Here is a 56,025-nt window from a genome sequence, read left to right as displayed (position 1 = left end):
TGCCGCCCTCGTCCCAGGCGGTTCTTATGGGGTACGGGCGGGAATTATACCCGTGCAAGGCGATCGTTGCCGGTCCGTCGTCATCGCCAGTTCCGACCAATTCCGCTACCATACCGGCCGGTATTCCTCAGCTCCTCACAGGACCATGAGCAAAGTCATCGAGATCAAGATCGGTTCCGAACCCCAGTCGCTCGTTGCCAAGGCGGAGAAGGCGGCGCGCGAGAAAGGCATGGAGTTCTCCGGCGACGAAACCACGGGCCGTTTCAGCGGCAATGGCGTGGATGGCGTTTATGAATTCAGGGGCGACCTCCTGGCCATCACGATCACGAAGAAGCCTTTCGTATTGCCCTGGGCGGTGATCGAAGCGAGCGTGAAGAGTTTTTTCGCCTGACCATTCGTTTTCCCCGCTGAGCGCAAATGACCCGGAACGGTGCCAAATACCGGGATCTGAGGGATTTCATCGACCGGCTCGAGGCGGAAGGGGAACTGCGGCGTGTCGGCGCGGTGGTGGACCCGAATCTCGAAATCACCGAAGTCTGCGACCGGACGTTGAAATCGGAAGGTCCGGCTCTGCTTTTCGAGCATCCCAAAGGCTCCTCCGTCCCCTTGCTCGGCAATCTGTTCGGCACCCCGCGGCGGGTGGCCCTGGGGATGGGGGAGACCTCGGTCGGAGCGCTGCGGGAGGTGGGCACGCTGCTCGCGTCCCTCAAGGAGCCCGAGCCTCCCAAGGGCATGCGGGACGCCTTCGAGAAGGTGCCGCTGTACCGCCAGGTGCTGCACATGGCGCCGAAGGAGGTCCGCAACGCGCCCTGCCAGCAGGAGGTGCTGCGCGGCAGCGAAGTCGATCTCGGCCGCTATCCGATCCAGACCTGCTGGCCGGGCGACGCCGGGCCGCTGATCACCTGGCCGTTGGTCATCACCCGCGGGCCGCACAAGCCGCGGCAGAACCTCGGCATTTACCGCCAGCAGGTCATCGGCCGCAACAAGACCATCATGCGCTGGCTGGCCCACCGGGGCGGCGCCCTGGATTTCCGGGACTGGCAGGAGGCAAGACCCGGCGAGCCCTTTCCGGTGGCCGTGGCCCTGGGAGCCGATCCGGCCACGGTGCTGGGTGCGGTCACGCCGGTGCCGGATACGCTGTCCGAATACGGCTTCGCGGGCCTTTTGCGGGGTGCCAGGACGGAGGTCGCACCCTGCATCCTGAGCGATCTCCAGGTGCCGGCCAGCGCCGAAATCGTGCTGGAGGGGTTTCTGTATCCCGGCGAGACGGCGCCGGAAGGGCCGTTCGGCGACCACACGGGGTATTACAACGAGGTGGAATCGTTTCCGGTCTTCACCATCGAATGCATCACCCAGCGGCACTCGCCGATCTACCACAGCACCTATACCGGCAGGCCGCCGGACGAGCCGGCGGTGCTGGGCGTGGCGCTCAACGAAGTGTTCGTGCCCATCCTGCAAAAGCAGTTTCCCGAGATCGTGGATTTCTACCTGCCGCCGGAAGGCTGTTCCTATCGCCTGGCCGTGGTGAGCATGAAAAAGCAGTACGCCGGCCACGCCAAGCGGGTGATGTTCGGTGTCTGGTCGTTCCTGCGGCAGTTCATGTACACCAAGTTCGTGATCGTGGTCGATGACGACGTCGACGCCAGAAACTGGAAGGACGTGGTCTGGGCGATGACGACGCGGATGGACCCGGCCCGGGATCTCACGCTGATCGAGAACACGCCGATCGACTATCTGGATTTCGCCTCCCCGGTGTCGGGCCTGGGCTCGAAGGTCGGATTCGACGCCACCAACAAGTGGCCGGGCGAAACCAGCCGGGAGTGGGGACGGCCCATCGCCATGGATGCGGCGGTACGTCGCCGCGTGGATGAAATCTGGGATTCGCTGGGGATATTCGCCGGCAGCCGAGGCTGAGGGCGCGGTCAGTCCGGCGTTTCGGTCTCCAGCCCGGCGGGTTCCGATTCGCCGCGGGGGTTCTGGTCGATCTGGGCGATGACTTCGTTCGAGGCGAGCAGCAGCCCGCGGCGGAAACAGGCGCAGGCCGCCGCCGTCTCGTTCTGCTCCAGGAGCAGGTCGCCCATGAGCTGGCAGGCTTCCACGCTCGGCTCCAATTCCAGGCTTTGGTCGAGATAGCGCAGGGCGGGTTCGATCTGCCGGGCGCGCACGGCAAGCTTACCGAGCACCCGCAGCAGCACGGCGTCGTTGCCGTGGCGGACCAGCCATTTCTCTGCCTGGGCGAGCTGCTGGCCGGCGTCGGGCGCCTGGATGCAGCCGTAAAGTACCAGTACGGTCTGATTCCATTCGCGGTCCAGGCTCGCGCGTACGGCGGGCTCGATCTCCAACCCCGCTCCCGCGTCGATCATGGCGGCGAAATACAGGGTTTCGATACCAGGCGCCTTGCGGATATGGGCGGGGATGTTTTCCCAAAGCTTTTTCAGGCGCGCGGCATCGCGGGCTTCCGCGTGCTGCTTGAGGAGGGCGCTGTAGGTTTCGGTCTCCAGCAGCTTGATCTCCGCCTCCATCATCACCTTGTTGGTATGAAGGCTGGGGATGAGATTACGCAAGCCTTCCCAGTCTTCCATCTGGGCATAGGCCTGGTGGAGCAGCCTCAGCACGGCCGCGTGGGTGGGCGCGATCCGGTTGAGCTGCGACAGCGATTCCAACGCCTGGTCGAACTGTTTGTCGGAGAGCTGCAATTCCGCGCGGGTGAGGCCGATGGCGATTTCCGCCTCGGGCATGGCTTCGTGGGCCAGTTTCAGATATTCGTCGCGCTGTTCGGCCGCGCCGCGCGAGTGCGCCGCCCGGGCCGCGGTCAGGTAGTTGATCAGGGGAACGCCGCTGTCGGCGGCGTGGCGGATGAGGGTCTTCTCGGCCTTTTCCCAGTTGCCTTCGGCGGATTCGATCAGGCCCGTGATGAGCGCTTCCTGCGACTGCCGGCTGCGCCTGCGGCCTCCCCGCTGACGGAGTATCCGCGGCAGCCGCAAGGCATGGATGACCAGGCGAATGATGGCATAGAACAGGATGAAGGCCAGCGTGAGGGCGCCGGCGAGTATCACCAGCGAAGATTCCAGCGTCCAGGGGCCATAGCCGATGATGACGTAGCCGGGATCGCCCTGGGCCAGGAAATGGCGGTAGACGTAATACGCCGCCCCGGCGACGAGGGCCAGGATCGCGGCCGCGATGGCGAGTCTTCTCACGGTTTGCCCCCCGGCGCGTCGCTTCCAGGAGAGGCGGCAGGCGCGGCCGTGCTTGCCGGTGTGACGACGTCGGTTTCGAGCCGCAGTTTTTCGATGTTGCGGAGCAAAGTGAGCGATCCGCTGATGTCGGGGAAGGAGGCCTTGAGCCGGACGCCGGCCATGGCCCGGAGGTCGCTCGATATGTCCTTGAAGGCGGAGGAGTCGCGGTCGAAGTTTTCGTTCAGCCAGGCGGTTGCGGATTCCAGGTTGCTGTGGAACAGCGCATCGTCGCCGCGCAAAAGGGAGGTGCGGGTCATCTCCAGTTTGAGCAGCAGGATTTCCCGGAGGCCGGCGGCTTCCTGCGGAGTCAGGACGGCATGCACGGGGCGGTCGCTGCGGCGCACGGTGACCAGCCCCTTGAGCTGCTCGAGGGTGGAGTCGACGGCATCGCCGGTTTCAGCCTCCGGCGATTTTGTCTTTGGCGTTTCCCGCGGTTCCTTCGACATGTCGGGATGCGGCAGGAACAACGGCAGCTCCCGTGTCTTGGCCTCGATCGCCAGCAGCTTGGCCGACAGCCCGACCACGTCGGGCGCCTGGAAGGCCTCGAGCCGATTGATTTCTTCCGCCAGCGCTTCCCGCACCTTGAACACGCCCGGGTCGCCGCTGTCGTGGAGCCGCTGGTCCGCGGCCTGCATGGCTTCGAGGACGGACTTCACGTCGCCGCTCAGGTGCAGCTTTTGGTTGGCGATGCCCAAAAGATATTCGGCGTCGGCGATCAGGACGTCGCTGTGGGTCCGGCTCAGCTGGCGCTGGATGGCCTGGATGGATTGCGCCAGTTCTTTGCGCGTGTCCTCGAGTTTCTGGCCGAAACCGGCGGATTGCTCGCCGAGCAGGCGCTCCAGCTTGCTGTCTTCGGTTCCGAGCTGGGACTGCAGGGTGGCGACCTGTGAATGCAGGGTGGCGAGCTGGGTCTGGAGGCTGCTGACCTGGCGGCTGAGTTCCAGCACGTGCAGATCGCCCTTGTTGAGTTCGCCGCCCAGGCCTTCCTGCTTGGAACGCAGCTCCTGGATCAGAAAATAGCCTGCGGTGGCCAGCAGCAGTATGGCCGCCAGCATCGAGTAACCCAGCCAGGCGACTATCCGTGATTTGCGCGGCGGATGCGCCGGAACCGGGGCGGCGGCTTTCCCCTGCAGGGGGTGTGGGTCTTCCCCGGCTGCCGGTCGCTGCGGCGCGTCGGTCATTTGTTTTTCCTCTTCGGCCAATGGCTTATCCCCGTCGTTTGGCGCGGCTCGCGAGGATGCCAGATGGGTGGCGACATCCTCCAGGGCTTGCAGCACGGCGGCGTCCGACGCTGTGTCGGCTACGCTCACGTGCCGGAAACCCAGCGATCCGGCTTGATTTTTCAATCGTTCGCTGATGACGACCAGCGGCGTCTCGATCAGCCGCGGCCGGTCCTCCGGTGGAACCAGGCTGTACAAGTGCTCGATGGCTTCGCCGCTGGTGGCGGTCAGAATGTCGAGCCCGGCCGTCCGCAAGCCGTCGACCAGTGGCTCGGTGCCCGTGTACACCGGCACCCGCCGATACAGCTCGGCATACTGGACCAGTGCGCCGCGTTCGACAAGCCGCTCCTTGAGCGTTTCCCGCCCGCCTTCGCCACGCACGATCAGGATCCGCCGGTCCGCGACGTCCCGCATCTCAGGCATATTCAGCAACCCTTCCGAATTCGCTTGCGACTCCGGAATGAGGTCCACGGTGATCCCGGTTTCGACCAAAGCATCGGCCGTGGCTTTGCCGATGGCGGCGATGCGCGGCCTGGCGCCGTCCGGTGGAAGCGCGCCGAGTACTCTGGCCTGGTTCACCGCATTGGCACTGACGAAGATCCACCAGTCCCAATCCGACACTTGCCGAAGGAGAGCCGCTGCTTCCGCCGCCCGCGCGCTCGGCTCGATGTCGAGCAGAGGGAAACGGACCGCGCTGCCGCCTGCCGCTTCGACCAGCTTGCACAGCGGTTCGGCCTGATCCTTCGGTCGCGTGACGAGGACGCGCAATCCCGACAAGGAGGGAGGCATGCTCATCGTCGTCAGGGCGCGGCGTAAACCCGGCGGAGTATTTCATCCGCACCCTGGCCGAGCAGTTCCTCGGCGACCCGTTCTCCCAGCGCCTCGGCGGCGGACAGGTGACCGGCGGCTTCGGCGCGGATGATGCCCGAGCCGTCCGGATTGCCGACCAGCCCTCGCAAGCGCAGGGTGTCGCCTTCGATCTGGGCGAAGCCGGCGATCGGTACCTGGCACCCGCCATTGAGGCGCCGGTTCATGGCCCGCTCGGCCAGGACGCAGCATGCGGTGGGCGGGTGATGCAGCGGTTCCAGCAGGGCGTTGGTCCGGGCATCTCCGCTCCTGCACTCCACGCCGATCGCGCCTTGACCGATGGCCGGGAGGCTGTGTTCCGGCGCCAGCGTTTCGGCGATACGTTCCTGGAGGCCGAGCCGCTTCAGGCCGGCGGCGGCGAGTACGATGGCGTCGAACTCGCCCGCGTCCAGTTTGGCGAGCCGGGTGTTGACGTTGCCGCGCAGGTCGTACAGCGTGCAGGCGGGAAGGCAGGATTTGATCTGGCACTGGCGCCGCAGGCTGGACGTGCCGATGCGGGCGTCGGCCGGGAGTTCCGCGAAATTCCGGTAGCGGTTGGAGACCAAGGCATCCCGCGGATCTTCCCGCTCCAGTATGGCGGCGAGATGGAGCCCTTCGGGGAATTCGACCGGCACGTCCTTCATGGAGTGGACGGCGATGTCGGCTTTGCCCTCGAGCATGCCCTGTTCCAGCTCCTTCACGAACAGCCCCTTGCCGCCCACTTTCGCGAGGGGGGCGTCGAGCAGTTTGTCGCCCCGGGTGGTCATCCCGACCAGTTCGACCCGGAGGCGGGGGTGGGCTGCCTGAAGGCGGGATGCGACGTATTCCGCCTGCCACAAAGCCAGCGGGCTCTTGCGGGTCGCTATGCGTAGGAGGTGACTGGCCACGGTTGAAGGGAAACCCGGAAAGATGATCCGTGCATTCTAACAGATCGCAATTTGCAGGGCCGAAATCCTGGTGCCGACCTTCCCCCGGGCGGCGGCTCGGTCAGCGTTCGGCGTTCCACCATTGCAGGAGACTGAAGGCGCCAAGTCCCAGGAAGCAGATCAATACCCAGGCGGGCATGCTCAGGCCGAGGAAGGTCCAGTCCACCTTGGCGCAATCGCCGGTGCCGCTCAGCATCGCCTTGAGTGTGTCGCCGAGCGGGAAATTCCGGAACATGTAGCTCAGGCCGGGGCCGCATTCGGGGACCTCCTCCGGCGGCAGATGCATCAGCCAGACATGGCGGCCGGAAATCGAGGCGCCGCCTAGAGCCACAGCCGTACCCAGCACCGCGTACGCGCGGATTCCGGCGGAGCCTGGGTGGTGGAGCGCCGCGGCCAGAAAAACCAGCGCTACGGCCAGCACCATGATGCGCTGCGAGATGCACAACGGGCAGGGCTCGAGCCCGCCGGAGAACTGGAAGTAAAGCGCGGCCGCCAACAGGGCGGCGCAGAACAGGAAGCCGAGGAAGAAACAGGTGCGGGCGCTGGGTATGGTCATGAGGTGTGAAGCAGCGGAGAAAAAGTAGTCTTTAGTCTTCGATTCGAAAGCCCACTTTCAGCATGACCTGGAAATGGGCGACCTCGCCGTCGACGATGTGTCCGCGGGTTTCGACGACTTCGAACCAGCTCATGTGGCGCAGGGTTTTCCCGGCTTTGGCTATGGCCGTGCGGATCGCATCGTCGGTGCTGACTGTGGACGAACCGACGATTTCGATGACCTTGTAGACGTGATCGGGCATGGCTGTTCTCCAACGGAAGGTAGCTGAAAGGGCGGCGCGGCGGCCGGACCCCCGGTTTTCGCCGGTATTCTTATATCACACATCGGTGCGATGGGCGTTGATCGAACAGTCAGCGTTGGGGTTCGCCATGAACCAGGAGTTCGCGTACCCGTAGGCGGATGTTCGCTGCGATCTCGTCGGTGGGAAGATCGTTCGCGTCGTCGCCGAACGGATTCTCGATTTCCTCGGCGATCAGTTCGAGGCTGGCCAGCACATAGAAAACCAGGGTCGTGATCAAAGCCGTCCAATAATGGAAGTCCGGCACGAAGCAGAAAGGCATGGAAACGATGTAGAGGAAGATGAATTTCTTCAGGAACAGGCTGTAGGAGTACGGAATGGGCGTCTTCTGGATCCGCTCGCAGCCGCCGCAGATTTCGGCGAATGCGCTCAAGTCGGGATTGAGGCAGAGCAGCTTGTCGCCGGAGAGTTCGCCTTTGCCGTTCAGCCGGGTCGTCTCCGCGAACAGCCGGGCCGCGATGCGATTGGGGCGGTGTTCCGTCGTGGCGGCGACCCGGAGGTGCCGTGTCAGGCTGTCCGCATACGCGCCGATGAGTTCGGCGAGCAGCGGCCGGGAGGGGTGGCCGTCCGGCAGATAGGCATCCAGCTTGAGCGCCAGATTGCGCGAAGCATTGGTCAGGCTGCCCCAAAGCCGCCGGCCTTCCCACCAGCGCTCGTAGGCGGTGTTCGTGCGGAACACCAGCAGCATCGAAATGACGAAGCCCAGCAGGGCATGCAGCGCGGTGGTGCTCTTGAGCTGATTCGGGAGGAGGTGCTGGTCCGCGTAGGCGATGCCGGCGGAGAACAGCGCCACGGAGAGCATGGCCGGCAGCAGGCGCCGGAACGTGTCGCTTTTGTGGAACTTGAAAATCAGTCCCCACCAGGACTTGGGGTTGTAACTGATCATCGTGGCGGCGATGCGTTTGCGGGGTGTTTGATGGTCGAACTCATTCCGGGCGGGAGGGGATTTCCTGCACCAGAACCCAAGGGGCGACGACTACGGCCCGGAACAGGGGGCGGCGCTCATTCCAGTCACGGGCCTCGGTTTCGGTCGCCCGCCCTACCCGCCCGTCTCGAATCCAGCGGGACAGGGTTTCCGCCTCGTCGGCGGCCATGACTGTGCCGACCTCGATGAGATCCAGCCCGGGAGCGACCCGGACGACGGCTCCCCGTGCGAAGTGCGGCTGCATTTCCTGCCAGGTGAGCTTGCCGGAATCGAGGTTCAGTTTTGCGTAAATCGAGGTTTCGTGTTCTGTCATCGAGGAAAGAGGATCACGGGCTGGGTGGGAAGGCCGGAGCGTACCCGTCGGTATTCGTCTCGACCCAGCGCTCGCCCTGCTCCAGGACCTCCTTTTTCCAGAAAGGGGCGCGGTGCTTGAGGGCTTCCAGAATATGGCGGCAGGCGTCGAAGGCGGTTCCGCGATGGGACGACCAGACGGCGACCAGGACGATTGGATCGGCGGGAAGCAGTTCGCCGACGCGGTGAATCACGAGGGCGTCGTCGAACGGCCAGCGGCTCCGGGCTTCGTCGACGATGTTTTGCAACTGACGCTCGGTCATGCCGGGATAGTGTTCGAGCGTCATCTTTCGGACCGACGAGCCCTCGCTGTAGTCGCGCATGGTACCGACGAAGACCGCGAGTGCGCCGACGCCTGTTGCGGGGACGGACGTCCCCCGGTAGCGGGAAAGTTCGGCGAGAGGATCGAAAGCGTCACCGCGGACTTCGATCAGCATGTCAACCTCCGGTGACCGGCGGGAAAAAGGCCACTTCGTCGCCATCCCTCACCGGCGTGTCGGCGCCGGCGTATTCCATGTTCACTGCGCACAGGACATTTTCGGGCAAGGGCCTGCCCTGGCAGACGGCTTTCCAGACGTCGGCGACGCAGGCCAGGTCTTCGAAGGCGAGCTGTTCTTCGGCACGACCCATCTGTTCCCTCAGGCCGGCAAAATATCGGACGCGGATTGTCATGGTGCTGGATCGAGGCTGGTGATGCGGGGTATCAGGGAGTCCAGGGAGTGCCGGCGTCGTCGTGCCGCTCGGCCGATCGCCCGAGGCTGTCGACTACCGCGTCCAGCGCCCGGTCCAGCAACGGCCCGGTCGTTCCCGCGATCAGCCGGATAGTGTTGGTGGCGAGCCCGGAAGCCAGTTCATGCAGGCCGACCTCGCGAAGCTTCATGCCGCGCCGGTTGACGAAAACATAACGGGAAGTGAAGTGGCTCTTCAAGAGAAGCTTGGCGCGGAAGGGCGATGCCGGGCTATCGCAAAATTCGACCCAATCCCCCGCCCGGAGGTTCCTGGCCTGTTCGATGAAACTATCATCCAGGGTTGGGGAGGGCGAAGCGTCGGGTCGCGCGCCCACCACGCCTTGGATGAGAATTTCTTCGATATCGCCCAGTTCCAGCGCTGCAGCGTCCGCGCCCGGAGGAGAGCCGGGCTTCTGGCGGCTGACGAGCCAAAGTTCGACGTCGTTAAGGAACGCGTGCATTTGCACCGGATCGAATGCGATGTTCTCCAACCGATCGCGTACGGACCGGATGATTTCGGGCTCGTCTGCCCCGGCGTCCGCTTGCTGGACCATGGCGTCATGGGCGCCTGCCCAAGCGATGAGCCGATCCATGATGGAGATCGCGTCGTCCCAGTCCGCGGGTTCTTGTTCTCTGCGCAGATAGGCGATCACCAGGACGTCCTTCCAGGCATTGAGCAGCAGTGAAACCAGTGCCGGCGGAAGCGGACGCCTTTCGACGCGGGCCGTGATTTCGACCGCGGCGGCACGCTTGGCCAGGGCGAGGCGTTCCTGGCTGACCGCTGCCTGCCGCGTGCGTTCTTCCATGGCCGTGACGCCCTTGCACTCGCGTTCGACAAAAGCGGAAAAATCCTCGAGCAGCACTGCAAACAGGCGGGTATCTTCGTCGAACTCGGTAAGTATGCGGTAGACGACCTCCTCGATCTTCTTCAGCACGACCTGGTCCTTCCTATCGCCCGAATTCAGGCCCACGCCGGCCTGGGCCAGAGCATTCAAGAGCAGCCGCAGGGGATGTGTTTTCTTGGCCAGGAACGAACGCTCGATGATCGCGACTTTGACGACGGGAATCTGCAGACGGGCGATGAGGGCCTTGACCGGATCGGGAAGGTTGCGGTCTTCCAGGATGAAATCGAAGATCATCGATACCATATCGATGACGTCTTCCTCGAACTGGCCCAGGCGTCGTCGTTCGCCATCCGGAAGAAATCTGGCCAGCTGGTCGACCAGGGACTGCTTCAGCAGCGGAATCTGGGCGCCGGGATCGTATTCGTCGGACGCCAGAGCACAGGTGTTTTGCTGCAGCAGACTCAATGCGTTGACGACTTCGCCGGCATCGAAGTGTTTTCCGCCGGCTTGGGCGTTGGACTGGCTCGCCGCGGTCCCCGTCCGGCGTTTCCAGAGGCTGAGCAGGTGCAGCAGGTCGTTTAGCCGGTCTTCGTTGTCGTCTTCCGAGGAGCGGGAGCCGGGCGGGTCCTGATTCGGCGGCATTGCGGAAGTCTTCGCCTTCAGCGCGAGGGAGGCATCCGGCAGGACGCCGTGTTCGGCCAGGAGGTCGTTCATGTGCCGATAGGTCGTTCCCATCTTGCACAAAACGTGGCGGTCGAATAGCTTCAATATCAGCAGGGTCGCCCGGATGTCGACCGGCAGCCCGGCGAGCGATGCGGTGAAGGCGTGGCACAGTGCCTCGGGGGTGAACGGATGAGCTGGCAGGGAGCCGGTTTGATGGCCCTTGAGAGCGGCGAGACGGAGTTCGAGCTGCCCCAAAGTGTCCTGGAACAGGAGGTTTGTCTTCTGCGCGGCATTGGTTACGGCCAGTTCGATTTCCAGGGCATCGTTTTCCAGGAGCGTCAGACCGCGATCGGCGGGGTCGCCTGGCGCCACGGCCTGCGGCGGAGCGGACGGATTTTCGGCCGGGTTCCAGAAGCGCTCCTCGGCATCAAGCACCTCTCGCAGGCAGCACGCCAGCATGCTGGGTTTTTCCCGGCGGACCTGGCGCATGGCATCGAAATACAGCGCCTGCGATGCGCCGCTGTCGGCCTTGTCGGAAAGCTCGAACAATTCGTCGTCGATCTGGGCGAACAAGTCTTGCAGCAGCCGCCCGAAGCCAGCCTCGAAAATGGCACGAATTTGCGTTGCCAGGGGGTGGAGGTTCGGAAGACCGGCGGCCGGCTGTTCATGATCGGGGTCGGGTTGAAGTCCTGATCGCATGGGCTGGACTCGGTGGGGGAAGGAGTTCGGCTGCCGATAGTTTAGCCTACCGCTTGGCCGCTTGGCCGCCGCGACCGGGGTCACGGATAAGAACCGTTAGAATCGATATTTTATATGTGGCTGGCTGTCGAAACGGCAATGAGGGGCGCGAGAGATATGAAGGGCAACGCGAGGGGGGGCTGGGACGAGGAAAAGGTGTCGTCGCCCAATCAGGACGAGAGGCCCGAGGGCGAGACGATTTCTCTCGTCGTGATCCATGGGATCACTCTCCCGCCGGGCCAGTTCGGCGGCCCCTGGATCCGGCAGTTGTTCACCAACACACTCGACGGCGCCGTCCATCCCTTCTTCGAATCCCTCCGGAACCTGAGGGTGTCGGCACATGCGCTGATCCGGCGGGGCGGTGAAGTCGAACACTACGTTCCGCCCCATCGCCGCGCATGGCATGCCGGAGTGTCCGAGTTCCGGGGACGGAGCGCCTGCAACGACTTTTCGATTGGAATCGAACTCGAGGGAACCGACGACCTTCCTTACATGCCGGAACAATACAGGAGCCTCGCCGGCCTCGTGATGGAACTGATGGCCCGTTATCCGGAGATCACGGAGGATCGAATCGTCGGGCACAGCGCGATTGCCCCGCAGCGGAAAACGGACCCCGGGCCTGCCTTCGACTGGGGGCGTTTCTATCACGAACTGGCGAAACTGCGGGGAGACATCCCGCCGGCGGGCTGCTGACGCCGAATCGGGCTGCGCGCGGCGGGTCACCCTTTCTGGCGGTCTGCCATCATGCGTTCGAGGATTGGCCGGAAAATGATCTCCATCGCCAGTCCCATCTTTCCTCCCGGAATCACGATCGAGTTGTGTCGTGACATGAAGGAGTTTTGCAGCATGGACAGGAGATAAGGGAAATCCACGTTGAATTTGCCCGGCTCCTTGAAACGGATGATGACGAAACTTTCATCCGGCGTGGGAATGTCCCGAGCGATGAACGGATTGGAAGTATCGACCGTCGGAACGCGCTGGAAATTGATGTCCGTCTGTGAGAACTGAGGCGTGATGACTTTGACGTAGTCGTCCATTCGGCGCAGTATCGTTTCCGTGACGTCCTCGGGTTTATAGCCGCGTTCGGCGGTATCGCGGTGGATTTTTTGAATCCATTCGAGATTGACGATGGGAACCACGCCGACGAGAAGATCGACGTATCGTCTTACATCGATGCCTTCGGTAACCACGCCTCCGTGCAAGCCCTCGTAAAACAGCAGATCCGTTCCCGCAGGCACTTCTTCCCATGGGGTGAATGTCCCCGGCTTGTAACCTCCCAGACGCTGGCTTTCCGCCTCGTTATGGACATAAAAGCGGCGGTGAGCCGTTCCCGTTTCACCGTAATGCCGAAAAACGTTTTCAAGCTCGTCCAGGATATTGGCTTCGATCGAAAAGTGGCTGAAATGCCGGCCTTCGCGTCTGGCCTTGTCGATCTGCGCGCGCATCTCCACGCGGTCATAGCGATGAAAGCTGTCGCCCTCGATGACGAGCGGCTTGAGACCGAGCCTGAAGAAAATGTGCTCGAATGCGCATTTTACGGTGGTCGTGCCCGCACCGGAGGAACCGGTGATGGCGATGATGGGGTGTTTCTTGGACATTCTTGCCTCCCGTGCTTTTCAATTATACGCGAGATCGTCTTTCGAACATTGGCCGGGGGCCTGTGATGGTATTGCGTCCAAGAGGGGGGCTATGAGGATGGTCCGGAGCTTGAGCGAAAACCGCTTCCTCGGCAGTTTCGGTGAAAGCCGCCGAGGAGTCGGAAAAACATGCCAAGCGAGCCAAGAACGAGCGGCCGAAAAGGAATCCGCCCGTTCCGGATTCCGGGTTATTCCAGGTTAGCGTGTCGAGTTCTCATTTCTTCTTCGGGGATGCCTTTCTCGTGGATGATGTGAGAGATGGTGGCTTCGAGGAAGAGGAGGGTAGAGAGCTCGAAGACGGTGCCCATGGGCATGCCGACGACTTTTCCGAAGAGCTCGGGGGAGCCGATGCGGAAGAGGTTGTCGGCGAGGTCGCCGAGGGAGGAGCTGTCGCGGGTGGAGATGAGGGCGATGTTGGCGCCCTGCTCCTTGGCTTTCTTGGTGAAGGCGAGCATGGTTTCGGTTTCGCCGGAACCGGAGATCACGATCAGCAAGTCGCCCTTGCGGATGCTGGGGGTGACGATTTCGCCGACGACGAAGACGTCATAGCCGCCGTGCATGAGGCGCATCGCGAAGAACCTGGCGACCAGCCCCGACCGGCCGGCCCCCGCGACGAAGACGCGGGAGGCCTGGTCGAGCATGGCAGTCAGTTTTGCATCATAGCCGGCATCGGTGGCAGCGAGGATGCCGGAGATTTTGTCTATGATCAGTTTCTGATGCATGCAAATTCCCGTTTAGGCGGAAGCGGCGACGACCTGTTCGTAGATTTCGCGCGCGGCATCGGCGGGGGAAGCGGCGCCGTAGATGGCGGCGCCGACGACGATGATGTTGGCGCCGGTCTTGACGACCTGCTGGGCGGTGGAGGCCTTGATGCCGCCGGCGACGGAGATGCGGACGGGGAGGCCCAGCTTGGCGATGGCCTGGAGGTCGGCGAAGGGGGTCTGGCCGGCGGCCTGGGCGTCGAGGCCGGTGTGGATGCCGACGATCTGGGCGCCGGCGCGGGCGGACTCACGGGCGCAGGTGGCCTTGTCGGGGACGTTGATCAGGTCGACCTGGACTTCGGCGTTGTGCTTGTTGGCGGCATTGATGACGCCCTTGATGGTGGCCAGGCCGGCGACGCCGAGGACGGTGGTGATGTCGGCGCCGGCGGCGAAGAACGGCGCGGCCTCGTACTCACCGGCGTCCATGGTCTTGAGGTCGACCAGGAGCAGCTTGTTGGGGAAGCGCTTCTTGAACTCCTTCACCAGGGCGATGCCGTTGTGCTTGATGCTCGGGGTACCGATCTCGAAGATATCGACATAAGGCGCGGTGAGGCTTGCGAGCTTCAAAGTCTGCGGGATGTCCAGCGTGTCCAGTGCGAGCTGAATCAATGGTCTTGCCATGAGATCTCCTCCGATCAAAAAAGTAGAGAAAAAAGTCGAGTGAAGCCTTAAGTTTTATGGGGTATTGCTAAACGCACAATTTCCCAACTGTAAAGAGTGAGGGGGCCGCTGTCAATGCGGCCCCTTCCCTTTCGAGGGATCAGCCGTTGAGGCTTTTCAGGTACTTGGTGACGCCGGTTTCGCCCGTCGCCACGACGGCGGGCTTGGGCAGGTTCTTGATGTACTTGGCGACACCGGTTTCGACCGCGGCGGCCACTTCGGGCAGCGGCAGGCTCTTGAGGTACTTGGCCACGCCGGTTTCGGGGGCCCGGACGGGCTCCGGCAGCGCCTTGAGGTATTTGGCGACACCGGTTTCGGCGCCCGCGGCCCCGGCCGTGAGGCCCTGGGCCTGCAGGTACTTGGCGACGCCGGTGGCGCCGGCGGCCGCCGGTGCCGGAGCGGCGGCCGGCGCTGCGGCGGCCGGGCGGGCGGGTGCCGGCCGGCGGCTGCTCCAGACCACGAAGCCGATCAGGGCCACGACCACGCCGCCGAACAGGTAATAATCCGAGCCGGTGTCCTGGGCGGGTTTCGCGGCGCTGGGCGCGGCTTCGGCGGGGGCCGCCACGGCGGGCTGAGCGGCCGGCGCCTGGCTGGCGGGCGCGGCCGGTGCCGCCGGGGGCTCGGCCGCCGGGGCGGCGGCTGCGGGGGCCGCCGCGGGCTTGCCGATCAGGCTGGGATCCTGATAGATCACCGACGGCTTGAAGTCGGGCGGATATTCAGCGGCGCCCGCGAGCGGGGCGGCCAGCAGCAGGGCTGCGAACACGGTGTAGGTCGAGAACGGTTTCTTCACGTGGTTGTCCCCCATAAGTCTTGTCAGTGGGTATAAAAGCTCGGCCGGGCCGGTTTCAAGTTCAGCCCTGTCTCAAATTGCATCGCTTGCGTTCCGTTGCCGGCGCTTTCGCGTCCGCCTTTTCCGCGCCCGTTCCGCTCGCCGCGCTAGCGGACGATCGGATCGAGTTCGCCCCGGGCGTACGCCAAGCTCATCTCCTCCAGGCGCCGGGGCTTGAGCTTGGCGGCCTGGCCGGCGGCGCCGAAGGCCTCGTAGCGGGCCCGGCAGATCGCGGTCATGGCGGTTTGCGCGGCCTTGTAGAGCTTGCGCGGGTCGAAGTTCTTCCTGTCTTCGGCCATGAACTTGCGCATGGCGCCATAGGAGGCGATGCGCAGATCGGTATCGATGTTGACCTTGCGGACCCCATGGCGGATGCCCTCGACGATTTCCTCGACCGGCACGCCGTAGGTCTGGCCGATGTCGCCGCCGTAGTCGTTGATCATCTGCGCCCAGTCCTCGGGGACCGAGGACGAGCCGTGCATCACCAGATGGATGTTGGGAATCCGCTGGTGGATGTCCTTGACCCGATCGATCCGCAGCACCTGACCGGTGGGTTTCCGGGTGAACTTGTAGGCGCCGTGGCTGGTGCCGATGGCGATCGCCAGGGCATCGACCTGGGTCTTGCGGACGAAATCCGCCGCCTCGTCCGGATCGGTCAGCAGCATCGAGTGCGCCAGCTCGCCCGCCGCGCCGTGGCCGTCCTCCTCCCCCGCCCGGCCGGTCTCCAGCGAGCCCAGGCAGCCGAGTTCGCCTTCCACCGAGACGCCGCAGGCATGCGCCATCTCGACCACCTTGCGGGTGGTCTCGACATTGTACGCATAGCTGGCCGGCGTTTTCATGTCCTCCTCGAGCGATCCGTCCATCATCACCGAACTGAAGCCGGACTGGATGGAGCGGATGCACACCGCCGGGGAGGCGCCGTGATCCTGGTGCATGCACACCGGGATGTGCGGATACATGTCGATCGCGGCCAGCACCAGATGGCGCAGGAACGGCTCGCCGGCATACGTCCTGGCGCCGGCCGAGCCCTGCAGGATCACCGGGGCGTCCACGGCCGCGGCCGCCTCCATGATGGCCTTGATCTGCTCCATGTTGTTGACGTTGAACGCCGGCAGGCCGTAGCCGTGCTCGGCGGCGTGATCCAACAGCTGACGTAGGGAGATCAATGCCATGGGATGCCCTCGGGCGCTGACGGTTAAAACAAGGCTTCGGCCTGGCCGACCACGTTGTCGACGGTGAAGCCGAAGGTCTTGAACAGCAGGCCGGCCGGCGCGGATTCGCCGAAGCGGTCCAGGCCGATAACTTTGCCATGGCTGCCGACGTATTTCCACCAGCCGTCGGTGACACCGGCCTCGATGGCGAGGCGGCGGGTCACGGCGGGCGGCAGCACGCTGTCGCGGTAGGCCGGGTCCTGGGCGTCGAACACGTTGGTGGAGGCCATGGACACCACGCGGACCTTCCTGCCCTTGGCGGTCAGGGCCTCGGCCGCCTTCACCGCCAGCTCGACCTCCGAGCCGGTGGCCAGCAGGATGGCGTCGGGGGTGCCGGCGCAGTCGACCAGGACGTAGCCGCCCTTGGCGATCGCGGCGATCTGCTCCGGCGTCCGGGGCATGTGCGGCAGGTTCTGGCGCGAGAAGATCAGGGCGGAGGGGCCGTCCTGGCGCTCGATCGCGCACTTCCAGGCCACCGCCGACTCCACCGCGTCGCACGGGCGCCAGACCTGCATGTGGGGAATCAGGCGCAGGGTGGCGGTCTGCTCGATGGGCTGGTGGGTGGGGCCGTCCTCGCCCAGGCCGATGGAGTCGTGGGTGTAGACGTAGATCACCGGGATCTTCATCAGGGCCGACATGCGCAGCGCATTGCGGGCGTATTCGGAGAACATCAGGAAGGTGGCGCCGTAGGGCTTGAAACCGCCGTGCAGGGCGATGCCGTTCATGATGGCGGACATGCCGAATTCGCGCACGCCGTAGTAGACGTAGTTGCCGTCGTGGCCGGGGGCGTTGACGTCCTTGCAGCCGGACCACAGGGTCAGGTTGGAGCCGGCGAGGTCGGCCGAGCCGCCCATGATCTCCGGCAGCAGCGGGCCGAAGCCGTTGAGGGCGTTCTGGGAGGCCTTGCGGCTGGCGATGGTCTCGGCCTTTTCGTTCACCTGGGCCACGAAGGCGGCGGATTGCTCCGCCCAGTCCCGGGGCAGTTCGCCCGCCATGCGGCGTTCGAACTCGGCGGCCAGCTCGGGGAATTCGCGGCGGTAGTTTTCGAAGCGGTCGTTCCACTCGCCTTCGGCCTTGGCGCCGGTCTCGCGCGCGCTCCAGGCCTCGTAGATGTCGGCCGGGACTTCGAAGGCCGGATACGGCCAGCCGATGTTCTCGCGGGTGAGGGCGACTTCGTCGGTGCCGAGGGCGGCGCCGTGGCAGTCTTCCTTGCCCTGCTTGTTGGGCGAGCCCCAGCCGATGATGGTCTGGCAGCAGATCAGGGACGGCTTGTCGGTGACCGCGCGGGCGGCCTCGATGGCGGCCTGCACGGCTTCCGGATCATGGCCGTCGACCTGCGGGATCACGTGCCAGCCGTAGGCCTCGAAGCGCTTGGGGGTATCGTCCATGAACCAGCCGGGCACGCCGCCGTGGCCGCGGACCTCGCCGTCGATGGAGATGTTGTTGTCGTCGTAGAAGGCGATCAGCTTGCCCAGCTTCATCGCGCCGGCCAGCGAGCAGGCCTCGTGGGAGATGCCTTCCATCAGGCAGCCGTCGCCCAGGAAGGCGTAGGTGTAGTGATCGACGATGCTGTGGCCGGGCCGGTTGAACTGGCCGGCCAGGGTGCGCTCGGCCAGGGCCATGCCGACGGCGTTGCTGATGCCCTGTCCCAGGGGACCCGTGGTGGTCTCGACGCCGGGGGTGTAGCCGTATTCGGGATGGCCGGGGGTCTTGGAGTGGAGCTGGCGGAAGTTCTGCAGTTCCTCGATGGGCAGATCGTAGCCGGTCAGGTGCAGCAGGGAATAGATCAGCATCGAGCCGTGGCCGTTGGACAGCACGAAGCGGTCGCGGTTGGGCCACTTCGGATTGGCCGGGTTGTGGCACAGGTAGTCGTTCCACAGCACCTCGGCAATGTCCGCCATCCCCATCGGCGCCCCCGGATGGCCCGAGTTGGCCTTCTGCACCGCATCCATGCTCAAGGCTCGTATGGCGTTGGCTAACTCTCGTCGCGAAGGCATGATAGATCTCCTTTTTTATTGGGTGAAAAAAACGGAATCAGCGGGTTGATGCCGAATGCGGACGCTCTGGCGGCGACTCAAGGGTCAGCGTAGTGGGATTCGGGAGGGAACAAGACCGTCGCGACGGCTGTTCCCGCGCGACGGCCCGCTACCTTATGCCGCTTCCAGATGGACCAAGCGATCGGCCAGCAACTTCTCCAACTGCTCGAGTGCCTTGGTGAAGCCTTGGATGCCTTCTTCCAGCTTCTCGTTGGCCATGCGGTTTTCCGCATGCATCTTGTCGAAGGTGTATTTGTTGACGTGGATTTTCTCGATCGGGTAGTCCTTCGCCTTGGTGGGATCCAGCTTCCGCGGCAGTTCGCCTTCGGTGGCTTGCAGCTCGGCCAGCAGCGAAGGCGCGATGGTCAGCAGGTCGCTCCCTGCCAGTTCGGTGATTTCGCCGATGTTGCGGAAGCTGGCGCCCATGACTTCGGTTTTGTAACCGAACTTCTTGTAGTAATTGTAGATCTGGGTCACGGACAGGACGCCCGGGTCTTCATGCGGGGCGTAGGATTCACGGCCGGTATCCTTTTTGTACCAGTCGAGAATGCGGCCGACGAAGGGCGAAATCAGGGTAATGCCGTTTTCGGCGCAGGCGATGGCCTGGTGCAGACCGAACAACAGAGTCAGGTTGCAGTGGATGCCTTCCTTTTCCAGTACGGCAGCGGCCTCGATACCTTCCCAGGTAGCGGCGATCTTGATCAGGACACGCTCTTTGGAAACACCGGCCGCTTCATATTGCTTGATGATTTCGCGCGCCTTCTCGATGGTGCCCTCGGTGTCGTAGGAGAGGCGGGCATCCACTTCGGTGGATACGCGGCCTTCGATGATCTGCAGGATCTTCAAGCCGAAAGAGACGGCCAGACGGTCGAAAGCGAGATTCGCCACTTGGGCGGCCGAAGCGCCAGCGCCCAGGGTTTGCCGTGCACCCTTTAGGGTATCGTCGACGATACCCTGGTATTGCGGCATCTGGGCGGCAGCGGTGATGAGCGAGGGATTGGTGGTCGCGTCACGTGGCTTGAATTTCTCGATCGCTTCGATGTCTCCCGTGTCGGCCACGACGACGGTGACTTCGCGGAGTTGGTCAAGCAGGTTTTTCGACATTGTGGACTCCTAAAGATTTCTTAAAGTATCGGTGCTGCCAGCAATCACGAGAATGTTTCCCGGTCGGGATTTCATCTTCCCACACAGGCTTCGAGCGGCGGCATCTTGTCGATGCTGCGCTCTCAGTGTGTTCTTTGGCCTTCCCACTGGCGTACTTGCCCGTCTTTGGCCGCATGGACTCAGTTTTTGAGCCCGGAGCGCCAAGGGTTGGGCGTACATGAAGGGCAAGAGCCTGAGCAGAAGGGAGGACTGCCACAGGCTTTGCCTCGTTATTCCAGGTTAGCGTGTCGAGTTCTCATTTCTTCTTCGGGGATGCCTTTCTCGTGGATGATGTGAGAGATGGTGGCTTCGAGGAAGAGGAGGGTAGAGAGCTCGAAGACGGTGCCCATGGGCATGCCGACGACTTTTCCGAAGAGCTCGGGGGAGCCGATGCGGAAGAGGTTGTCGGCGAGGTCGCCGAGGGAGGAGCTGTCGCGGGTGGAGATGAGGGCGATGTTGGCGCCCTGCTCCTTGGCTTTCTTGGTGAAGGCGAGCATGGTTTCGGTTTCGCCGGAACCGGAGATCACGATCAGCAAGTCGCCCTTGCGGATGCTGGGGGTGACGATTTCGCCGACGACGAAGACGTCATAGCCGCCGTGCATGAGGCGCATCGCGAAGAACCTGGCGACCAGCCCCGACCGGCCGGCCCCCGCGACGAAGACGCGGGAGGCCTGGTCGAGCATGGCAGTCAGTTTTGCATCATAGCCGGCATCGGTGGCAGCGAGGATGCCGGAGATTTTGTCTATGATCAGTTTCTGATGCATGCAAATTCCCGTTTAGGCGGAAGCGGCGACGACCTGTTCGTAGATTTCGCGCGCGGCATCGGCGGGGGAAGCGGCGCCGTAGATGGCGGCGCCGACGACGATGATGTTGGCGCCGGTCTTGACGACCTGCTGGGCGGTGGAGGCCTTGATGCCGCCGGCGACGGAGATGCGGACGGGGAGGCCCAGCTTGGCGATGGCCTGGAGGTCGGCGAAGGGGGTCTGGCCGGCGGCCTGGGCGTCGAGGCCGGTGTGGATGCCGACGATCTGGGCGCCGGCGCGGGCGGACTCACGGGCGCAGGTGGCCTTGTCGGGGACGTTGATCAGGTCGACCTGGACTTCGGCGTTGTGCTTGTTGGCGGCATTGATGACGCCCTTGATGGTGGCCAGGCCGGCGACGCCGAGGACGGTGGTGATGTCGGCGCCGGCGGCGAAGAACGGCGCGGCCTCGTACTCACCGGCGTCCATGGTCTTGAGGTCGACCAGGAGCAGCTTGTTGGGGAAGCGCTTCTTGAACTCCTTCACCAGGGCGATGCCGTTGTGCTTGATGCTCGGGGTACCGATCTCGAAGATATCGACATAAGGCGCGGTGAGGCTTGCGAGCTTCAAAGTCTGCGGGATGTCCAGCGTGTCCAGTGCGAGCTGAATCAATGGTCTTGCCATGAGATCTCCTCCGATCAAAAAAGTAGAGAAAAAAGTCGAGTGAAGCCTTAAGTTTTATGGGGTATTGCTAAACGCACAATTTCCCAACTGTAAAGAGTGAGGGGGCCGCTGTCAATGCGGCCCCTTCCCTTTCGAGGGATCAGCCGTTGAGGCTTTTCAGGTACTTGGTGACGCCGGTTTCGCCCGTCGCCACGACGGCGGGCTTGGGCAGGTTCTTGATGTACTTGGCGACACCGGTTTCGACCGCGGCGGCCACTTCGGGCAGCGGCAGGCTCTTGAGGTACTTGGCCACGCCGGTTTCGGGGGCCCGGACGGGCTCCGGCAGCGCCTTGAGGTATTTGGCGACACCGGTTTCGGCGCCCGCGGCCCCGGCCGTGAGGCCCTGGGCCTGCAGGTACTTGGCGACGCCGGTGGCGCCGGCGGCCGCCGGTGCCGGAGCGGCGGCCGGCGCTGCGGCGGCCGGGCGGGCGGGTGCCGGCCGGCGGCTGCTCCAGACCACGAAGCCGATCAGGGCCACGACCACGCCGCCGAACAGGTAATAATCCGAGCCGGTGTCCTGGGCGGGTTTCGCGGCGCTGGGCGCGGCTTCGGCGGGGGCCGCCACGGCGGGCTGAGCGGCCGGCGCCTGGCTGGCGGGCGCGGCCGGTGCCGCCGGGGGCTCGGCCGCCGGGGCGGCGGCTGCGGGGGCCGCCGCGGGCTTGCCGATCAGGCTGGGATCCTGATAGATCACCGACGGCTTGAAGTCGGGCGGATATTCAGCGGCGCCCGCGAGCGGGGCGGCCAGCAGCAGGGCTGCGAACACGGTGTAGGTCGAGAACGGTTTCTTCACGTGGTTGTCCCCCATAAGTCTTGTCAGTGGGTATAAAAGCTCGGCCGGGCCGGTTTCAAGTTCAGCCCTGTCTCAAATTGCATCGCTTGCGTTCCGTTGCCGGCGCTTTCGCGTCCGCCTTTTCCGCGCCCGTTCCGCTCGCCGCGCTAGCGGACGATCGGATCGAGTTCGCCCCGGGCGTACGCCAAGCTCATCTCCTCCAGGCGCCGGGGCTTGAGCTTGGCGGCCTGGCCGGCGGCGCCGAAGGCCTCGTAGCGGGCCCGGCAGATCGCGGTCATGGCGGTTTGCGCGGCCTTGTAGAGCTTGCGCGGGTCGAAGTTCTTCCTGTCTTCGGCCATGAACTTGCGCATGGCGCCATAGGAGGCGATGCGCAGATCGGTATCGATGTTGACCTTGCGGACCCCATGGCGGATGCCCTCGACGATTTCCTCGACCGGCACGCCGTAGGTCTGGCCGATGTCGCCGCCGTAGTCGTTGATCATCTGCGCCCAGTCCTCGGGGACCGAGGACGAGCCGTGCATCACCAGATGGATGTTGGGAATCCGCTGGTGGATGTCCTTGACCCGATCGATCCGCAGCACCTGACCGGTGGGTTTCCGGGTGAACTTGTAGGCGCCGTGGCTGGTGCCGATGGCGATCGCCAGGGCATCGACCTGGGTCTTGCGGACGAAATCCGCCGCCTCGTCCGGATCGGTCAGCAGCATCGAGTGCGCCAGCTCGCCCGCCGCGCCGTGGCCGTCCTCCTCCCCCGCCCGGCCGGTCTCCAGCGAGCCCAGGCAGCCGAGTTCGCCTTCCACCGAGACGCCGCAGGCATGCGCCATCTCGACCACCTTGCGGGTGGTCTCGACATTGTACGCATAGCTGGCCGGCGTTTTCATGTCCTCCTCGAGCGATCCGTCCATCATCACCGAACTGAAGCCGGACTGGATGGAGCGGATGCACACCGCCGGGGAGGCGCCGTGATCCTGGTGCATGCACACCGGGATGTGCGGATACATGTCGATCGCGGCCAGCACCAGATGGCGCAGGAACGGCTCGCCGGCATACGTCCTGGCGCCGGCCGAGCCCTGCAGGATCACCGGGGCGTCCACGGCCGCGGCCGCCTCCATGATGGCCTTGATCTGCTCCATGTTGTTGACGTTGAACGCCGGCAGGCCGTAGCCGTGCTCGGCGGCGTGATCCAACAGCTGACGTAGGGAGATCAATGCCATGGGATGCCCTCGGGCGCTGACGGTTAAAACAAGGCTTCGGCCTGGCCGACCACGTTGTCGACGGTGAAGCCGAAGGTCTTGAACAGCAGGCCGGCCGGCGCGGATTCGCCGAAGCGGTCCAGGCCGATAACTTTGCCATGGCTGCCGACGTATTTCCACCAGCCGTCGGTGACACCGGCCTCGATGGCGAGGCGGCGGGTCACGGCGGGCGGCAGCACGCTGTCGCGGTAGGCCGGGTCCTGGGCGTCGAACACGTTGGTGGAGGCCATGGACACCACGCGGACCTTCCTGCCCTTGGCGGTCAGGGCCTCGGCCGCCTTCACCGCCAGCTCGACCTCCGAGCCGGTGGCCAGCAGGATGGCGTCGGGGGTGCCGGCGCAGTCGACCAGGACGTAGCCGCCCTTGGCGATCGCGGCGATCTGCTCCGGCGTCCGGGGCATGTGCGGCAGGTTCTGGCGCGAGAAGATCAGGGCGGAGGGGCCGTCCTGGCGCTCGATCGCGCACTTCCAGGCCACCGCCGACTCCACCGCGTCGCACGGGCGCCAGACCTGCATGTGGGGAATCAGGCGCAGGGTGGCGGTCTGCTCGATGGGCTGGTGGGTGGGGCCGTCCTCGCCCAGGCCGATGGAGTCGTGGGTGTAGACGTAGATCACCGGGATCTTCATCAGGGCCGACATGCGCAGCGCATTGCGGGCGTATTCGGAGAACATCAGGAAGGTGGCGCCGTAGGGCTTGAAACCGCCGTGCAGGGCGATGCCGTTCATGATGGCGGACATGCCGAATTCGCGCACGCCGTAGTAGACGTAGTTGCCGTCGTGGCCGGGGGCGTTGACGTCCTTGCAGCCGGACCACAGGGTCAGGTTGGAGCCGGCGAGGTCGGCCGAGCCGCCCATGATCTCCGGCAGCAGCGGGCCGAAGCCGTTGAGGGCGTTCTGGGAGGCCTTGCGGCTGGCGATGGTCTCGGCCTTTTCGTTCACCTGGGCCACGAAGGCGGCGGATTGCTCCGCCCAGTCCCGGGGCAGTTCGCCCGCCATGCGGCGTTCGAACTCGGCGGCCAGCTCGGGGAATTCGCGGCGGTAGTTTTCGAAGCGGTCGTTCCACTCGCCTTCGGCCTTGGCGCCGGTCTCGCGCGCGCTCCAGGCCTCGTAGATGTCGGCCGGGACTTCGAAGGCCGGATACGGCCAGCCGATGTTCTCGCGGGTGAGGGCGACTTCGTCGGTGCCGAGGGCGGCGCCGTGGCAGTCTTCCTTGCCCTGCTTGTTGGGCGAGCCCCAGCCGATGATGGTCTGGCAGCAGATCAGGGACGGCTTGTCGGTGACCGCGCGGGCGGCCTCGATGGCGGCCTGCACGGCTTCCGGATCATGGCCGTCGACCTGCGGGATCACGTGCCAGCCGTAGGCCTCGAAGCGCTTGGGGGTATCGTCCATGAACCAGCCGGGCACGCCGCCGTGGCCGCGGACCTCGCCGTCGATGGAGATGTTGTTGTCGTCGTAGAAGGCGATCAGCTTGCCCAGCTTCATCGCGCCGGCCAGCGAGCAGGCCTCGTGGGAGATGCCTTCCATCAGGCAGCCGTCGCCCAGGAAGGCGTAGGTGTAGTGATCGACGATGCTGTGGCCGGGCCGGTTGAACTGGCCGGCCAGGGTGCGCTCGGCCAGGGCCATGCCGACGGCGTTGCTGATGCCCTGTCCCAGGGGACCCGTGGTGGTCTCGACGCCGGGGGTGTAGCCGTATTCGGGATGGCCGGGGGTCTTGGAGTGGAGCTGGCGGAAGTTCTGCAGTTCCTCGATGGGCAGATCGTAGCCGGTCAGGTGCAGCAGGGAATAGATCAGCATCGAGCCGTGGCCGTTGGACAGCACGAAGCGGTCGCGGTTGGGCCACTTCGGATTGGCCGGGTTGTGGCACAGGTAGTCGTTCCACAGCACCTCGGCAATGTCCGCCATCCCCATCGGCGCCCCCGGATGGCCCGAGTTGGCCTTCTGCACCGCATCCATGCTCAAGGCTCGTATGGCGTTGGCTAACTCTCGTCGCGTCCTCATGTCGGTCTCCTTCAATGTTGTCTGCTCGCTGGGATGCGTGGAAAATTCTGAAACAATGTATTATCCCTCAGTAAATTCCATCTTGTCACGCCTTAGGAACCGGCGCGGCCCTCAATTGCGTGCTGCGCTGAAACGGCTAGCGCGGTGCAGGGCCGCCTAATTTATTGGCAATCTAGGATAAGGGAAAATCAGTCTATTTTAACAATATAATAAATAAAAATTATCCATGAACATTACTCTCCGGCAGTTGAAGGTCTTCGAGCGGGTCGCGCGGCGGCTGAGTTTTACTCGGGCGGCGGAGGAACTCTATCTGACCCAGCCCGCCGTATCGATGCAGATCAAACAGTTCGAGGAGAGCATAGGGCTGCCGTTGTTCGAGCGCTTGGGGAAAAAGATCTTCCTCACCCGTGCCGGCGAGGAGCTGTATCGTTTGAGCCGGCAGATTTCGCTGCAACTCGACGAAGCCGAGCAGCTCATCGAGGAGTTGAAGGGGATGGAAGGAGGGCGGCTGGTCGTCGCGGTGGCCAGCACGGTGCATTATTTCGCCATCCGGTTGCTGGCGGACTTCTGCAAGCGCTATCCGAAGGTGCGGGTGAACTTCAAGGTGACCAACCGCAAGGGATTGCTACAGATGCTCGAAGACAACGAAGTGGACACGGTGCTGATGGGACGTCCGCCGGACGAGCTGGACCTCGTGGCTGAAGCGTTCATGGACAACCCATTGGTCATCATTGCGCCGGCGGATCATCCGCGAGTCGGCGAAAAAGGCATACGCTTGGAGGACTTGCGCAACGAGACGTTTCTCATGCGCGAGCAAGGTTCGGGCACCCGGAACGCGGTCGAGCGGTTCTTCGCCGAACGGGGCGTGCGTGTGGTCGCGAGCATGGAAATGAACACCAACGGCGCGATCAAGCAGGGGGTCGAGGTCGGCCTGGGGCTGGGGCTGGTTTCGATACATACCGTCGAGCGTGAACTTGCCGACCGGCGGGTGGTGGTGCTGGACGTGGAAGCATTTCCCATCATCCGGCAGTGGTACATCGTGCATCGGGCGGGCAAGCGCTTGACGGCGACCGCCACCGCTTTCGAGGAGTTTGTGCGGAGCGAAGCCCAGAGGTTTGTCGTACCGTTCAATGCAATCCTCGGCGCCGGGAAGGAAGCGGCGATCGGAGCGATGGAGTATTGACGCGAAGAGGGCTGGCTATTTGCCGACGCAGAAACTCGCGAATATCCGGCTCAGCAAGTCCTCGTTGGTGAATTCCCCGGTGATTTCGCCCAGCGCCTTTTGGGCCGAATGGAGTTCCTCGGCCAGGAGTTCGGCGGTCTTCGTGCCCAGGTAAAGGCGGGCGTTGGTCAAGGCGGCGCGGGCTCTTTGGATGGTGTCCAGGTGTCGCCGGCGGGCACTGAAAACGCCTTCGGTTCCTCTTTCATAGCCCGCGCGGCGGGCGAGTTCCTGTCTCAGCAGATCGATACCTTCCCCGGTGCGGGCCGAAAGGTGGACGACGGTGGTCTCCCGGTCGATTGTCATGCATGCCGGCGTGCCGGTCAGGTCTATCTTGTTGAAGACGCGGATGAGCGGGATGGCCTCCGGCAGGCCGGCCAGCAGTTCGTCGCCGGCATCGGGGTGGCGGGCGTCGATGACCAGCAGGATGCAGTCGGCGTTTGCGAGTGTTTCTCTGGCGCGCCGGATGCCTTCGCGTTCGATCGGGTCCGCGCTGTCGCGGAGCCCTGCGGTGTCGACGATGTGCAGGGGGAGACCGGCGATCTGCAGCGATTCGCGGAGGATGTCGCGGGTGGTGCCCGGGATTTCGGTCACGATCGCCAGGTCGCGGCCGGATAGCGCATTGAGCAGGCTGGATTTGCCGGCGTTGGGGCGTCCTGCGATCACCGCCGTGAGACCTTCGCGCAGCAACGCGCCTTGGTGCGCCTTGGTGTCGATGGCGTCGAGTTCGTCCAGCAGTCCGGCGAGGTCCTGGCCGAGCGCGGCGTCATCCAGCAGGTCGATGTCTTCATCGCTGAAGTCGATGGCGGCTTCGACGTGGGTACGGAGGTGGATGAGGCGCTCCTGCAGGTGGTGGATGTGAGCTGAAAATTCGCCCTGAAGCGAGCGCTGTGCGGAGCGGGCGGCTTCCTCCGTGCTGCTGTCGATCAGGTCGGCGATGGCCTCGGCCTGGGCGAGGTCCAGCTTTCCGTTCAGGTAGGCGCGTTCGGAAAACTCCCCCGGGCGAGCGAGCCGGCATCCCAGCTCAAGCGCGCGCCGCAGCAGGAGATCCAGGACCACCGGGCCGCCGTGGCCGTGCAGTTCGAGGACGTTTTCGCCGGTGAACGAGCGGGGCGCGGGAAAATACAGCGCGATGCCGCTGTCGATGGCGCGGCCGTCGGCGTCCAGGAAACGGCGGAATTCGGCGTAACGGGGCCGCGGCGGGCCGCTGAGTATGGCGCCGAGGATCGGGCCGAGTTCGCTGCCGGAAATGCGGACGATGCCGACGCCGCCTTTTCCGGGCGGCGTGGCGATCGCGGCGATGGTGTCGCGCTCGGGAGCTACCATCGCCGGTCGGGGATCAGGCCCTGGCAGCAGCCGTTTTCTCGATCTGGCGGGTGATGTACCACTGCTGGACGATCGACAGAATGTTGTTGACCACCCAGTACAGCACCAGTCCCGACGGGAAGAACAGGAAGAACACCGTGAAGATCAGCGGGAAGAACTGCATCACGCGGGCCTGGATCGGGTCGGTCGGCGGAGGGTTCAGGCGCTGCTGGATGAACATGGAGACGCCCATGATCAGCGGCAGGACAAAGTACGGGTCCTTGGACGAAAGATCGTCCAGCCAGAGCAGGAACGGCGCTTGGCGCAGGTCCACGCTTTCGACCAGCACCCAGTACAGCGAAATGAATACCGGGATCTGAACCAGGATCGGGAGGCAACCGCCGAGCGGGTTGACCTTCTCCTTGCGGTAGAGCTCCATCATCGCCTGGTTATAGCGCTGGCGGTCCTCGCCGTAGCGTTCCTTCAACTCCACCAGCTTGGGCTGCAGCTTCCGCATGTTGGCCATGGAGCGGTAGCTGGCTTCGGAGAGCTTGAAGAACAGCGCCTTGATGACCAGCGTCACGAAGATGATGGCCCAGCCCCAGTTGTTGAAATAGCCGTGGAACTTCTCCAGCAGCCAGTAGATGGGCTTGGCGATGACGGTGAGAATGCCGAAGTCTGCGGTCAGTTCCAGGCCAGGCGCGATGCCTTCCAGCACGTGCTGCAGCTTGGGACCGGCGAACAGCCGGGCCTTGAGGGTCTGGCTGCTTCCGGCCGGGACATCGGCTGGGGGCGAGTAGGCGCCGATCACGAAAACACGGTCGGCCAGGGCTTTGGTATAGAAGGTCGACTCGTCTTCGCCGGGCGGAACCCAGGCGGCGAGGAAATAATGCTGGATCATCGCGATCCAGCCCTGGCGGGACTTCACGTCCAGGTTGCCGTCCGCCATGTCCTTGAAGGCGATCTTCTCGTAGCTCTTATCCGCCGTGTGCAGGACGCCGCCGGTGTAAGTGCGGATGAATTGAGAGTCTTCCTGTGGGCTGGTGGGTTCCTTGCGCTGGAGCTGCATGTACTGGCGGCCCGTCCAGTTCGAGCCCGAGCGGTTGTCGATCGTCTGCTCCATGTCGATCAGATAGCTGCCGCGCCGGAGGATGTAGGTCTTGGTCACCGTGACGCCCTGGCCGTCGGTCCAGGTGAGGGGGATGCGCAGGACGTCCTGGCCGTCTTGCAAGCGGTATTCGCCTGCGTCGGCGTGCCAGATGCTGTGATGGGTGGGCACCTGCTGGGCGGCGCCGATGAAGCCGCTCTGGGCGATGAAGATGTCGCCCTGATCGGTGAGCAGGCGAACGGGCCGATCCGGCTGGTTCTTGCTGACAGGGTAGTTCAGCAGATCGAGCTGGCGCAGATCGCCGCCGCGGGTGTCGATTTCGAGGCTGAGGACATCGGTACGGACCAGGATGCGCCGGCTGCCTTCCTGGGTCGGCGATTCGGTGCGCACCGCCGTGCCGGTCACGTCGTCACTCGGCCGTTGCGGCAGATCCCCCGCCGATGCGCCGGGTGTCGCGTTTTCGGTCTGGGCCACGGCTGGGGGCCTCGGGCCGTAGTCGATCTGCCACTGCTCCCAGAGCAGGAAGCTCAGGAATATGAAAAAGACAAAGAGCACAAACCGTAGGTTATCCATTATTGTTTTCCAAGTTTTTCCGGGACCGGATCGATGCCGCCGTGATGCCAGGGGTGGCATTTCAGGAGCCGCCGTATTGTAAGGTATGCCCCGCGCATCGCGCCAAAGCGCTCGATGGCGTCTATGGCATAATTCGAGCAGGTCGGGAAGAACCGGCAGTGGTGGCCGATCCAGGGACTGAGCAGGTATTGGTAGAGCCTGATCAGGGCGATGAGGAGCCGCTGCATCGTCGGGTCAGTCTGAGCCAATGTTTTTCCAAGGCGCGTAGCAGGTCGGCGGAATTCACGGCGGTCGTCGGCGTGCGGGCCATGACGACATAATCGAGGGCGCCGAGTTCCGCTTGGCGAAGACGGAATGATTCGCGAACCAGCCGCTTGATCCGGTTGCGATCGACCGCTTTCCGAATCTGCTTCCGGGAGAGCGCCAGGCCTAGCCGTGGATGGGCTCGGCTGTTGGGGCGAGCCAGCACCGTGAGCCATGAATCCGAGGAGCGGCAGGCGTCTTCGAATACGAAACGGAACTCTACGGGGCTGGCCAATCGGTGGGATCTGGGAAACCCGTACCCCTGGCCGGGAACGGGCCGTTCCATCAGACCGAAAGCTTTTTGCGCCCTTTCGCGCGCCGGGCGCTGAGGACGGCGCGGCCGCCGCGGGTCTTCATGCGGGCGCGGAAGCCGTGGGTGCGCACGCGCTTGATCTTGCTCGGTTGATAAGTTCTTTTCATGATCTGTCCTGCTCGATGCCGGGGCGGCAAAAAGAAAAAGAGCGCAACTATAAGACGTGGTCTGTTCGCCGTCAAGAATCGGCGCGGGTTCATTTTCCGGTAGAATAGTCTCCCCCTTCCGGGTCAGCCCGCCCCCACCAGTTTTCCAAGGACATCCCCCGATGAGCGTGCTCTGGAGTCACTGCATCAGCAAGCTTGAAGGCGAACTTCCTCCTCAGCAGTTCAACACCTGGATCAGGCCGTTGCAAGCCGTGGAGGACGGAGCCGAGCTGCGCCTTCTGGCGCCGAACCGGTTCGTTCTCGACTGGGTTAAGCAACACTTCATCGGGAAGATCGAGGAAGTCGTGTCCGAACAGAACCTCGACGCCGTCCCCAGCGTGGTGCTGGAGATCGGTTCGCGTGCCGCCGAGGCGGCCCCGGCGAGGCCGGCGAACCCGCCCAAGAAGGCCGGCCCGGCGCGCAAGCAGGTGCCGAACAACCTGAACAGCGCCTTTATCTTCGGCAACTTCGTCGAAGGCAAGTCAAACCAGCTGGCGAAGGCGGCGTCGCTGCAGGTGGCCCAGAACGTGGGGCGCGCCTACAATCCGCTGTTCATTTATGGTGGCGTCGGTCTGGGCAAGACCCATCTGATGCACGCCATCGGCAATGAAATTCTCCGTGGAAACCCGGCCGCCAACATCGTTTACCTGCATTCCGAGCGCTTCGTTTCCGACATGGTCAAGGCACTGCAGCATAACGCTATCAACGCCTTCAAGGAGTTTTACCGCACCGTCGACGCCCTGCTGATCGACGACATCCAGTTTTTCGCCGGCAAGGAGCGCTCGCAGGAAGAGTTTTTCCACACCTTCAACACGCTGCTGGAAAACAAGCATCAGGTGGTGCTCACCTGTGACCGCTATCCCAAAGAGATCAAAGGCCTGGAAGAGCGGCTCAAATCGCGGTTCGGATGGGGGTTGCCCGTGGCCATCGAGCCGCCCGATCTGGAGACGCGGGTCGCCATTCTCATGAGCAAGGCCCAGCAGTCCGGTATCGAATTGTCGCCAGAAGTGGCGTTCTTCATCGGCAAGCGCATCCGCTCCAATATCCGCGAGCTGGAGGGCGCGCTGAGGCGCGTCATCGCCAACGCACAGTTCACCGGGCGCCCGATTACGCTGGAGTTCGCCAAGGAGGCTTTGCGCGATCTGATCGCGCTGCAGGACCGGATGATCAACGTGGAAAACATCCAGAAGACTGTGGCGGAGTATTTCAAGATCCGCCAGGCCGACCTGTTGTCGAACAAGCGCACGCGCTCCTTGACCCGGCCGCGCCAGATCGCCATGGCCTTGTCCAAGGAGTTGACCAGCCACAGCCTGCCGGAGATCGGCCAGATGTTCGGCGGGCGGGACCACACCACGGTGCTGCATGCCTGCCGGAAAGTGCAGGAGCTCAAGGAGAGCGACGCCAGATTCATGGAGGACTTTTCCAATCTTCTGCGTATCCTTTCCAACTGAACGCGCCGTTTCTTTCGATAAGGGCTTGAGCCATGAAGTTCCGTGTCTTGCGGGAAGATTTGTTATTGCCGCTGCAGCAGGTCATCGGCGTCATCGAGCGGCGCCAGACTTTGCCGATTCTTTCGAACGTGCTGATCGCGGTGGAAGCCGGGCGGATGGAGCTCACCGGAACCGATCTGGAGGTTCAGCTCGTTGCAAACACAGGCATCGAAGGCAAGGAGTCAGGGCGTTTCACCGTGCCTGCGCGCAAGCTGATGGACATCTGCAGGCTCCTGCCGGAAGGAAGCGAACTGGCTTTCGAGGTGAAGCCGGAGCGGGTATCGCTGCAATGCGGCAAGAGCCGGTTCGTATTGGGCGCACTGCCGGCCGAGAACTATCCCAACTTCGAGCACGGCGATCCGGCGGCGGCGTTCAACTGCGAAGCGCAGTTGCTGCGGCGGGCCATCGAGAAGACCGCTTTCGCCATGGCGCAGCAGGACGTGCGCTATTATCTCAACGGCCTGCTCCTGGAAATCCGGGAGGGTCGGATCCGTACCGTGGCGTCCGACGGCCATCGGCTGGCGTTGTTCGAGGAAGCCGTCGAGGGAATGCCGGATGTCGCCCGGCAGCTCATCCTGCCCCGCAAGGGTGTTCTCGAGCTGGGTCGCCTTTTGGCTCAGGTTTCGGGACAGGCCGGTGCGGGCGTCGGGGAGCTGGCAAGCGTCCAGATATCGGCGAACAACGTCAGGGTCGTCTTCGGCGCGTTCAGCTTCGCGGCGAAGCTGGTCGAAGGGCGTTATCCCGATTATGATCGCGTGATACCGAAGGCGGCATCCCGTGTCGCCGTAACCGACCGCTTCGATCTGCGCAGCGCGCTGACGCGGGTCGCCGTGCTGTCCAACGAGAAGTTCAAAGGTGTCAGCCTTGAAGTCGGGGATGGCGTCATCAGACTCAGGGCGCAGAATCCGGAGCATGAGGAGGCGGAAGACGAGGTGCCGGCGGAGGTCTCGGGCGAGACGTTTTCGGTGGGTTTCAACGCCACCTATCTGCTCGATGCGATCAACGCCGTGGCTTCGGATTCGGTGCGCATGTCGTTCACCGACGCCAACGGCAGTTGTCTGATAGAGGATCTGTCGGATGCCAGGCATCGCTTCATCGTGATGCCGATGCGCCTTTGATGCCGGAATATCCGGACTCGAAGAGCAACGGTGTTGAAACCGCCGGGACAGCATGGCACTGTTGAAACTCGACATTGCCGATGTCCGCAACATTGAATCCGCAAGCCTGAGTCCCGGCGAGGGGCTCAATCTGTTGTTCGGAGCCAACGGCAGCGGCAAGACGTCGCTGCTCGAGGCGATTTATCTTCTCAGCAGGGGCAAATCGTTTCGCTCCCCCCAGCCCCATCGTGTCATCCGCTTCGATCAGTCGTTTCTTACCGTTTCCGGCCGGGTCGGACAATCCGGTGCGGGTACTACCGTGGGCGTTCGCCTCGGGCGCAACGAAAGGGAGGTCAGGGTCGGAGGGCGGAGCTGCGACTCCAGTGCGCAGCTGATCCGGCTTTTCCCCGCGGTCTTGATCCAGCCGTCCAGCGTCGCGCTGCTCGACGGTCCGCCTCGATTGAGGAGGCAGATGCTCGATTGGGGAGTGTTCCACGTGGAACACGACTATCTCGATCTATTGCGCCGCTTTTCGAGGGCTCTCGACCAGCGCAATGCGGTGCTCAGGGGTGACGTCTCTGCGTCGAATCTGGAGGCATGGTCGGGAGAAGTGGCGCGATGGGGTACAATGATTGCCGAAATGCGGTCGGCTTACGTCGATCGAATTCGGGCGCATGTCGCGGAAACGGTGTCCGCTTTGCTCGGCCCGATAGATGCCGAACTGGTCGTTCGGCCGGGTTGGAGGGCGGGATGGTCCTATGCGGATGCCCTTGCGGCGTCCATCGCGACGGACCGGCGGCAGGGCTACACGGAACCGGGCCCGCACAAAGGGGACTTCACGGTGCTGGTCGGGGGGCGGCCCGCCAAGGACTATTTGTCGCGGGGGCAGTTGAAGCTCCTGACTTACGCGCTTTTGCTGGCGCAGGCCGGCCGGCTGGAAGAGGATCAGCCGGGCCGGGTTTGCCTTCTGGTCGATGACATTGCTTCGGAGCTGGATCCCCGCAACCAGGAGCGGCTGCTGAGCCTGCTGAAATCGACCGGCATCCAGTCCTTTATTACTTTTTCCGGTAACGGTCAGGGAGCGGCCGCGGTCGGCCAAGCTGCCAGAATGTTCCACGTGGAACAAGGCCGCATCCTGGCCGGCGAATGAGAAACCCAACGATCATGGCGACCCGCCGCCCTGGATGAAGAAAGCAACTGCTCGCCATGATCGTTTCCCTCACCCCAGCCCTCTCCCAAAGGGAGAAGGTGAGCAAGGTTGAGCGACTTTCACGTTAAAAGACTCGATCGAATGACTACCAAGCCTAACCAATACGACAGTTCCCACATCAAGATTCTCAAAGGGCTCGATGCGGTGCGCAAGCGTCCGGGCATGTACATCGGCGATACCGACGATGGCACGGGTCTGCATCACATGGTCTTCGAGGTCGTGGACAACTCGATCGACGAAGCCATGGCAGGTTACTGCAAGCGTATCTGCGTGACGGTGCATGAGGATGAATCGGTTACGGTCTCCGATGATGGCCGCGGCATTCCTGTCGATATCCATCCCGAAGAGGGGCGCTCGGCGGCCGAAGTGATCATGACGGTGCTCCACGCCGGGGGCAAGTTCGACGACAACGCCTACAAGGTCTCGGGTGGTCTGCACGGGGTGGGCGTTTCCGTGGTCAATGCCTTGTCCGAAAGGCTCTGGCTGGAGATCTGCCGGGGCGGCAAGCGCTACAGGCAGGAGTACCGGGACGGGGAGCCCCAGGCGCCCTTGGCCGAAGTGGGCCAGGCCGACACGACGGGCACGACGGTGCGGTTCAAGCCCAGTCCCCAGGTCTTTTCCAACATCGAATTCCACTATGAGATTCTTGCCAAGCGTCTGAGGGAGCTGTCCTTTCTCAACTCCGGCGTGCGGATCGAGCTGGAGGACAAGCGCAGTGGGAAGGGCGAGGTGTTCGAGTTCGATGGCGGGATCAGGGCTTTCGTCGAGCACCTGAACAAGAACAAGACGCCGCTGTTCGACAGGGTATTCCATCTTCAGGCCGACCGGGATGGCGTTGGCGTCGAGATCGCCATGCAGTGGAACGATTCCTACCAGGAAAACGTCTTCTGCTATACGAACAACATTCCCCAGCGCGACGGCGGCACCCATCTGGCCGGTTTCCGCGCCGCCCTCACCCGCACCGTGAACCAGTACATCGAAGAGCAGGGGCTGCTGAGGAAGCAGAAGGTCGCCACCGTGGGCGACGATGCCCGTGAAGGACTGACCGCCGTCCTGTCGGTGAAGGTGCCCGACCCCAAGTTCTCCTCCCAGACCAAGGAGAAACTGGTGTCATCGGAAGTGAAGTCCGTGGTCGAGTCGGTCATGGCGGAGAAGCTGAACGACTTCCTGCTGGAGAATCCGTCGATTGCCCGAACGATCGCCAACAAGGTCGTCGACGCGGCCCGCGCCCGGGAAGCGGCCCGGAAGGCCAGGGAAATGACGCGCCGGAAGTCGGCGTTGGATATCGCGGGCCTGCCTGGCAAGCTGGCGGACTGCCAGGAGAAGGACCCTGCGCTTTCCGAGCTGTTCATCGTCGAGGGAGATTCCGCCGGCGGTTCCGCCAAACAGGGACGGGACCGGCGCAGCCAGGCCATACTTCCGCTCAAGGGCAAGATCCTGAACGTCGAGCGGGCTCGGTTCGACAAGATGCTGTCATCGGAAGAAGTCGGAACCCTCATCACGGCCTTGGGGTGCGGCATCGGCCGGGAGGAATACAACCCGGACAAGCTGCGCTACCACCGCATCATCATCATGACGGACGCCGACGTCGATGGCTCGCACATCCGTACTCTTCTCCTGACCTTTTTCTACCGCCAGATGCCGGAACTGGTCGACCGTGGCCACGTATACATCGCGCAGCCGCCGCTTTACAAGGTCAAGAAGGGGCGCCAGGAGCACTATGTCAAGGACGACGCCGAACTCAACGAATACCTGCTGCAACTGGCCATAGACAAGGCGCGCCTCGTCGTCGATGAGGAAGCTCCGCCCATCCAGGGGCAAGGCCTGGAGAAGCTTGCGCACGAGTACCTGCATGTCAGAAAGCTGATCGATCGGCTTGCCCACCGGTACGACGAGGCGTTCCTCGAGGCCTTGACGGTGCTTCCTCCTTTGTCTGCCGCGGAGCTCGGTGACGTCGCTCGCTGTCGTGACTGGTTCGCGGAGATCGAGCGGGTCCTGAATGCGGAAGGACCGGCGCGCTACGTCGTCTCGGTACAGGCCGGGGATTCCCCGGGAGACTTCACCGTGCAGGTGACCCGCCGTCTGCACGGGGTCGAGCGGACCTTCGAGGTCGGAGCGGGGTTCTTCAGCGGCAACGACTATGCGGTCTTGAGCGCTTTCGGCCGGAGTGTGGCAGGTTTGTTCGGCGATACCAGTGCAATTTGCTTCGACAACGAACGCCGGCCGGTGCGCTCATTCAAGGAGTCGTTCGACTGGATGCTGACCGAGGCCAAGAAGGGACAGCACATCCAGCGCTACAAGGGATTGGGGGAGATGAATCCGGAACAGCTTTGGGAAACGACCCTGGATGCCAACACGCGCCGACTGTTGCAGGTCCGTATCGAGGACGCCATCGCGGCAGACGAGGTGTTCACCACCTTGATGGGGGATCAGGTGGAGCCGCGGCGCGATTTCATCGAGCGCAACGCGCTGCAAGTGGCGAACCTGGACGTGTGATGCAGGAGGCCGTCCCGCTCCGGCGCGGGGCGGCTGCTCACGGCTTGTGCTTGGCGGAAGCCGGGCCGGCGTACGCGCTGAACTTGATTCCGTAATCCAGCTTGGCGAGAGAATTCAGCAAAGCCTCCGGATGGGTCAGCCACAGAGGCTTCCTTATCCCGCCGGCACTCTTCCGTTCCAAGTGTCCGAGCAGGGCATTGATGTGGAGTTCCGGCACGCCAGCCAATCTCAGGTAGTGCTGAAAAGTCGAGCGGAGAGCCTCGGTCCGCCGGCCGCTCCGTTTCAGTCCGTGTCTTTCCAAGTGTCTGCTCAGCCACATCCCCACATTTTGTCCTTTGCTGCCCAATCGCGGGATGATCAAGCCGGGCCAGAGGGTGTCGAGACTGGAGACGCCTTCGACGTAGGCCAGTAAACCCAGGTCGATCAGTTTGGGATGCACCGGCACCATGCGTTCGGATTTTCCTCGAGCGGTCGATGCCACGAACCGGAAAGCCGGAATCCGGTTGTCGAGCAGCGCTATGTCCCTGGGCTCGAGCTGGCAGATTTCCCCGATGCGCGCGCCCGTATGCAGTTGAATCAAGGGAACCCAGTACTTATAGGGCGTATCGAAATCGGCGGCGGTTTCGTCGCCTTCGAAAAACGCCCGCAACTGTTCCTGCGTGAACGGTTTGTCCGCCGGCTGCTGGCGCTGCTCCGCCACCACGGTGCCCGTCGGCAACTTGCAGCCGCTGCAAGGGTTTTCCGCGAGAGCATAGCGTTCCTGGCCGATCGCCCAGTTGAACAGGGCGGAGAGGGAACTCAGGTGGCCGTTGACCGTGGACGCGGAGAGACGCCGCCCCTCTGAAAGTTCCTTTGCGAAGGCGGTGACGTCGGAACTGCGGTATTCCGAGAGAGGCCTGTCGCCGAGGATCTCGATGAAACGCAGCAGATGGTTTTCCGCCTGCCGCAGCCGTTCGAACCGGACTTTGCCGTGCTGATCCCGGATGTACTCCCTGATGATCGGGAACATCGTAGGGACACCGCGTTGACGTCGCCGATGTCCGTATCGCTCGACGGCCCTGCCTTCTGCTTTTTTGACCTGGGGCTGGCTTTGCTCTTCGGCGTTCATGGTTGCAAGCGATCTCTTTCGAGGCATGGGTTGCGGCGTTGAGGATACCTGTCGCTTGTGGCGGGAGGCCCGACGGCGTGGAACATGCCTTCAGCATCCTTATTCAATAACCCTACCAAATCATTTGGTTTGGTTCTTGGACAATAATGTATTCGAATAGGACTATTCTTTACTTGGGAGCTGGGACATGTCTGAGAATCCGGCATCCTCGAAGAAGGCGGGCATCTCCCGGCCGATACCCGCGGTCATTTTCAGTCCGTTCGAAGTCAGGAGCTTCGGCGTGCCTGCGGCCGTGTCCGCTTACGGAGGTTTCAGCCATGAAGACCGAGCTGTCGTTTGATTCCACCGCCATCGCCGAACGCGATCGTTTCGAGATGTGGCGGGAAATGTTCTGCTTGAAGATGTGGGGCATGGACATCGTGCATACGGATCCCCGCCCATTTTTCGCCCGCTGCCGCTTCGTGAGTCTCGGCGCGGTGGGGGTCGTGCGGAGCGAGTTGAGTGGCGCGGACTACATACGCACGCCGGATTTGATCCGGGTGCATGATTCCGACGATTTTGGCTTTCACCTCAGTCTGCTCGGCGGTTCGCGGGTCGCTCAGGCGGGGCGCTATGCCGAAATGCCCCGTCCGGGCGGAGCGCTTCTGTCCAGCGGCCAGCCCTGCGTCGTTTCCACCTTGCCGAAACCGGGAAACGCCCGCTATCAGGGTTACTGTCTGCATTTGCCGAGGAGAGGTCTGCTGCAGCGCGTTCCAAAGGCTGAACGCCATCTGGCCGAAGTCTGTTCCGGCCGTGAGCCGCTGAATCTTCTGGTGCAGTACCTGGACCTCCTATCAGGCAACGATGCGGCCTTGCAGTCCCCCGAGCTGAGCGAACTCGCCGGGGAGCACGTGCTGGACCTCATTGCCCTGGTGCTCGAACCCGGGCGCGATTCGGAACACCAGGCGGAGCAGGGGGGGCTGCGTGCCGCACGGCGAATGGCATTGTTGAAATATCTGGAACAGCACTACCGGGACGAGCGTCTTTCGGTGAAAACGGTCGCAGCCGCGCTGGGGATTTCCGAAAGCTATCTGCACCGCCTGATGGCGGAGAGCGGAGAGAGTTTCACTGAAATGGTCAACCGCCTGCGTCTGGAGCGGGCGAAGCGCATGCTCGAAGACCCGGGATGCGACGGCCTGCGCATCGGCGAGATCGCGTTCGCCACGGGATTCAGCGATTTCACCTATTTCAACCGGCTGTTCCGGCGGCGCTTCGGCGATACGCCCGGGGCATTCCGAGCGGATCGGCCGGAGCGGGGCGACGCGATGCGGTGATCGTCTTCGCCTGCCCTGGGGAGGGCCGGTCACTCCACGTTCTGGACCTGCTCGCGCATCTGCTCGATCAGTACCTTGATGTCTACGGCGGCGCGGGTGGTTTCGAGGTCGGCCGACTTGGACGCCAGCGTATTGGCCTCGCGGTTCATTTCCTGCATCAGGAAGTCCAGGCGGCGCCCCGCGGGCTCCCGTTGGGTAAGAATGTGCCGCATTTCGGTGGCATGCGCGGTCAGCCGGTCCAGCTCCTCGGCGACGTCCATCTTCTGCGCGAGGTAGACCAGTTCCTGCTCGAGGCGGGAGGCGTCGGGGGTGGCGGCCACGTCGGCCAGGCGCGCCGTCAGCTTGTCCCTGAGCCCCACGAGAACCGCCGGCAGGCGCTCCCGTACCGCACCGACCGCGCGTTGGATGTCGGCACACCGCTGGTCCAGCAGCGCCGCGATCTGGGCACCCTCGCGTTCACGGAACGCCAGCGCCTCGGCCAGGGCGCGGTCCAGCACGGCGAGAATGCCGGACTCCAGCGAGGCGATGTCCGGCTCGCTTTCCTGCATGACGCCCGGCCAGCGCAGCAGTTCGACGGCGCTGAAGCTGGCCCAGTTCCTGTCTTCCAGCGCTTCGATGCTTCGCAGCGCATCGAGCAGGTCGCGCACCAGTTCCGGATTGACGCGTGTCGGGCCGGCTTCCTGAGCCAAGGGCTTCCAGGCCAGGGTGCATTCCACCCTGCCCCGTTTGAACGATTCGCCTATCTTGTTGCGCACCTCCAGCTCCAGGCCGCGCAGCGGATCCGGCAGCCGCAGGCCGAGGTCGAGATAGCGGTGATTGACGGCGCGCAGGTCCCAGCTCACCCGCCAGTTGTCCACCGTCCCTTGCGCGGCCCCGAAAGCCGTCATGCTGCGGATCATGATGTTTCCTCGTCCCCGTTCAAAGTCCCGCATACTATGCCGTGCGGAGGATCAGGTAAAACCCCTCGCCGACGACGCGTCACGGCGCCGGCCGCAGCCGTAGCGTCTCCCGCGGCGGGCCCGGCTCGAACGGCAGGGGCCGGCCGGCGGCCCAGGCATCCTGCTGATCGCGGTAGTGCGGCGATAGCGGATGGCCGGACTGGCCGGCCGGCATGTGCAGGATGCCATCGCCGTGATGACCGGGCGATACCACCAGCCGTTCGCTGGCCCCCTGATTGGGCGTCAGCACCCGGATGCAATAGCCGCCACAGCCGGCGCCGTCCACCGGCGGCATGTCCAGCAGCGCCGACACCAGGGGCAGGTTCTTGCTGAAGGGATGCCGGACCTCCACCCGGTTGACCCGGCCCCAGGGCAGACCTTCGAGTTCGGCGGCGCCGAATTCCTTTCTGAGTTCGTCCACGCTCTGTACGAGTACGCCGCGAAGAAAACCGTCCCAAGAGCCGCCGCGGTCCGGGACGGTGCCCGGCAGGCGCGAGGAAATCAGCGCGCGCAGCGGCGTCTCCGCCTCGCGCCAGGCATACACGAATCCGGGGTCGGCCTGGTCGCAGCGTGCCAGCAGGCGGGAGAATATCGTGCGGGCGAGATTGCGGCGGTAGCGTACCAGCAGCGCGATGCCGCGGCTGTCCGTCTCCATCCGGCCGTCCCAGGCTTCCACCGCCCGGCGGGCGTCGGCGAGAGCCGGGTCGCCGGCGTCCGCCGTCAATGCCAGAACCAGGTCGCGGTAGAACTCGAAGAACTCGCTGCGGGTATCGAGCTGCAAGCCGAACAGCTCGGTTTCGGTGAGCGCCGGCGCCTGCTTCAGGCTTTCGCCGATGCGGTAGGCGCGATAGCTGTTGGAATAGTTGTGGCCGATGACGTAGGGATAATCGCGGCCCAGCGTGCGGTTGTTGGCCGTGGCGAGGAACCCCGAGGCGGGATCGACGACTCGCGGCAGCCGTTCGGGCGGGATGAAGCCGTCCCAGGCGGCGGCGCCGTCGCTCCAGCTCCGGCTCACCGAACCGTCGAAACCGCGCCGCAGCGGAAACCGGCCGGTGAGGGTCCAGGCGATACGCCCTGCCCGGTCGGCCAGCACCACGTTCTGCGGCGGGCTTCCGGCGCGGTTCATGACCGCGATGGCCGAATCCAGGTCGCCGGCGCCGTCCATGTCCAGCAATCCGAGATCGACCCCTTGGGCCTCGAGCGCGGTCCAGCGCAGCGCCACCGGCTGGCCCTGCAGCGGCTCGGTCATGACCGGTCCCCAGCGGCTGGATTTCAGTACCAGGGTCTCGTCCGCGCCGCCCTTCACGCGCACGGTTTCGGTACGCGTGTCCAGCGTCGCCCAGCCTTCGGGCGTGCGGTAGCGGTCGGGTTCGGATGCGTGCATTTCCAGCTTCACCAGGTCGAGCACGTCCGCGTCGACGTTGGTGAAGCCCCAGGCGATCCGGCCGTTGCTGCCTGCCACCAGCAGCGGCAGGCCGGGAAGGGTCACGCCGCTCATCACGGCCTCGCCATAGCGCAGTTCGGCCCGGTACCAGATGTTGGGCACGCCCAGGTTCAGATGCATGTCGTTGGCGACGATCGCCCTGCCGTCCCGGGTCCGGCTGCCCGCCACCGCCCAGTTGTTGGAGCCGGCGGGCAGCGCCTCGGCGTCCACCCCGGCGCCCAGCGTAAGGTGCCGGGTTTCGCCGAGCAGGTCCGCCAGCGCAGCCGCGGGTACCGGCCGTTCGGGACGCCGCGATCCGCTCCCCCCGGCGATGACCGAGGTGTAGGCGTCGACGTCCGGTGTCAGGAAGGCGAAGACTTCCGGCGGCAAGGTTCCGGCCATCACGCTGAGCATGCGCTCTTCGTCGGGATGGCCGTTGAGGGTCTGGAACATGTTGAGCCCGACCAGCAGGCTGTCCTCGGCCCGCCATGGCTCCGGCGTATATCCGAGGACCAGCATTTCCGGGGCCGGCACGGTCTGCTCGGCCATACGGGCGTTGATGCCCGCGACGTAAGCCTCGAGCGCCCGCCGCTGGGATTCCGGCAGGGCGGCGACGATGGCCGCCGCGGCAAGCCCGAAGGCATAGACGCGCTGCGCCCGGTCGTGCGCCAGGGCCTGTTCTCCGAAGATTTCGGCCAGCCGGCCCGCGCCCTTGCGCCGCATCAGGTCCATCTGGAACAGGCGGTCGCGCGCGTGCAGATAACCCAGCACGCGCATGGCGTCTTCCCGGTTCGCCGCCGCCACCCTCGGAATGCCGAGCCGATCGAACTCGACGGTGGCGGGATGGGCGAGCCCCGGCAGGACGCTCTCGCCGCCGCTGGCCGGGAGCGATGCCGCGGCCTTTTCCAGACGGGTGCCGGCATAGGTCGCAAGGGCTAAGACCCCGAAGCCGGCGAGATACAGGATATGCTTGAATTTCATGGTGAAAGCGCTTCGGCGCCGCAACAACAATTCGAGTATACTGACGCGCTTTTCATCGGATAAGCAAGCCCATATGAGACCCAGCGGACGCAGTCCCGATCAACTCCGTCGCATCGCCTTCACCTGCAACTACACCAAGCATGCCGAAGGCTCGGTGCTCGTCGAATTCGGCGATACCCGCGTCATCTGCACCGCCAGCGTGGAAGAACGGGTTCCGCCTTTCCTCAAGGGCAAGGGCAGCGGCTGGATCACCGCCGAATACGGCATGCTCCCCCGCGCCACCCACGAACGTACGGGTCGCGAGGCCGCCCGCGGCAAACAGGGCGGGCGGACCATGGAGATCCAGCGCCTGATCGGACGCTCCCTGCGCGCCGCGCTGAACCTGGAAGCCCTGGGCGAACGCACCGTCACCATCGACTGCGACGTCATCCAGGCCGACGGCGGCACCCGCACCGCCTCGATCACCGGCGGCTACGTCGCCTTGGCGCTGGCCGTGCAGCGGCTGCTGAAGAACCGCAAGGTCAAGACCAATCCGGTGCACGGCCAGATCGCTTCGGTCTCGGTCGGCATCTGCCAGGGCGTTCCCGTCCTCGACCTGGACTACGCCGAGGACTGCGACGCGGAAACCGACATGAACGTGGTCATGAACGACGCCGGCGCCTTCGTCGAAATCCAGGGCACGGCCGAAGGCCACGCGTTCCGCCGCGACGAGCTGGACGCCATGCTTCGTCTGGCCGAGAGTGGCATCGCCGATCTCCTGCTGCACCAGCAGGAAGCGCTGGAGAGCTGCGGCATCACGCGTTAACGTGAAAGTCGCAGCACCTTTACTCCCTTCTCCCTCTGGGAGAAGGGCCGGGGATGATCGTTAGGCCATCCATGCGGCGCAAAGTCGTCCTCGCCAGCAACAACGCGGGCAAAATCCGCGAACTCCGGCTCTTGCTCTCAGCGCTGGGCTTCGAGATCGTCGCCCAGGGGACCCTGGGGATTCCGGACGCCGAGGAAACCGGCTCCAGCTTCCTCGAAAATGCGCTCATCAAGGCGCGGCATGCGGCCAGGCTCAGCGGCCTTCCGGCCATCGCCGACGATTCGGGGCTCGAAGTCGATGCGCTGGGCGGCGCGCCCGGCGTGTATTCGGCGCGCTATGCCGGCTCGTCGGCCTCCGACAGCGACAACATCGACAAACTGCTGGCCGCCTTGAACGGCGTCGAGGTCGGGCGCCGCGGTGCACGCTTCCGCTGCGTCATGGTGTTCGTCCGCGAAGCGGAGGATGCCGACCCCGTCGTCGCCGAAGGGCGCTGGGAAGGCCGGATCGGCGAGACCCGCCGCGGGAAAGGCGGCTTCGGCTACGATCCCGTGTTCATCGTACCGGAACTCGGGCTTTCGGCCGCCGAACTCCCGCCGGAGGACAAAAACCGCCTGAGCCATCGTGGCCAAGCCGCCTCGCTACTGGCCGGCCGATTGCGGGACCTGGCAAGCGGCTGATCCGCCGGGTTTTGCGGGCTGTCATCCAACTGTGCATCGACAGCCTGTGGAAAAACCACCACAATTCAGGCCATGGCCCGGATGTTCCGAACCGCCGGCTCCCGCGAAGACAGAAGGTGCATATGACCAGTTCCGATACGCTCAAATTTCTCGAATCGCTCCTGGCCAAGGACTTCAAGGCCGAACACCACCGGCGCCAGCCCCGCAAGCGCGCCGAGCCCCTCGTCATCACCCTGTCCCGCGATTTCGGCGCCGGCGGCGAGGCGCTGGCCGCGGAGCTGGCCCACTTTCTGGATCTGCCGATCTACGACAAGGAGATTCTCGACCGGGTCGCTCAGAAGACCCGGATCGACAAGATTCACCTCGAGCATCATGACGAAGACAGCGCCGAGCGCATCAGCGACCTGCTCTACAACCTCGTGTTCGGCACGGCGGCCACGCGCCACGATTACCGGCGGGCGCTGATCGAAGTGGTCACCGAGCTGGCGAAGAACGACTGCATCATCGTCGGGCGCGGCGCCCACCTGATTCTGGCGGGCCGCAAGGTGTTCCGCCTGCGCGTGGTCGGATCGCGGCCGGTCTGTGGCGAACGCGTCGCGGCCGAGCTGGGCATCGACCAGGCGGAAGCCGAGCGCCTGGTGTTCGAGACCAACAACAAGCGGCACAAGTCGGTCGAGACGCTGTTCAGCGACCTGTATGACGAATGTTCGCTGGAACACGCCATCAATTTCGATCTCGTGCTCAACACCGACCATCTGCCGCCCGGCAACGCCACGCCGACCGTGCTCATCGCGGCGCAGCAGTTCGGCTTCGAAATCTTCGACCTCCACCAGCGGGAGGCCACATGAGCCCGACGGAGGGACAGGCCGCCTCCCGCCTGCTCCAGGTCGAGATCGTCGACGTTTGCCGAAATATTTTCTCCGGGCGCTGCAGCCGGGTCGTCGCCCCGGCGGTGGACGGCGAGGTCGGCGTTCTGCCCCGGCATACGCCGTTCCTGACCCGGCTCCGGCCCGGCGAGATAAGGCTTAGGACCGAGGCCGGCGAAGACCAGTACTTCTATCTGTCGGGCGGCTACATGGAAGTGCAGCACTGGGAGGTCAGCATCCTGGCCGACCAGGTGCTCCGCTCCGAGGAAATCGACCGCGAAGCGGCCCTGGAGGCCAAGCGCGGCGCCGAGCGCATGCTCCGCGAGAACCGGATTCCCAGCGAGCGCGACCGCGCCTATGTGGAATTGCTCAAGGCCCTGGCCCAGTTGCGTCTGCTGGAGAGGCTGAGCGCGCAAAAGCTGGGCCGGACCTGGCCCTGACCCTGCGGCGGCAAGCCGCGAACGTGATAGTTCGAGGAGATCCATCATGACGATGAAAAAGCGTGTCTATGCATTCGCCGAGGGCGACGGCAAGAACAAGCGCCTGCTCGGCGGCAAGGGCGCCAACCTCTGCGAGATGACGCAGATCGGGCTCAACGTGCCGCCGGGTTTCGTCATCACCACCGAAGCCTGCCTCGAATACCAGGTCGACAAGACTCTGCCGGCCGGGCTGATGGACGAAGTCAAAGGCCACATGACCCGGCTCGAACAGGCGACCGGTAAGCGGTTCGGCGATCCCGGCAATCCTCTGCTGGTCTCGGTGCGTTCCGGTTCGGCCCTGTCCATGCCGGGGATGATGGATACCATCCTCAACCTCGGCCTCAACGGCGATACCCTACAGGGCCTGATCCGGCAGACCGGCAACGAGCGCTTCGGCTACGATGCCTACCGGCGGTTCATCCAGTTGTTCGGCAAGGTCGCCCTCGGCGTCCCCGACGATCTGTTCGACGCCGAGTTCGAAGCCGTCAAGCATCAGGCCGGGGTTGCCGCCGACATCGGCCTGAGTGCCGCCCACCTCGCCGACATCGGCGAACGTTTCCTCGCCGTCGTGCGCCGCCATACCGGCAAGCCTTTCCCCGAGGACGTCTACGAGCAGCTCGAGATCGCGATCCGGGCGGTGTTCGACTCCTGGATGGGGAAGCGCGCGGTGGACTACCGCCGTGAATTCCGCATCACCCCGGACCAGGCCAACGGTACCGCGGTGAACGTGGTGACCATGGTGTTCGGCAACATGGGCGACGATTCCGCCACCGGGGTCGGCTTCACCCGCAACCCTGGCACCGGCGAGAACGAAATGTTCGGCGAGTACCTCGTCAACGCCCAGGGCGAGGACGTGGTTGCGGGAATCCGCACGCCCAAGCCCGTGCACGAGCTGGCGAGCGAAATGCCGGCGCTTTACGCCCAGCTGGTGGAACTGCGCGACAAGCTCGAAGGCCATTACCACGAGGTGCAGGACTACGAATACACCATCGAAAAAGGGATCTTGTACTGCCTGCAAACGCGCAACGGCAAGATGAACGCCCAGGCGATGGTGCGCACCTCGGTCGAGATGTGCCAGGAGGGTCTGATCACGCGGGAACAGGCCATCCTGCGGGTCAACCCCGCCCACCTGGAACAGTTGCTCCATCCCTGCCTAGACACCTCGCACAAGCCCGTGCCGCTGGCGCAGGGGCTGCCGGCCTCACCCGGCGCCGCCAGCGGCCGGTGCGTGTTCGACGCGGACCAGGCCGAGCTGCTGGGGCGGGCCGGCGAAAAGGTCATCCTCGTGCGCGAGGAGACCAGGCCGGAGGACATCCACGGCTTCTTCGCCTCCCAGGGCATCCTCACCAGTCGCGGCGGCAAGACCTCGCATGCCGCCGTGGTTGCCCGCGGCATGGGCAAGGCCTGTGTCGCCGGCGCCGAGGGCATCAGCGTGGACAGCCGGGCGCGGCTGGCCACGGTCGGCGAGGTGACCCTGCGCGAAGGCGATGTCATCACCATCGACGGCAGCACCGGCAATGTCTACCTCGGCGAGATTCCGACGATCGCGCCGACCTTCTCCGATTACCTCAGGACGCTGCTGTCCTGGGCCGACGAGGCCGCGCATCTCAAGGTCAAGGCCAACGCCGATACGCCGGAGGCGGCGAAGCAGGCGCGCGAATTCGGTGCCGTGGGCATCGGACTGTGCCGCACCGAACGCATGTTCAACGCCAGCGACCGTCTCCCGGTGGTCGTGGAGATGATCCTGGCGCCCAGCGTGGAGGAGCGGAAGGCGGCGCTGGACAAGCTGCTGCCGATGCAGCGCGGCGACTTCCAGGCGATTTTCACCCTGATGGCGCCGTACCCGGTCACCGTCCGTCTGCTGGACCCGCCGATCCACGAGTTCCTTCCGGGCGAGCATTCGCTGGCGGACGAGATCCAGGCGCTGCGGGAATACCGCCTGGTGGCCAAGGGTCGGGCAGCGGCCTTGAGCGCGCTCGGCCGCGCCGCCGAGGCGGACGGCGTCGGCGAGGATGCCGTGGCGGCCGTCATCGCCCGCAAGGAGCGGCTGCTGGCCAAGGTCCGGGAGCTGCACGAGATCAACCCGATGCTGGGGCACCGCGGGGTGCGGCTCGGCATCACCTTCCCGGAAATCTACGAGATGCAGATCCGCGCCGTGCTCGAAGCCGCGGCCGAGTGCGCCAAGGCGGGCGTGGCCGCCGCCCCGGAAATCATGGTGCCCCAGGTCGTCGACGGCGCGGAACTGGAATGCGTCCAGGCGATGGTCGATCGCCTGCGGCAGGAAATCGAGGCCAGCCACGGGGTCCGGCTCGATTTCAAGTTCGGCAGCATGGTCGAAACCGTGCGCGCCTGCGTGAGTGCCGATGGGCTGGCGCGTACCGCGGAATTCTTCTCCTTCGGCACCAACGACCTGACCCAGGCGACCTGGTCGTTCTCGCGCGAGGATGCGGAAAACAAGTTCCTGCCGCAGTACATCGGCGGCGGCATCCTCAAGGAAAATCCATTCGAAGTGCTCGACGTCGCCGGTGTCGGCGCCATGATGCGCATGGCGGTGGAAAAGGGGCGCGCCGTCCGTTCCGACCTCGAAATCGGCATCTGCGGCGAGCACGGCGGGCATCCGGGCTCCATCCGCTTCTGCGACGACATCGGCCTCAGCTACGTCTCCTGTTCGGCGCCGCGGGTACCCGTCGCCCGGCTGGCGGCGGCACACGCCGCCTTGATGAACGGGGATTGAGGCCCGCTTTACAGGGAGGGAATTCGCCCGCGCGGCGCGTGGAGGCCGCGGTTTGCCTTCGTTACACCGCGTCCGTATACTTCGCCGACCTTGTAACGACTGGCCGAATCGAGGAGCGCGCCGTGGAAAAGCCTTATATCCTGCACATGTTCACGCCGGAAAAGAATCTGAGCCCGTTCGATGCGAACATGGCGCTCGATGCCGGCTGGTTGTCCCTGGTGCCGTATACGAACCTGGAGCCGGGGGAAATCACCGCCATGGTGCAGGACGCGATCTTCTCGCGCAGTCTCTCCGGGGTGAAGCGCACCGCCATCTTCATCGGCGGCCGTGACGTCGGCACCGCCATGGCCATGCTGCGCATCGCCCAGAAATCGATGGTGCCGCCGTTCGAGATTTCGGCTTTCGCCGATCCGAGCGGCGCCTTCACGACCGCCGCGGCGATGGTGGCGATGGCCGAGGGCGAGCTGCGGAAGCATCACCAGACCGGCCTCGAAGGCAAGTCGGTGCTGGCATTGGGCGGCACCGGGCCGGTCGGCCAGATCGCCGCCGTGCTGGCGGCCCGTGCCGGCGCCAAGGTCAAGATCATCGGGCGCCAGCTCGAAAAGGCCCAGAAAGTCGCCGAGCTGTGCAACGCCGAATTCGGCGAAGGCCAGACCGCCATCGAGGGTGACGCCGACGCCAACAAGGGCGAACTGCTGAAGACCGCCGACGTGGTCTTCGCGACCGCCGCCGCCGGCATCCAGGTGCTCAGCGCCGAACTGCTGGCGGCATCGCCCCAGCTCAAGGTGGCCGCCGACGTCAACGCCGTGCCGCCGTCCGGCATCGCCGGATTGGGGCCCCATCACAAGGGCACGCCGATCGAAGGTTCGCCGAGCGGGGCCATCGGCATCGGCGCGCTGGCCATCGGCAACCTCAAGTACCAGGCCCAGCACCGCCTGCTGCTGCGGATGCGCACCACCGACAAGCCGGTCTATCTGGCATTCAACGACGCATTCGAGATCGCCCGCGAAGTCGTCCGCGGCGGTTGAGCCGGGCCTGACGCCGTTTTTGTTACCGATATTCTTCCCGAGACAGACCCAGAATGGAAAAACGCGCCATCCTCCACATGTTCGACCCCATGCCGCATGTGAGCCCCTTCGACATCAACATGGCGGTCGACGCCGGTTTCGAGGTCATCGTTCCCTATAGCAACGTCAAGGCGGAAGAGGTGCATGGCCTGGTGCAGGATGCGATTTTCTCGCGCGGCCCGGCGGGAGTGAAACGCACCGGCATCTTCATCGGCGGGCGTGATCTGGCGGTCGCCCTCACCATGTTGGAAACCGCCAAAGCCGCGATGGTGCCGCCGTTCGAAGTGTCGGTGCTGGCCGATCCCAGCGGAGGGTTCACGACCGCGGCGGCGCTGGTGGCGCTGGTCGAAAAGCAGCTCAAGCTGAAGCACGGTGCGGAGCTGGCCGGGCAGCGCGCCGTGGTTTTCGGCGGCACCGGCCCGGTGGGCATCGCCACCGGCGTCATCGCCTCGCTGGCGGGGGCGGACGTGACCCTGGTCGACCCGTTCAACGTCGAAACCGCGCAGGCCAAAGCCGACGAGTACAACCAGCGCTGCGGTGCCCGTCTGCACGGCACTTTCGCCGGCTCGGAAGCCGACAAGGCGCGCCTCTTGTCGAATGCCGACGTCGTGTTCTGCACCGCCAAGGCCGGCGTCGAGGTGCTCAACGCATCGGTACTGGCCGATGCCAACCGCCTCAAGGTCGCCGGCGACGTCAACGCGGTGCCGCCGCTCGGCATCGAAGGGATCAAGCTGAAGCACAATGGTGAGCCGCTGGTGCATGCCGTCAACAGCCCAGGTGCCGTCGGTGTGGGAGCGCTTGCCGTCGGCAACGTGAAATACCAACTGCAGAACCACCTACTGGCGCTGCTGCTGCAGTCGGAAAGCCCGGTCTTCTTCGATTTCCGGGCTGCGTTCGAGCGGGCGCGCGAAATCGTCTGACAGCGGATGTCTTCTTGAGAAGCCAACAAAAAACCCTGCCATCGCGGCAGGGTTTTTTGGGTGCAGGAATAATCATCTGCCTTCGGCTGGACCGGGCACCCGGACGGCTTCGATGGCGGTGGTGTCGAGCGTTCCCAGCCTCACGGCCTGTCGTGCGTTGATCCAGCGGCCCGCCGCGAGCCCGCCAAGCATGCAGGCCATGAAAACCCACACGCCGGCATCGGTCGTGACGAGGGAAACCACGGCAGGTCCGGGACAATAGCCGGACAGTCCCCAGCCAATCCCGAAAATCGCGGCGCCCCCCACGAGGCGGGCGTCGACGTATTTCCGGACCGGGAGATCGAAACGGTCTCCCAGGACGGGGCGCTTGCGCCGCAGAATCCGCGGAAACAGGGTAAAGGTCAGGCCCACCGCTCCACCCATCACCAGCATCAGCGACGGATCCCAGTTTCCGCCGACGTCCAGGAACGCCAGGATTTTCCCGGGGCGGGTCATGCCGGCCAGTCCCAGCCCCAATGCGAAGATCACGCCCCAAAGGAAAGCGCTGAAAATTGGCATGCCGGTTCAACCTCCGTTCAGGCGGTTGAAAAGGAACACGGTCGCCATGCCGGTGCTCATGAAGGTCAGCGTGGCGACCAGAGAGCGCAGAGTCCGTCGGCCCAGGCCGCAGACGCCATGTCCGCTGGTGCAGCCGTTGCTGATCTGTGCCCCGAGGCCGACCAGAGAGCCACCGATGCCCAGCACCCAAAGCGGCCTCGGGGCTGTTTCGAAAGCCTGCGGATACAAACCGAGCAACAGCAGGCCGGCGGCCAGCAGCCCCAGCACGAAGGCGCCTCGCCATGCCCTGTCTCCGGAAGCGGGCGACAGCATCCCCGTCAGCAAATTACTGATCCCGGCCAGGCGGCCGTTGAAATAGAGAAGGCCGCAAGCGGCCGTTCCGATCAGGACGCCGCCGCCCAGGGCCGACAGTAGGGTTTGAGTGTTCATGAGGACCAAATCGAAGTTCGTAGATAGATCATTGGCACTATATGCGTGCCGTGGAAGTTCGGCAAAGAGCTTTTTCTCATTTCCTTATATTCGAATCCATTCATATTCTCTGTGCCGGTTTTTCCGCTCATTTCCCCTCCACCGGGAAGTGCGTTATCTTGATGCCCGAAATCGGCGGTCGGCGGAGGACCTGAAGTCATGAAAAAGGCTTTCTGGTATGTCGTTTTGCCTGCGTTGCTGTTTGTCGTCCTGGCACAGCGCTTCGGCCATCTTACGGTCAACTTCCCTCTCAAATCCGTGCTCGGCGGTGCGGTGTCCCCTGCCGAAGAGGCTTTGCGCCAACGGATCAGCCTCCCGCCGGGCTTCAGCCTCACGGTGTACGCGGCGGATTTGCCCGGAGCCAGGATGCTGCGCTTCACCAGAACCGGCGATCTGCTGGTCAGCCAGCCGAATGGCGGCGCCGTCGTCCTGCTGGAAAAGGATGCCGACGGCGATGGCCATCCCGACGGCCGGCGGCAACTACTGACAGGGCTCAGCCGGCCGCACGGACTCGACCTCTGGAACGGCTGGCTTTACGTCGCGGAAACCTACGGCGTCGTTCGCGTCCGTTACGACGCGGCCCAGCGGCAGACTTCCGGTGCGCCCGAAACGGTGGTCAGCGGGATACCGGGCGGCGGCAATCACTGGAGCCGCACCCTCAAGTTCGGTCCCGACGGCGGAATGTACGTTTCCGTAGGTTCGAGCTGCAACGTCTGCATCGAAGACGACCCGCTTCGCGCCACGCTTCTACGCTTCGAGCCGGATGGTACCAGGCGGGAAATCTATGCCACGGGCCTGCGCAATACCGTCGGCTTCGACTGGCGCCCTGGCACCCGCGAGCTTTATGGCACCGACAACGGCCGCGATCTGCTGGGCGACGATTTCCCGCCGTGCGAACTCAACCGCATCGAAAAAGGCGGCTTCTACGGCTGGCCCTATGCCAACGGCAACCGCGTCCCGGATCCCGACTACGGCCGAGGGCACGAGGCCGACATCCAGCGCAGCATTCCGCCCGCACACGAATTCAGGGCGCATGTCGCTCCGCTCGGCATGGTTTTCCTCAAAGGCGCAGGACTTCCGCAGGATTACCGTGGCGCCGCCCTGATCGCCCTGCACGGCTCCTGGAACCGATCGAAAAAGCAGGGCTACGAAGTCGTGTCGCTGCATTTCGGTTCCAACGGCCGGATAGCCGAGCGTCCCTTCATGACCGGATTCAATATCGACGAAGACGTCATCGGCCGGCCGGTGGATGTCGCCGAAGGGCCCGATGGCGCCATCTATGTGTCCGACGACTACGCGGGAGCCATCTACCGTGTCCGCTACGAAGCACCCGTCGCCAATTCGCGCGATTGACGCTCGCAACACAATCGACTTGACTTGATGGGTCGTTCGCTGGTTTAATTACGAGCTCTTGTGCTGGCCAGGTAGCTCAGTTGGTAGAGCAGGGGACTGAAAATCCCCGTGTCGGCGGTTCGATTCCGTCCCTGGCCACCAGAAAAACTCCTTCCCTTCATGCGGTTAGAACCTCATAACCGCAATCCAACGATCTGACGCCAAAGCTCGCGTGACCAGATCGTGACTTCCCCCCCCTCATCAAGCACGGCTACAGCGGCGCTGGATATTTTCCGCCGCGAGGTGGCATGTTTTCGGTCATCTTGACTGGCGAATGGCCCAAGGAGGCCTTCGGCAAATTTCTCCGGCGTTTTCGTGGCCGATGCAGCGCTTGACGTTACACTCCAAAATCCATAAATTCCCCTTGAACACTTCAATTGGACCGGAGTGCTACATATTTGCCCTCTGCGTGTACATGGTTTTTTGTACTGACTATGTCTTCACATACAAAATACTGAATACGTGCATCAGGATTTTTGATATCGAAATGCGCGACCGCATAAATTGGCTTATAGCTTGTTCAGGCTTGACCCTCCCAGAGATAGAGGAACGAGCCGGGATCACCGCTTACACGTGGGGGAACCCGGGCCATCCGGACCTAGATGATAAGGGAGAACGGGATCACCGCTTACACGTGGGGGAACCTACTGACGGGAAAGCGGCGGGTGAGCTAAGACCACATCACCGCCGTAACCCAACTTTGGCCGGAGTACGCTTACTGGATCCCGACAGGGAAGACTATCCCTGAGGTCGGGCAGATCAGCCCGAAGTGGAGAAAACGAGAGAAAAAACTAGCTGCCAAGGCTGGCGGATCGCCCAAACGGTGATCGAAAGATGGGGAACAGGCTGGGTGATTCTAGGAAGGTTTTGGAAATTATAGCATGGAAAAATTGATTACCTGCAAATTAAAACATAATAAGAAGTTGCAGAATTAAGTTATTCGTCTTCGCTATTAAACAGGGCCTGCTTGTTACGTATTTCTCAATCCGTGTTCATCCCTATGAGTTTTTATGAAAATCATGTGGATAGACGCTACTTGAGAATAATTCTGGGTGAAGTGAACCTGAATCCGTGCTCCCACCCTCTAAATAATTCATAACATATTGAATCCATTGTATAATTAGCCCATTTTCGATGTCACCCATTTGATCATGCCGCGCTTTAAAGTCAAGCAATCCAGCAAGCTGCAACTGACCTCGTATTCCGGCCTGGCGCTGATTGGCCAGTGCTGCCAGGCGGCGCAGGTGGAGGCGGTCATTGATCCGAAGATTCCGGTGTCGCAAGGCATGCGCACCTCGGACATCGTCAAGAGCGTGGTCGGGTTGTTGAGTCTGGGCAAGAGCGACTTCGAAGCCATCGAACCGTTTCGGGAGGACCGCTTCTTCAAGGAGTCGCTGGGGCTGACGAAGGTGCCCGGAGCCGTGTGGCTGCGCCAGCGTCTGAATGCCAAGGCGGAAGCCATCCGCGATCTGGCCGATGAGCTTTCCCTGAGGCTGCTGGAGCGAACCGAGGCGCCGATCACGCCGCACAAGGGCTATGTCTGCTGCGACATCGATACCTTCGCCATGGACAATAGTGGCACGAAGAAGGAAGCGGTGTCGCGCACCTATCAGGGCTTCGACGGTTACACGCCGATTGCCGCCTATCTCGGCAACGAAGGCTGGAACACCGGGCTGGAACTGAGGCCAGGGTCCCGCCACTCGGCGTTCGAGACGCACTACTTCTACGAGCGGCTGTTTCCGCGCATCGAACGCCTGGTCAAACCGGATCAGCCCGTGCTGCTGCGCGAGGACAGCGGTTTCGACGGCGCACAGCTCCTGTTCGCCAAGGCCGCGGAGCGAGACCGGCAAGCCGCGCTGGGGCGAAGCCTCGACTTCATCTGCAAGTGGAACCCCCGCAAGCAGGACAAGGCGGCCTGGGTGGCGCGCGCCGAGGACGCGGGCGCCTTTGCCGAGACTCGCCCCGGTAAGCGCGAGGCCCTCCTGTCGCTGGACATCGAGCGCGCCTGGCACAAGGAGAAGCGCTCCTTCCGCCTGGTCGCCAGGGTCGTCGAGCGCACCATCGACAAGAAGGGCCAACACCTGCTGGCCCCGGAGGTCGAACTGGAAGGCGGGTGGACGACGCTCTCCTGTTCCGCCGAGGAAGTGATCGAACTCTACCAGCACCACGGCATGCATGAGCAGTTCCACTCCGAGTTGTTCGGCTCCGCCGAATCCTTCGCTTCGCTCAGGACCGCCACTGCGTGGCGTCCTGCGCCCTTCGGGCTTGTCAAGACCGACCTCGACCTGGAACGGCTGCCCTCGGGCAAGTTCGACACCCACGACGTGATCCTGCATCTGGCGGCCTTCGCCTACAACTGCCTGCGTCTCTTGGGACAGATCGGCCTGACTGGCGAGATTGCGCCGATCCGTCATCCGGCCAAGCGCCGCCGCATCCGGACCGTGCTGCAGGAGATCATGTACCGGGCGGCGAAGTTCGTCGCCCATGCCCGCCGGCTGATCCTCGATTTCGGCCGTGGCGTGGCGGCAAACGTAGCCGTGTTCGTGATGCTTCAGAATCGGCTGTGGGCGGCGGCGTCCGGATGACGGGAAATGCCTGCCGCACGCCTCGAATCCCTGATTCCGGAACCCCGGAAGGGACAGTCTCGCGCAGGGAGCGGAAAATGAGCTGACGATAAGCGCACGCCAAGCAGATTGGCCCCGAAACCCCGGTCGAATGTTCCCCGGATCGCCGGTAGCGAGGGCAAATCCCAAGGGAGAGCGCTCGAAATTCATGCGTTCAGGCCCGATGGGAAGGTGTAAGCCGAGGGGAACACGGATTCAGGGTGAATTCTTTGCTATCTGATTTTGTATTGTAATCCGCGAAAATTCGCACGGATTCAGGGTATTGAGTAATTTCTATAGCGCAGCTTGTCGGCAGGCAAGCAGATATAAGAAAAGCTCGAAGAACCTCGTAGTTTTTCTCTATAGGCCGAGGTCAATGCATCGCACGACAGATGGCAGTATTTGGGGGCCAAAACCATGAAACCAGATCAGAGAGTCCTATTGAAATCCTGGCGAGATGAAATCGGCACGATGATGGCTACTCATCACCAGCTATCAACAAAAATTAGGCGTTTGAACTATTTATTGGGCATCCCGACTATCGTAATGGCGATGCTTATCGCGATCTACGTATTTATTACCGTCAACCGAGACCCCGATTTATGGATAAGAATGCTCGTCGGGTTGATCGCACTGCTTGTGGCAATTCTATCTTCATTGCAGACCTTCTTAAAATATTCTGAGCAGGCGGAGAATCATCGGAATGCCAGCGCCCGTTACCAAGCCTTGTTCAACGCCCTTGATCAGTCTCTAGTTATCCCGCCTAAAGACGAAACCGCCCTTGGGGAGTGGTGTAATAAGTTACGCGAACGTTGGGACGAGCTCAACCTGGAGGCACCGACCGTGCCAAACCGGCTGGAAGTCCGTTCTATTCTGGATCTCGAAGCGACGGCTATACATCCGTCCCAGAAACACGATGCCGAAAACATTGAGCGGCAGACCACGTAGCCCGAGTAAGATTCGCTGGCGGAGGAAGCGTATCGAGCACAACTCCCCTAACTCGGATGTTAGATTTTTGCTAAGACATGGAAATCATCAATCGGTCGCCGCCCTATTTTTCAGCATTGGTGGGGTTTTCGAAAGCATGTTTCTGGTTCCGGTTGTTCCGGTGCAAGGAGAATACGGAGTAGTCTACTTTGGCGGGTTAAGGTAGGAAGCCGATTGAGGAAAAAGACAGAACAAGGAGGGTCCGTATAGGGTTGGTTTCTTCCGAGAGTTATCTGACTTATAGACCAGGAGATTGTATGGAAGCCATTTGGTTTATCTTGGTTGGTCTCGCCGCCGGCTGGCTGGCAGGGCGATTGATCGCAGGCGGCGGGTCCAA

The 56,025-nt window shown here is 63.6% G+C and carries 52 protein-coding genes and 1 tRNA gene (1 of these 53 running past the window's edge); 21 read left to right on the top strand and 32 right to left on the bottom strand.

Annotation, left to right across the window (positions count from 1 at the left end; all coding sequences use genetic code 11):
• Nucleotides 1-145: 145 nt before the first annotated feature.
• Entirely contained in the window at nucleotides 146-391 is a 246-nt protein-coding gene (locus tag ABZN20_RS12850; protein ID WP_255556638.1) for a hypothetical protein, read from the top strand.
• A 26-nt stretch (nucleotides 392-417) separates the two neighbouring features.
• A complete protein-coding gene (gene ubiD, locus ABZN20_RS12845) occupies nucleotides 418-1,914 on the top strand; it encodes a 4-hydroxy-3-polyprenylbenzoate decarboxylase (protein WP_218808373.1) in 1,497 nt (498 codons plus the stop codon).
• Between the two features lie 8 nt (nucleotides 1,915-1,922).
• Here ubiD and ABZN20_RS12840 read toward each other — a convergent pair whose 3' ends face one another.
• From ABZN20_RS12840 to ABZN20_RS12795, 10 genes are all read right to left on the bottom strand, one after another.
• Entirely contained in the window at nucleotides 1,923-3,197 is a 1,275-nt protein-coding gene (locus ABZN20_RS12840; RefSeq protein ID WP_367025508.1) for a heme biosynthesis HemY N-terminal domain-containing protein, read from the bottom strand.
• Complete coding sequence (gene hemDX / locus ABZN20_RS12835; protein ID WP_367025507.1) at nucleotides 3,194-5,245, bottom strand: fused uroporphyrinogen-III synthase HemD/membrane protein HemX; 2,052 nt, start codon at nucleotides 5,243-5,245, stop codon at nucleotides 3,194-3,196. Before hemDX ends, ABZN20_RS12840 begins: the two co-directional genes overlap by 4 nt.
• Nucleotides 5,246-5,256: 11 nt before the next feature.
• Nucleotides 5,257-6,189 (bottom strand): hydroxymethylbilane synthase, encoded by a 933-nt coding sequence (hemC, locus tag ABZN20_RS12830; protein ID WP_218808375.1) that lies wholly within the window; start codon nucleotides 6,187-6,189, stop codon nucleotides 5,257-5,259.
• Between the two features lie 100 nt (nucleotides 6,190-6,289).
• The gene (locus ABZN20_RS12825; RefSeq protein WP_218808376.1) at nucleotides 6,290-6,784 is read right to left on the bottom strand and encodes a disulfide bond formation protein B; all 495 of its coding nucleotides are present in this window, start codon (nucleotides 6,782-6,784) and stop codon (nucleotides 6,290-6,292) included.
• Nucleotides 6,785-6,815: 31 nt separating this feature from the next.
• A complete protein-coding gene (locus tag ABZN20_RS12820) occupies nucleotides 6,816-7,025 on the bottom strand; it encodes a dodecin (protein ID WP_218808377.1) in 210 nt (69 codons plus the stop codon).
• A 109-nt stretch (nucleotides 7,026-7,134) separates the two neighbouring features.
• The gene (locus ABZN20_RS12815) at nucleotides 7,135-7,968 is read right to left on the bottom strand and encodes a bestrophin family protein (protein ID WP_218808378.1); all 834 of its coding nucleotides are present in this window, start codon (nucleotides 7,966-7,968) and stop codon (nucleotides 7,135-7,137) included.
• Nucleotides 7,969-8,008: 40 nt separating this feature from the next.
• Nucleotides 8,009-8,320 (bottom strand): DUF2288 domain-containing protein, encoded by a 312-nt coding sequence (locus ABZN20_RS12810; protein ID WP_218808379.1) that lies wholly within the window; start codon nucleotides 8,318-8,320, stop codon nucleotides 8,009-8,011.
• Between the two features lie 13 nt (nucleotides 8,321-8,333).
• The gene (locus ABZN20_RS12805) at nucleotides 8,334-8,795 is read right to left on the bottom strand and encodes a molybdenum cofactor biosynthesis protein MoaE (protein WP_218808380.1); all 462 of its coding nucleotides are present in this window, start codon (nucleotides 8,793-8,795) and stop codon (nucleotides 8,334-8,336) included.
• Between the two features lies 1 nt (nucleotide 8,796).
• A complete protein-coding gene (moaD, locus tag ABZN20_RS12800) occupies nucleotides 8,797-9,030 on the bottom strand; it encodes a molybdopterin converting factor subunit 1 (RefSeq protein WP_218808381.1) in 234 nt (77 codons plus the stop codon).
• Between the two features lie 31 nt (nucleotides 9,031-9,061).
• Nucleotides 9,062-11,293 carry a DUF1631 domain-containing protein gene (locus tag ABZN20_RS12795; RefSeq protein WP_367025506.1) on the bottom strand — a complete coding sequence of 744 codons (2,232 nt, stop codon included), beginning with the start codon at nucleotides 11,291-11,293 and terminating at the stop codon, nucleotides 9,062-9,064.
• 156 nt (nucleotides 11,294-11,449) lie between these two features.
• Between ABZN20_RS12795 and ampD the strand changes: the two genes are divergently transcribed.
• Nucleotides 11,450-12,025 (top strand): 1,6-anhydro-N-acetylmuramyl-L-alanine amidase AmpD, encoded by a 576-nt coding sequence (ampD, locus tag ABZN20_RS12790; RefSeq protein ID WP_367025505.1) that lies wholly within the window; start codon nucleotides 11,450-11,452, stop codon nucleotides 12,023-12,025.
• A gap of 26 nt (nucleotides 12,026-12,051) precedes the next feature.
• Here the strand turns inward: ampD and ABZN20_RS12785 are convergent, their stop codons facing one another.
• From ABZN20_RS12785 to tkt (ABZN20_RS12730), 12 genes are all read right to left on the bottom strand, one after another.
• A complete protein-coding gene (locus ABZN20_RS12785; RefSeq protein ID WP_218808384.1) occupies nucleotides 12,052-12,930 on the bottom strand; it encodes a phosphoribulokinase in 879 nt (292 codons plus the stop codon).
• Nucleotides 12,931-13,157: 227 nt separating this feature from the next.
• Nucleotides 13,158-13,691 (bottom strand): 6-phospho-3-hexuloisomerase, encoded by a 534-nt coding sequence (gene hxlB, locus ABZN20_RS12780; RefSeq protein ID WP_367025503.1) that lies wholly within the window; start codon nucleotides 13,689-13,691, stop codon nucleotides 13,158-13,160.
• A 12-nt stretch (nucleotides 13,692-13,703) separates the two neighbouring features.
• On the bottom strand, nucleotides 13,704-14,351 hold the full coding sequence (hxlA, locus tag ABZN20_RS12775) for a 3-hexulose-6-phosphate synthase (protein ID WP_367025502.1): 648 nt from the start codon (nucleotides 14,349-14,351) through the stop codon (nucleotides 13,704-13,706).
• A gap of 139 nt (nucleotides 14,352-14,490) precedes the next feature.
• Complete coding sequence (locus ABZN20_RS12770) at nucleotides 14,491-15,180, bottom strand: hypothetical protein (RefSeq protein ID WP_367025501.1); 690 nt, start codon at nucleotides 15,178-15,180, stop codon at nucleotides 14,491-14,493.
• 146 nt (nucleotides 15,181-15,326) lie between these two features.
• Nucleotides 15,327-16,391: a class II fructose-bisphosphate aldolase gene (gene fba / locus ABZN20_RS12765; RefSeq protein WP_367025500.1), complete on the bottom strand. Its 1,065-nt coding sequence runs from the start codon at nucleotides 16,389-16,391 to the stop codon at nucleotides 15,327-15,329.
• 23 nt (nucleotides 16,392-16,414) lie between these two features.
• Nucleotides 16,415-18,427 carry a transketolase gene (tkt, locus tag ABZN20_RS12760; RefSeq protein ID WP_367025504.1) on the bottom strand — a complete coding sequence of 671 codons (2,013 nt, stop codon included), beginning with the start codon at nucleotides 18,425-18,427 and terminating at the stop codon, nucleotides 16,415-16,417.
• Nucleotides 18,428-18,580: 153 nt separating this feature from the next.
• Nucleotides 18,581-19,570 (bottom strand): transaldolase, encoded by a 990-nt coding sequence (locus tag ABZN20_RS12755; protein ID WP_218808386.1) that lies wholly within the window; start codon nucleotides 19,568-19,570, stop codon nucleotides 18,581-18,583.
• A 269-nt stretch (nucleotides 19,571-19,839) separates the two neighbouring features.
• The gene (gene hxlB / locus ABZN20_RS12750) at nucleotides 19,840-20,373 is read right to left on the bottom strand and encodes a 6-phospho-3-hexuloisomerase (protein WP_367025503.1); all 534 of its coding nucleotides are present in this window, start codon (nucleotides 20,371-20,373) and stop codon (nucleotides 19,840-19,842) included.
• Nucleotides 20,374-20,385: 12 nt separating this feature from the next.
• On the bottom strand, nucleotides 20,386-21,033 hold the full coding sequence (gene hxlA, locus ABZN20_RS12745) for a 3-hexulose-6-phosphate synthase (RefSeq protein WP_367025502.1): 648 nt from the start codon (nucleotides 21,031-21,033) through the stop codon (nucleotides 20,386-20,388).
• A gap of 139 nt (nucleotides 21,034-21,172) precedes the next feature.
• Nucleotides 21,173-21,862, bottom strand: coding sequence for a hypothetical protein (locus ABZN20_RS12740; protein WP_367025501.1), 690 nt, complete (start codon nucleotides 21,860-21,862; stop codon nucleotides 21,173-21,175).
• Between the two features lie 146 nt (nucleotides 21,863-22,008).
• Nucleotides 22,009-23,073, bottom strand: coding sequence for a class II fructose-bisphosphate aldolase (gene fba, locus ABZN20_RS12735; protein ID WP_367025500.1), 1,065 nt, complete (start codon nucleotides 23,071-23,073; stop codon nucleotides 22,009-22,011).
• Nucleotides 23,074-23,096: 23 nt separating this feature from the next.
• A complete protein-coding gene (tkt, locus tag ABZN20_RS12730; RefSeq protein WP_423246406.1) occupies nucleotides 23,097-25,124 on the bottom strand; it encodes a transketolase in 2,028 nt (675 codons plus the stop codon).
• A 211-nt stretch (nucleotides 25,125-25,335) separates the two neighbouring features.
• On the opposite strand from tkt (ABZN20_RS12730), the gene ABZN20_RS12725 reads away from it, so the two are divergent.
• Nucleotides 25,336-26,292 (top strand): LysR family transcriptional regulator, encoded by a 957-nt coding sequence (locus tag ABZN20_RS12725; RefSeq protein ID WP_218808387.1) that lies wholly within the window; start codon nucleotides 25,336-25,338, stop codon nucleotides 26,290-26,292.
• 15 nt (nucleotides 26,293-26,307) lie between these two features.
• On the opposite strand, the gene mnmE is transcribed toward ABZN20_RS12725, so the two are convergent.
• Genes mnmE through rpmH form a run of 5 tightly spaced genes read right to left on the bottom strand, consistent with a single transcriptional unit; the run spans nucleotide 26,308 to nucleotide 30,037 of the window.
• A complete protein-coding gene (mnmE, locus tag ABZN20_RS12720) occupies nucleotides 26,308-27,654 on the bottom strand; it encodes a tRNA uridine-5-carboxymethylaminomethyl(34) synthesis GTPase MnmE (protein WP_367025498.1) in 1,347 nt (448 codons plus the stop codon).
• Nucleotides 27,655-27,667: 13 nt separating this feature from the next.
• Nucleotides 27,668-29,314 (bottom strand): membrane protein insertase YidC, encoded by a 1,647-nt coding sequence (gene yidC, locus ABZN20_RS12715; RefSeq protein WP_367025497.1) that lies wholly within the window; start codon nucleotides 29,312-29,314, stop codon nucleotides 27,668-27,670.
• Nucleotides 29,314-29,541: a membrane protein insertion efficiency factor YidD gene (gene yidD / locus ABZN20_RS12710; protein WP_218808390.1), complete on the bottom strand. Its 228-nt coding sequence runs from the start codon at nucleotides 29,539-29,541 to the stop codon at nucleotides 29,314-29,316. The genes yidC and yidD overlap by 1 nt, the downstream gene beginning before the upstream one ends.
• Nucleotides 29,517-29,903 (bottom strand): ribonuclease P protein component, encoded by a 387-nt coding sequence (rnpA, locus tag ABZN20_RS12705; protein WP_367025496.1) that lies wholly within the window; start codon nucleotides 29,901-29,903, stop codon nucleotides 29,517-29,519. Before rnpA ends, yidD begins: the two co-directional genes overlap by 25 nt.
• Nucleotides 29,903-30,037: a 50S ribosomal protein L34 gene (gene rpmH / locus ABZN20_RS12700; protein ID WP_169601783.1), complete on the bottom strand. Its 135-nt coding sequence runs from the start codon at nucleotides 30,035-30,037 to the stop codon at nucleotides 29,903-29,905. The genes rnpA and rpmH overlap by 1 nt, the downstream gene beginning before the upstream one ends.
• Nucleotides 30,038-30,198: 161 nt before the next feature.
• On the opposite strand from rpmH, the gene dnaA reads away from it, so the two are divergent.
• The 4 genes from dnaA (at nucleotide 30,199) to gyrB (ending at nucleotide 36,369) form a co-directional block, all read left to right on the top strand.
• Nucleotides 30,199-31,527, top strand: coding sequence for a chromosomal replication initiator protein DnaA (gene dnaA / locus ABZN20_RS12695; RefSeq protein WP_367025495.1), 1,329 nt, complete (start codon nucleotides 30,199-30,201; stop codon nucleotides 31,525-31,527).
• 32 nt (nucleotides 31,528-31,559) lie between these two features.
• Nucleotides 31,560-32,684 carry a DNA polymerase III subunit beta gene (dnaN, locus tag ABZN20_RS12690; protein WP_367025494.1) on the top strand — a complete coding sequence of 375 codons (1,125 nt, stop codon included), beginning with the start codon at nucleotides 31,560-31,562 and terminating at the stop codon, nucleotides 32,682-32,684.
• Between the two features lie 52 nt (nucleotides 32,685-32,736).
• Nucleotides 32,737-33,813 (top strand): DNA replication/repair protein RecF, encoded by a 1,077-nt coding sequence (recF, locus tag ABZN20_RS12685; RefSeq protein WP_367025493.1) that lies wholly within the window; start codon nucleotides 32,737-32,739, stop codon nucleotides 33,811-33,813.
• Between the two features lie 141 nt (nucleotides 33,814-33,954).
• Complete coding sequence (gyrB, locus tag ABZN20_RS12680; RefSeq protein ID WP_367025492.1) at nucleotides 33,955-36,369, top strand: DNA topoisomerase (ATP-hydrolyzing) subunit B; 2,415 nt, start codon at nucleotides 33,955-33,957, stop codon at nucleotides 36,367-36,369.
• 37 nt (nucleotides 36,370-36,406) lie between these two features.
• On the opposite strand, the gene ABZN20_RS12675 is transcribed toward gyrB, so the two are convergent.
• Nucleotides 36,407-37,378, bottom strand: coding sequence for a phage integrase N-terminal SAM-like domain-containing protein (locus tag ABZN20_RS12675; RefSeq protein ID WP_255556642.1), 972 nt, complete (start codon nucleotides 37,376-37,378; stop codon nucleotides 36,407-36,409).
• Between the two features lie 416 nt (nucleotides 37,379-37,794).
• Between ABZN20_RS12675 and ABZN20_RS12670 the strand changes: the two genes are divergently transcribed.
• Complete coding sequence (locus tag ABZN20_RS12670; RefSeq protein WP_218808396.1) at nucleotides 37,795-38,790, top strand: AraC family transcriptional regulator; 996 nt, start codon at nucleotides 37,795-37,797, stop codon at nucleotides 38,788-38,790.
• Between the two features lie 29 nt (nucleotides 38,791-38,819).
• Here ABZN20_RS12670 and ABZN20_RS12665 read toward each other — a convergent pair whose 3' ends face one another.
• Both ABZN20_RS12665 and ABZN20_RS12660 read right to left on the bottom strand, forming a co-directional pair.
• Nucleotides 38,820-39,689 carry a YicC/YloC family endoribonuclease gene (locus tag ABZN20_RS12665; RefSeq protein ID WP_367025491.1) on the bottom strand — a complete coding sequence of 290 codons (870 nt, stop codon included), beginning with the start codon at nucleotides 39,687-39,689 and terminating at the stop codon, nucleotides 38,820-38,822.
• A 79-nt stretch (nucleotides 39,690-39,768) separates the two neighbouring features.
• Nucleotides 39,769-42,132: a penicillin acylase family protein gene (locus ABZN20_RS12660; protein WP_367025490.1), complete on the bottom strand. Its 2,364-nt coding sequence runs from the start codon at nucleotides 42,130-42,132 to the stop codon at nucleotides 39,769-39,771.
• 73 nt (nucleotides 42,133-42,205) lie between these two features.
• Between ABZN20_RS12660 and rph the strand changes: the two genes are divergently transcribed.
• The 7 genes from rph to ABZN20_RS12625 all read left to right on the top strand — a co-directional run bounded on the left by rph (nucleotide 42,206) and on the right by ABZN20_RS12625 (nucleotide 49,680).
• On the top strand, nucleotides 42,206-42,937 hold the full coding sequence (rph, locus tag ABZN20_RS12655) for a ribonuclease PH (protein WP_218808399.1): 732 nt from the start codon (nucleotides 42,206-42,208) through the stop codon (nucleotides 42,935-42,937).
• A gap of 71 nt (nucleotides 42,938-43,008) precedes the next feature.
• Nucleotides 43,009-43,614, top strand: a complete 606-nt coding sequence (gene rdgB, locus ABZN20_RS12650; protein ID WP_367027562.1) for an RdgB/HAM1 family non-canonical purine NTP pyrophosphatase — start codon at nucleotides 43,009-43,011, stop codon at nucleotides 43,612-43,614.
• Nucleotides 43,615-43,736: 122 nt separating this feature from the next.
• Nucleotides 43,737-44,462: a cytidylate kinase-like family protein gene (locus ABZN20_RS12645; RefSeq protein ID WP_218808400.1), complete on the top strand. Its 726-nt coding sequence runs from the start codon at nucleotides 43,737-43,739 to the stop codon at nucleotides 44,460-44,462.
• Entirely contained in the window at nucleotides 44,459-44,920 is a 462-nt protein-coding gene (locus ABZN20_RS12640) for a F0F1 ATP synthase subunit epsilon (RefSeq protein ID WP_367025489.1), read from the top strand. Before ABZN20_RS12645 ends, ABZN20_RS12640 begins: the two co-directional genes overlap by 4 nt.
• A 46-nt stretch (nucleotides 44,921-44,966) precedes the next feature.
• Nucleotides 44,967-47,693, top strand: coding sequence for a pyruvate, phosphate dikinase (gene ppdK / locus ABZN20_RS12635; protein WP_218808402.1), 2,727 nt, complete (start codon nucleotides 44,967-44,969; stop codon nucleotides 47,691-47,693).
• A 122-nt stretch (nucleotides 47,694-47,815) separates the two neighbouring features.
• Nucleotides 47,816-48,721, top strand: coding sequence for an NAD(P)-dependent methylenetetrahydromethanopterin dehydrogenase (locus tag ABZN20_RS12630; protein ID WP_367025488.1), 906 nt, complete (start codon nucleotides 47,816-47,818; stop codon nucleotides 48,719-48,721).
• Between the two features lie 53 nt (nucleotides 48,722-48,774).
• Entirely contained in the window at nucleotides 48,775-49,680 is a 906-nt protein-coding gene (locus ABZN20_RS12625) for an NAD(P)-dependent methylenetetrahydromethanopterin dehydrogenase (RefSeq protein ID WP_218808404.1), read from the top strand.
• A gap of 72 nt (nucleotides 49,681-49,752) precedes the next feature.
• Here ABZN20_RS12625 and ABZN20_RS12620 read toward each other — a convergent pair whose 3' ends face one another.
• Together ABZN20_RS12620 and ABZN20_RS12615 are read right to left on the bottom strand one after the other, a co-directional pair.
• On the bottom strand, nucleotides 49,753-50,238 hold the full coding sequence (locus ABZN20_RS12620; protein WP_218808405.1) for a DUF6691 family protein: 486 nt from the start codon (nucleotides 50,236-50,238) through the stop codon (nucleotides 49,753-49,755).
• A 6-nt stretch (nucleotides 50,239-50,244) separates the two neighbouring features.
• Entirely contained in the window at nucleotides 50,245-50,667 is a 423-nt protein-coding gene (locus ABZN20_RS12615) for a YeeE/YedE family protein (RefSeq protein ID WP_218808406.1), read from the bottom strand.
• A 198-nt stretch (nucleotides 50,668-50,865) separates the two neighbouring features.
• Here ABZN20_RS12615 and ABZN20_RS12610 point away from each other — a divergent pair, with 198 nt between their 5' ends.
• The 5 genes from ABZN20_RS12610 to ABZN20_RS12590 form a co-directional block, all read left to right on the top strand.
• A complete protein-coding gene (locus ABZN20_RS12610) occupies nucleotides 50,866-52,059 on the top strand; it encodes a PQQ-dependent sugar dehydrogenase (RefSeq protein ID WP_218808407.1) in 1,194 nt (397 codons plus the stop codon).
• 65 nt (nucleotides 52,060-52,124) lie between these two features.
• Nucleotides 52,125-52,200: transfer RNA gene (locus tag ABZN20_RS12605), tRNA-Phe, on the top strand.
• Nucleotides 52,201-53,249: 1,049 nt separating this feature from the next.
• Entirely contained in the window at nucleotides 53,250-54,683 is a 1,434-nt protein-coding gene (locus tag ABZN20_RS12600; protein WP_367025487.1) for an IS1380 family transposase, read from the top strand.
• A 435-nt stretch (nucleotides 54,684-55,118) separates the two neighbouring features.
• A complete protein-coding gene (locus ABZN20_RS12595) occupies nucleotides 55,119-55,649 on the top strand; it encodes a DUF4231 domain-containing protein (protein WP_367025486.1) in 531 nt (176 codons plus the stop codon).
• A 296-nt stretch (nucleotides 55,650-55,945) separates the two neighbouring features.
• Nucleotides 55,946-56,025, top strand: partial view of a GlsB/YeaQ/YmgE family stress response membrane protein gene (locus ABZN20_RS12590; RefSeq protein ID WP_367025485.1) — the start only. 166 nt of this gene lie beyond the right edge of the window; the window shows 80 of its 246 coding nt (coding positions 1-80); it begins with the start codon at nucleotides 55,946-55,948; the stop codon falls past the right edge of the window.

Origin of the sequence: Methylococcus sp. ANG (assembly GCF_040730495.1) — a bacterium.
GTDB lineage: Bacteria > Pseudomonadota > Gammaproteobacteria > Methylococcales > Methylococcaceae > Methylococcus.
This window is presented reverse-complemented; position numbering and strand designations above follow the sequence as displayed.

Excerpts from the sequence above, each read along its gene's own strand:
- ABZN20_RS12850 (WP_255556638.1), top strand. The coding sequence starts at position 146 with ATGAGCAAAGTCATCGAGATCAAGATCGGTTCCGAACCCCAGTCGCTC.
- ubiD (WP_218808373.1), top strand. The coding sequence starts at position 418 with ATGACCCGGAACGGTGCCAAATACCGGGATCTGAGGGATTTCATCGAC.
- hemDX (WP_367025507.1), bottom strand. The coding sequence starts at position 5,245 with ATGCCTCCCTCCTTGTCGGGATTGCGCGTCCTCGTCACGCGACCGAAG.
- ABZN20_RS12825 (WP_218808376.1), bottom strand. The coding sequence starts at position 6,784 with ATGACCATACCCAGCGCCCGCACCTGTTTCTTCCTCGGCTTCCTGTTC.
- ABZN20_RS12820 (WP_218808377.1), bottom strand. The coding sequence starts at position 7,025 with ATGCCCGATCACGTCTACAAGGTCATCGAAATCGTCGGTTCGTCCACA.
- ABZN20_RS12815 (WP_218808378.1), bottom strand. The coding sequence starts at position 7,968 with ATGATCAGTTACAACCCCAAGTCCTGGTGGGGACTGATTTTCAAGTTC.
- ABZN20_RS12810 (WP_218808379.1), bottom strand. The coding sequence starts at position 8,320 with ATGACAGAACACGAAACCTCGATTTACGCAAAACTGAACCTCGATTCC.
- ABZN20_RS12805 (WP_218808380.1), bottom strand. The coding sequence starts at position 8,795 with ATGCTGATCGAAGTCCGCGGTGACGCTTTCGATCCTCTCGCCGAACTT.
- moaD (WP_218808381.1), bottom strand. The coding sequence starts at position 9,030 with ATGACAATCCGCGTCCGATATTTTGCCGGCCTGAGGGAACAGATGGGT.
- ABZN20_RS12795 (WP_367025506.1), bottom strand. The coding sequence starts at position 11,293 with ATGCGATCAGGACTTCAACCCGACCCCGATCATGAACAGCCGGCCGCC.
- ampD (WP_367025505.1), top strand. The coding sequence starts at position 11,450 with ATGAAGGGCAACGCGAGGGGGGGCTGGGACGAGGAAAAGGTGTCGTCG.
- ABZN20_RS12785 (WP_218808384.1), bottom strand. The coding sequence starts at position 12,930 with ATGTCCAAGAAACACCCCATCATCGCCATCACCGGTTCCTCCGGTGCG.
- hxlB (WP_367025503.1), bottom strand. The coding sequence starts at position 13,691 with ATGCATCAGAAACTGATCATAGACAAAATCTCCGGCATCCTCGCTGCC.
- hxlA (WP_367025502.1), bottom strand. The coding sequence starts at position 14,351 with ATGGCAAGACCATTGATTCAGCTCGCACTGGACACGCTGGACATCCCG.
- fba (WP_367025500.1), bottom strand. The coding sequence starts at position 16,391 with ATGGCATTGATCTCCCTACGTCAGCTGTTGGATCACGCCGCCGAGCAC.
- tkt (WP_367025504.1), bottom strand. The coding sequence starts at position 18,427 with ATGCCTTCGCGACGAGAGTTAGCCAACGCCATACGAGCCTTGAGCATG.
- ABZN20_RS12755 (WP_218808386.1), bottom strand. The coding sequence starts at position 19,570 with ATGTCGAAAAACCTGCTTGACCAACTCCGCGAAGTCACCGTCGTCGTG.
- hxlB (WP_367025503.1), bottom strand. The coding sequence starts at position 20,373 with ATGCATCAGAAACTGATCATAGACAAAATCTCCGGCATCCTCGCTGCC.
- hxlA (WP_367025502.1), bottom strand. The coding sequence starts at position 21,033 with ATGGCAAGACCATTGATTCAGCTCGCACTGGACACGCTGGACATCCCG.
- fba (WP_367025500.1), bottom strand. The coding sequence starts at position 23,073 with ATGGCATTGATCTCCCTACGTCAGCTGTTGGATCACGCCGCCGAGCAC.
- ABZN20_RS12725 (WP_218808387.1), top strand. The coding sequence starts at position 25,336 with ATGAACATTACTCTCCGGCAGTTGAAGGTCTTCGAGCGGGTCGCGCGG.
- mnmE (WP_367025498.1), bottom strand. The coding sequence starts at position 27,654 with ATGGTAGCTCCCGAGCGCGACACCATCGCCGCGATCGCCACGCCGCCC.
- yidC (WP_367025497.1), bottom strand. The coding sequence starts at position 29,314 with ATGGATAACCTACGGTTTGTGCTCTTTGTCTTTTTCATATTCCTGAGC.
- yidD (WP_218808390.1), bottom strand. The coding sequence starts at position 29,541 with ATGCAGCGGCTCCTCATCGCCCTGATCAGGCTCTACCAATACCTGCTC.
- rnpA (WP_367025496.1), bottom strand. The coding sequence starts at position 29,903 with ATGGAACGGCCCGTTCCCGGCCAGGGGTACGGGTTTCCCAGATCCCAC.
- rpmH (WP_169601783.1), bottom strand. The coding sequence starts at position 30,037 with ATGAAAAGAACTTATCAACCGAGCAAGATCAAGCGCGTGCGCACCCAC.
- dnaA (WP_367025495.1), top strand. The coding sequence starts at position 30,199 with ATGAGCGTGCTCTGGAGTCACTGCATCAGCAAGCTTGAAGGCGAACTT.
- dnaN (WP_367025494.1), top strand. The coding sequence starts at position 31,560 with ATGAAGTTCCGTGTCTTGCGGGAAGATTTGTTATTGCCGCTGCAGCAG.
- recF (WP_367025493.1), top strand. The coding sequence starts at position 32,737 with ATGGCACTGTTGAAACTCGACATTGCCGATGTCCGCAACATTGAATCC.
- gyrB (WP_367025492.1), top strand. The coding sequence starts at position 33,955 with ATGACTACCAAGCCTAACCAATACGACAGTTCCCACATCAAGATTCTC.
- ABZN20_RS12675 (WP_255556642.1), bottom strand. The coding sequence starts at position 37,378 with ATGTTCCCGATCATCAGGGAGTACATCCGGGATCAGCACGGCAAAGTC.
- ABZN20_RS12670 (WP_218808396.1), top strand. The coding sequence starts at position 37,795 with ATGAAGACCGAGCTGTCGTTTGATTCCACCGCCATCGCCGAACGCGAT.
- ABZN20_RS12665 (WP_367025491.1), bottom strand. The coding sequence starts at position 39,689 with ATGATCCGCAGCATGACGGCTTTCGGGGCCGCGCAAGGGACGGTGGAC.
- ABZN20_RS12660 (WP_367025490.1), bottom strand. The coding sequence starts at position 42,132 with ATGAAATTCAAGCATATCCTGTATCTCGCCGGCTTCGGGGTCTTAGCC.
- rph (WP_218808399.1), top strand. The coding sequence starts at position 42,206 with ATGAGACCCAGCGGACGCAGTCCCGATCAACTCCGTCGCATCGCCTTC.
- rdgB (WP_367027562.1), top strand. The coding sequence starts at position 43,009 with ATGCGGCGCAAAGTCGTCCTCGCCAGCAACAACGCGGGCAAAATCCGC.
- ABZN20_RS12645 (WP_218808400.1), top strand. The coding sequence starts at position 43,737 with ATGACCAGTTCCGATACGCTCAAATTTCTCGAATCGCTCCTGGCCAAG.
- ABZN20_RS12640 (WP_367025489.1), top strand. The coding sequence starts at position 44,459 with ATGAGCCCGACGGAGGGACAGGCCGCCTCCCGCCTGCTCCAGGTCGAG.
- ppdK (WP_218808402.1), top strand. The coding sequence starts at position 44,967 with ATGACGATGAAAAAGCGTGTCTATGCATTCGCCGAGGGCGACGGCAAG.
- ABZN20_RS12625 (WP_218808404.1), top strand. The coding sequence starts at position 48,775 with ATGGAAAAACGCGCCATCCTCCACATGTTCGACCCCATGCCGCATGTG.
- ABZN20_RS12620 (WP_218808405.1), bottom strand. The coding sequence starts at position 50,238 with ATGCCAATTTTCAGCGCTTTCCTTTGGGGCGTGATCTTCGCATTGGGG.
- ABZN20_RS12615 (WP_218808406.1), bottom strand. The coding sequence starts at position 50,667 with ATGAACACTCAAACCCTACTGTCGGCCCTGGGCGGCGGCGTCCTGATC.
- ABZN20_RS12610 (WP_218808407.1), top strand. The coding sequence starts at position 50,866 with ATGAAAAAGGCTTTCTGGTATGTCGTTTTGCCTGCGTTGCTGTTTGTC.
- ABZN20_RS12600 (WP_367025487.1), top strand. The coding sequence starts at position 53,250 with ATGCCGCGCTTTAAAGTCAAGCAATCCAGCAAGCTGCAACTGACCTCG.
- ABZN20_RS12595 (WP_367025486.1), top strand. The coding sequence starts at position 55,119 with ATGAAACCAGATCAGAGAGTCCTATTGAAATCCTGGCGAGATGAAATC.